This window comes from Lachnoclostridium sp. An118, assembly GCF_002160985.1.
Classification (GTDB): Bacteria; Bacillota; Clostridia; order Lachnospirales; family Lachnospiraceae; genus Claveliimonas; species Claveliimonas stercoravium.
Genome location: NZ_NFLQ01000018.1, coordinates 1 through 56,760 on the forward strand (window position 1 = coordinate 1; position 56,760 = coordinate 56,760).

The 56,760-nt window shown below is 55.5% G+C and carries 52 protein-coding genes, 4 tRNA genes and 2 riboswitches (1 of these 58 only partly in view); of the genes, 15 read left to right on the forward strand and 41 right to left on the reverse strand.

Translation table 11 applies throughout. The features are described from left to right. Positions 1-211: 211 nt before the first annotated feature. From B5E62_RS13410 to B5E62_RS13450, 10 genes are all read right to left on the reverse strand, one after another. Positions 212-301, reverse strand: a tRNA-Ser gene (locus B5E62_RS13410). Between the two features lie 47 nt (positions 302-348). After that, positions 349-434 (reverse strand) — tRNA-Ser (locus B5E62_RS13415). Positions 435-536: 102 nt separating this feature from the next. Then, a complete protein-coding gene (gene ispD / locus B5E62_RS13420; RefSeq protein WP_087175048.1) occupies positions 537-1,277 on the reverse strand; it encodes a 2-C-methyl-D-erythritol 4-phosphate cytidylyltransferase in 741 nt (246 codons plus the stop codon). A gap of 12 nt (positions 1,278-1,289) precedes the next feature. After that, positions 1,290-2,318 carry a tRNA (adenosine(37)-N6)-threonylcarbamoyltransferase complex transferase subunit TsaD gene (tsaD, locus tag B5E62_RS13425; protein ID WP_087175049.1) on the reverse strand — a complete coding sequence of 343 codons (1,029 nt, stop codon included), beginning with the start codon at positions 2,316-2,318 and terminating at the stop codon, positions 1,290-1,292. Between the two features lie 17 nt (positions 2,319-2,335). Next, positions 2,336-3,250 (reverse strand): ribonuclease Z, encoded by a 915-nt coding sequence (locus tag B5E62_RS13430; RefSeq protein WP_087175050.1) that lies wholly within the window; start codon positions 3,248-3,250, stop codon positions 2,336-2,338. A 1-nt stretch (position 3,251) separates the two neighbouring features. Next, a complete protein-coding gene (locus tag B5E62_RS13435; RefSeq protein WP_087175051.1) occupies positions 3,252-3,491 on the reverse strand; it encodes a hypothetical protein in 240 nt (79 codons plus the stop codon). Between the two features lie 106 nt (positions 3,492-3,597). Beyond that, complete coding sequence (rimI, locus tag B5E62_RS17135) at positions 3,598-4,041, reverse strand: ribosomal protein S18-alanine N-acetyltransferase (RefSeq protein WP_191384898.1); 444 nt, start codon at positions 4,039-4,041, stop codon at positions 3,598-3,600. 9 nt (positions 4,042-4,050) lie between these two features. Continuing rightward, positions 4,051-4,755: a tRNA (adenosine(37)-N6)-threonylcarbamoyltransferase complex dimerization subunit type 1 TsaB gene (gene tsaB, locus B5E62_RS17140; protein WP_206414322.1), complete on the reverse strand. Its 705-nt coding sequence runs from the start codon at positions 4,753-4,755 to the stop codon at positions 4,051-4,053. A gap of 25 nt (positions 4,756-4,780) precedes the next feature. Then, positions 4,781-5,218, reverse strand: coding sequence for a tRNA (adenosine(37)-N6)-threonylcarbamoyltransferase complex ATPase subunit type 1 TsaE (tsaE, locus tag B5E62_RS13445; protein ID WP_087175052.1), 438 nt, complete (start codon positions 5,216-5,218; stop codon positions 4,781-4,783). Beyond that, positions 5,208-5,750, reverse strand: a complete 543-nt coding sequence (locus B5E62_RS13450; RefSeq protein ID WP_087175053.1) for a YcxB family protein — start codon at positions 5,748-5,750, stop codon at positions 5,208-5,210. The genes tsaE and B5E62_RS13450 overlap by 11 nt, the downstream gene beginning before the upstream one ends. A gap of 124 nt (positions 5,751-5,874) precedes the next feature. Between B5E62_RS13450 and B5E62_RS13455 the strand changes: the two genes are divergently transcribed. Further along, complete coding sequence (locus B5E62_RS13455) at positions 5,875-6,237, forward strand: VOC family protein (protein ID WP_087175054.1); 363 nt, start codon at positions 5,875-5,877, stop codon at positions 6,235-6,237. Positions 6,238-6,319: 82 nt separating this feature from the next. Here B5E62_RS13455 and B5E62_RS13460 read toward each other — a convergent pair whose 3' ends face one another. Next, positions 6,320-6,955 carry an ECF transporter S component gene (locus tag B5E62_RS13460; RefSeq protein ID WP_087175055.1) on the reverse strand — a complete coding sequence of 212 codons (636 nt, stop codon included), beginning with the start codon at positions 6,953-6,955 and terminating at the stop codon, positions 6,320-6,322. A gap of 128 nt (positions 6,956-7,083) precedes the next feature. Further along, positions 7,084-7,236: riboswitch (FMN riboswitch) on the reverse strand. A gap of 121 nt (positions 7,237-7,357) precedes the next feature. After that, positions 7,358-7,432, reverse strand: a tRNA-Pro gene (locus B5E62_RS13465). A gap of 196 nt (positions 7,433-7,628) precedes the next feature. Here B5E62_RS13465 and dapB point away from each other — a divergent pair. After that, entirely contained in the window at positions 7,629-8,429 is an 801-nt protein-coding gene (dapB, locus tag B5E62_RS13470; RefSeq protein ID WP_087175056.1) for a 4-hydroxy-tetrahydrodipicolinate reductase, read from the forward strand. Positions 8,430-8,538: 109 nt separating this feature from the next. Here the strand turns inward: dapB and dtd are convergent, their stop codons facing one another. The 3 genes from dtd to B5E62_RS13485 all read right to left on the reverse strand — a co-directional run bounded on the left by dtd (position 8,539) and on the right by B5E62_RS13485 (position 10,638). Beyond that, a complete protein-coding gene (gene dtd / locus B5E62_RS13475) occupies positions 8,539-8,985 on the reverse strand; it encodes a D-aminoacyl-tRNA deacylase (protein ID WP_087175057.1) in 447 nt (148 codons plus the stop codon). Between the two features lie 64 nt (positions 8,986-9,049). Further along, positions 9,050-9,556, reverse strand: a complete 507-nt coding sequence (locus B5E62_RS13480; protein WP_087175058.1) for a CarD family transcriptional regulator — start codon at positions 9,554-9,556, stop codon at positions 9,050-9,052. Between the two features lie 182 nt (positions 9,557-9,738). Further along, on the reverse strand, positions 9,739-10,638 hold the full coding sequence (locus tag B5E62_RS13485; protein WP_087175059.1) for a DMT family transporter: 900 nt from the start codon (positions 10,636-10,638) through the stop codon (positions 9,739-9,741). 149 nt (positions 10,639-10,787) lie between these two features. On the opposite strand from B5E62_RS13485, the gene B5E62_RS13490 reads away from it, so the two are divergent. The 5 genes from B5E62_RS13490 to B5E62_RS13510 all read left to right on the forward strand — a co-directional run bounded on the left by B5E62_RS13490 (position 10,788) and on the right by B5E62_RS13510 (position 15,113). Next, on the forward strand, positions 10,788-11,441 hold the full coding sequence (locus B5E62_RS13490) for a TMEM164 family acyltransferase (RefSeq protein ID WP_087175060.1): 654 nt from the start codon (positions 10,788-10,790) through the stop codon (positions 11,439-11,441). A 95-nt stretch (positions 11,442-11,536) separates the two neighbouring features. Then, the gene (locus B5E62_RS13495; RefSeq protein ID WP_087175061.1) at positions 11,537-12,292 is read left to right on the forward strand and encodes an ATP-binding cassette domain-containing protein; all 756 of its coding nucleotides are present in this window, start codon (positions 11,537-11,539) and stop codon (positions 12,290-12,292) included. A gap of 38 nt (positions 12,293-12,330) precedes the next feature. Next, positions 12,331-13,257, forward strand: a complete 927-nt coding sequence (locus B5E62_RS13500; protein ID WP_275532592.1) for an ABC transporter permease — start codon at positions 12,331-12,333, stop codon at positions 13,255-13,257. Then, on the forward strand, positions 13,257-14,345 hold the full coding sequence (locus B5E62_RS13505) for a sugar ABC transporter substrate-binding protein (protein WP_087175063.1): 1,089 nt from the start codon (positions 13,257-13,259) through the stop codon (positions 14,343-14,345). Before B5E62_RS13500 ends, B5E62_RS13505 begins: the two co-directional genes overlap by 1 nt. Before the next feature lie 3 nt (positions 14,346-14,348). Next, a complete protein-coding gene (locus B5E62_RS13510; RefSeq protein ID WP_087175064.1) occupies positions 14,349-15,113 on the forward strand; it encodes a pseudouridine-5'-phosphate glycosidase in 765 nt (254 codons plus the stop codon). Between the two features lie 77 nt (positions 15,114-15,190). Here B5E62_RS13510 and B5E62_RS13515 read toward each other — a convergent pair whose 3' ends face one another. Beyond that, a complete protein-coding gene (locus B5E62_RS13515; RefSeq protein WP_087175065.1) occupies positions 15,191-16,033 on the reverse strand; it encodes a MerR family transcriptional regulator in 843 nt (280 codons plus the stop codon). 84 nt (positions 16,034-16,117) lie between these two features. On the opposite strand from B5E62_RS13515, the gene B5E62_RS13520 reads away from it, so the two are divergent. Both B5E62_RS13520 and B5E62_RS13525 read left to right on the forward strand, forming a co-directional pair. Next, positions 16,118-17,548, forward strand: a complete 1,431-nt coding sequence (locus B5E62_RS13520; RefSeq protein WP_087175066.1) for an MATE family efflux transporter — start codon at positions 16,118-16,120, stop codon at positions 17,546-17,548. A 98-nt stretch (positions 17,549-17,646) separates the two neighbouring features. Beyond that, complete coding sequence (locus tag B5E62_RS13525) at positions 17,647-17,979, forward strand: DUF6465 family protein (protein ID WP_087175067.1); 333 nt, start codon at positions 17,647-17,649, stop codon at positions 17,977-17,979. A gap of 62 nt (positions 17,980-18,041) precedes the next feature. Here the strand turns inward: B5E62_RS13525 and B5E62_RS13530 are convergent, their stop codons facing one another. The 7 genes from B5E62_RS13530 to B5E62_RS13560 form a co-directional block, all read right to left on the reverse strand. Next, a complete protein-coding gene (locus B5E62_RS13530) occupies positions 18,042-18,782 on the reverse strand; it encodes a DUF6198 family protein (protein ID WP_330398135.1) in 741 nt (246 codons plus the stop codon). Between the two features lie 90 nt (positions 18,783-18,872). Further along, entirely contained in the window at positions 18,873-19,217 is a 345-nt protein-coding gene (locus tag B5E62_RS13535) for a YolD-like family protein (RefSeq protein WP_087175068.1), read from the reverse strand. Between the two features lie 16 nt (positions 19,218-19,233). Further along, positions 19,234-20,529: a Y-family DNA polymerase gene (locus B5E62_RS13540; RefSeq protein WP_087175069.1), complete on the reverse strand. Its 1,296-nt coding sequence runs from the start codon at positions 20,527-20,529 to the stop codon at positions 19,234-19,236. A gap of 162 nt (positions 20,530-20,691) precedes the next feature. Further along, the gene (locus tag B5E62_RS13545; protein ID WP_206414323.1) at positions 20,692-21,675 is read right to left on the reverse strand and encodes an Rpn family recombination-promoting nuclease/putative transposase; all 984 of its coding nucleotides are present in this window, start codon (positions 21,673-21,675) and stop codon (positions 20,692-20,694) included. Between the two features lie 361 nt (positions 21,676-22,036). Continuing rightward, on the reverse strand, positions 22,037-24,505 hold the full coding sequence (locus B5E62_RS13550; protein ID WP_242957940.1) for an ABC transporter permease: 2,469 nt from the start codon (positions 24,503-24,505) through the stop codon (positions 22,037-22,039). Continuing rightward, on the reverse strand, positions 24,396-24,935 hold the full coding sequence (locus B5E62_RS17315) for a hypothetical protein (RefSeq protein ID WP_242957936.1): 540 nt from the start codon (positions 24,933-24,935) through the stop codon (positions 24,396-24,398). Before B5E62_RS17315 ends, B5E62_RS13550 begins: the two co-directional genes overlap by 110 nt. Beyond that, positions 24,936-25,628: a response regulator transcription factor gene (locus tag B5E62_RS13560; protein WP_087175073.1), complete on the reverse strand. Its 693-nt coding sequence runs from the start codon at positions 25,626-25,628 to the stop codon at positions 24,936-24,938. 182 nt (positions 25,629-25,810) lie between these two features. On the opposite strand from B5E62_RS13560, the gene B5E62_RS13565 reads away from it, so the two are divergent. Together B5E62_RS13565 and B5E62_RS13570 are read left to right on the forward strand one after the other, a co-directional pair. After that, positions 25,811-27,022: an ion transporter gene (locus B5E62_RS13565; protein ID WP_087175074.1), complete on the forward strand. Its 1,212-nt coding sequence runs from the start codon at positions 25,811-25,813 to the stop codon at positions 27,020-27,022. Positions 27,023-27,145: 123 nt separating this feature from the next. After that, a tRNA-Trp gene (locus B5E62_RS13570) sits at positions 27,146-27,216 on the forward strand. A 62-nt stretch (positions 27,217-27,278) separates the two neighbouring features. Here B5E62_RS13570 and B5E62_RS13575 read toward each other — a convergent pair. Genes B5E62_RS13575 through B5E62_RS13590 form a run of 4 tightly spaced genes read right to left on the reverse strand, consistent with a single transcriptional unit; the run spans position 27,279 to position 32,005 of the window. Beyond that, the gene (locus tag B5E62_RS13575; RefSeq protein WP_087175075.1) at positions 27,279-27,614 is read right to left on the reverse strand and encodes a cupin domain-containing protein; all 336 of its coding nucleotides are present in this window, start codon (positions 27,612-27,614) and stop codon (positions 27,279-27,281) included. Beyond that, on the reverse strand, positions 27,611-29,350 hold the full coding sequence (locus B5E62_RS13580; protein WP_087175076.1) for a hydantoinase B/oxoprolinase family protein: 1,740 nt from the start codon (positions 29,348-29,350) through the stop codon (positions 27,611-27,613). Before B5E62_RS13580 ends, B5E62_RS13575 begins: the two co-directional genes overlap by 4 nt. Next, a complete protein-coding gene (locus B5E62_RS13585) occupies positions 29,350-31,398 on the reverse strand; it encodes a hydantoinase/oxoprolinase family protein (protein WP_087175077.1) in 2,049 nt (682 codons plus the stop codon). Before B5E62_RS13585 ends, B5E62_RS13580 begins: the two co-directional genes overlap by 1 nt. Positions 31,399-31,453: 55 nt before the next feature. After that, positions 31,454-32,005, reverse strand: coding sequence for a helix-turn-helix domain-containing protein (locus B5E62_RS13590; protein WP_087175078.1), 552 nt, complete (start codon positions 32,003-32,005; stop codon positions 31,454-31,456). 212 nt (positions 32,006-32,217) lie between these two features. Between B5E62_RS13590 and B5E62_RS13595 the strand changes: the two genes are divergently transcribed. Continuing rightward, a complete protein-coding gene (locus tag B5E62_RS13595; protein WP_087175079.1) occupies positions 32,218-33,054 on the forward strand; it encodes a polysaccharide deacetylase family protein in 837 nt (278 codons plus the stop codon). Between the two features lie 110 nt (positions 33,055-33,164). Here the strand turns inward: B5E62_RS13595 and thiC are convergent, their stop codons facing one another. From thiC to B5E62_RS17440, 11 genes are all read right to left on the reverse strand, one after another. Further along, on the reverse strand, positions 33,165-34,475 hold the full coding sequence (gene thiC / locus B5E62_RS13600; RefSeq protein WP_087175080.1) for a phosphomethylpyrimidine synthase ThiC: 1,311 nt from the start codon (positions 34,473-34,475) through the stop codon (positions 33,165-33,167). Positions 34,476-34,718: 243 nt separating this feature from the next. Further along, on the reverse strand, positions 34,719-35,228 hold the full coding sequence (gene thiW / locus B5E62_RS13605; protein ID WP_087175081.1) for an energy coupling factor transporter S component ThiW: 510 nt from the start codon (positions 35,226-35,228) through the stop codon (positions 34,719-34,721). 73 nt (positions 35,229-35,301) lie between these two features. Then, positions 35,302-35,411, reverse strand: a riboswitch (TPP riboswitch). A 76-nt stretch (positions 35,412-35,487) separates the two neighbouring features. Beyond that, positions 35,488-36,165 carry a trimeric intracellular cation channel family protein gene (locus B5E62_RS13610; protein ID WP_087175082.1) on the reverse strand — a complete coding sequence of 226 codons (678 nt, stop codon included), beginning with the start codon at positions 36,163-36,165 and terminating at the stop codon, positions 35,488-35,490. Positions 36,166-36,326: 161 nt separating this feature from the next. Beyond that, a complete protein-coding gene (locus tag B5E62_RS13615; RefSeq protein WP_087175083.1) occupies positions 36,327-38,060 on the reverse strand; it encodes an ABC transporter ATP-binding protein in 1,734 nt (577 codons plus the stop codon). Next, positions 38,053-39,873 carry an ABC transporter ATP-binding protein gene (locus B5E62_RS13620; protein WP_087175111.1) on the reverse strand — a complete coding sequence of 607 codons (1,821 nt, stop codon included), beginning with the start codon at positions 39,871-39,873 and terminating at the stop codon, positions 38,053-38,055. Before B5E62_RS13620 ends, B5E62_RS13615 begins: the two co-directional genes overlap by 8 nt. A gap of 77 nt (positions 39,874-39,950) precedes the next feature. Continuing rightward, on the reverse strand, positions 39,951-40,703 hold the full coding sequence (locus tag B5E62_RS13625) for a TetR/AcrR family transcriptional regulator (RefSeq protein ID WP_242957938.1): 753 nt from the start codon (positions 40,701-40,703) through the stop codon (positions 39,951-39,953). 192 nt (positions 40,704-40,895) lie between these two features. Beyond that, a complete protein-coding gene (locus tag B5E62_RS13630; protein WP_087175084.1) occupies positions 40,896-41,462 on the reverse strand; it encodes a CDP-alcohol phosphatidyltransferase family protein in 567 nt (188 codons plus the stop codon). 165 nt (positions 41,463-41,627) lie between these two features. Beyond that, a complete protein-coding gene (locus tag B5E62_RS13635; protein ID WP_033126543.1) occupies positions 41,628-43,088 on the reverse strand; it encodes a glycoside hydrolase family 1 protein in 1,461 nt (486 codons plus the stop codon). A 24-nt stretch (positions 43,089-43,112) separates the two neighbouring features. Further along, positions 43,113-45,014 carry a beta-glucoside-specific PTS transporter subunit IIABC gene (locus B5E62_RS13640; RefSeq protein WP_087175085.1) on the reverse strand — a complete coding sequence of 634 codons (1,902 nt, stop codon included), beginning with the start codon at positions 45,012-45,014 and terminating at the stop codon, positions 43,113-43,115. Between the two features lie 141 nt (positions 45,015-45,155). Next, positions 45,156-45,995, reverse strand: a complete 840-nt coding sequence (gene licT, locus B5E62_RS13645; protein WP_087175086.1) for a BglG family transcription antiterminator LicT — start codon at positions 45,993-45,995, stop codon at positions 45,156-45,158. A gap of 190 nt (positions 45,996-46,185) precedes the next feature. Further along, on the reverse strand, positions 46,186-46,317 hold the full coding sequence (locus B5E62_RS17440) for a hypothetical protein (RefSeq protein ID WP_255349850.1): 132 nt from the start codon (positions 46,315-46,317) through the stop codon (positions 46,186-46,188). 112 nt (positions 46,318-46,429) lie between these two features. Here B5E62_RS17440 and B5E62_RS13655 point away from each other — a divergent pair, with 112 nt between their 5' ends. From B5E62_RS13655 to B5E62_RS13665, 3 genes are all read left to right on the forward strand, one after another. Then, a complete protein-coding gene (locus B5E62_RS13655) occupies positions 46,430-47,080 on the forward strand; it encodes a TetR/AcrR family transcriptional regulator (protein WP_087175088.1) in 651 nt (216 codons plus the stop codon). An 89-nt stretch (positions 47,081-47,169) separates the two neighbouring features. Continuing rightward, positions 47,170-48,930 (forward strand): ABC transporter ATP-binding protein, encoded by a 1,761-nt coding sequence (locus B5E62_RS13660; protein ID WP_087175089.1) that lies wholly within the window; start codon positions 47,170-47,172, stop codon positions 48,928-48,930. After that, the gene (locus B5E62_RS13665; protein ID WP_087175090.1) at positions 48,927-50,675 is read left to right on the forward strand and encodes an ABC transporter ATP-binding protein; all 1,749 of its coding nucleotides are present in this window, start codon (positions 48,927-48,929) and stop codon (positions 50,673-50,675) included. Before B5E62_RS13660 ends, B5E62_RS13665 begins: the two co-directional genes overlap by 4 nt. A gap of 33 nt (positions 50,676-50,708) precedes the next feature. Here the strand turns inward: B5E62_RS13665 and B5E62_RS13670 are convergent, their stop codons facing one another. From B5E62_RS13670 to B5E62_RS13680, 3 genes are all read right to left on the reverse strand, one after another. Beyond that, on the reverse strand, positions 50,709-55,286 hold the full coding sequence (locus B5E62_RS13670) for a PolC-type DNA polymerase III (RefSeq protein WP_087175091.1): 4,578 nt from the start codon (positions 55,284-55,286) through the stop codon (positions 50,709-50,711). Further along, entirely contained in the window at positions 55,279-56,334 is a 1,056-nt protein-coding gene (gene ispG / locus B5E62_RS13675) for a flavodoxin-dependent (E)-4-hydroxy-3-methylbut-2-enyl-diphosphate synthase (RefSeq protein WP_087175092.1), read from the reverse strand. The genes B5E62_RS13670 and ispG overlap by 8 nt, the downstream gene beginning before the upstream one ends. A gap of 144 nt (positions 56,335-56,478) precedes the next feature. Then, on the reverse strand, positions 56,479-56,760 hold the 3' portion of the coding sequence (locus B5E62_RS13680) for a hypothetical protein (RefSeq protein ID WP_087175093.1). The gene runs 180 nt beyond the window's last position; the window shows 282 of its 462 coding nt (coding positions 181-462); its start codon lies beyond the right edge, outside the window; it ends in the stop codon at positions 56,479-56,481.

Consider the following 56,760-nt stretch of genomic DNA (forward strand, 5'->3'; position numbering starts at 1 on the left):
CGCTTTCGCTCGATCTGATTTCCGTTCTGAATATTTCTCTTAGAAATTTTCAGGGTCGTTGTCTATTGTTCAGTTATCAAGGTTCTTTTTGTTTTTTGCTGTCTCTCGCGAGTCAGCTTGTCTATAATAGCACTTTGTTTTTCTCTTGTCAAGAACTTTTTTCAGGTTTTTTTGACATCATTTTCAGTCGCAAAACCAATGCTATTATAAGCGGAGAAGGAGGGATTTGAACCCTCGCGCCGCTATTAACGACCTACTCCCTTTCCAGGGGAGCCCCTTCGGCCAGCTTGGGTACTTCTCCAAATTGCCCTTTCATACCTCGCAGACTCTCGTCTGTTCAATATGAAGCGGAGAGGGTGGGATTCGAACCCACGCGCCCTTTCGGACAAACGGTTTTCAAGACCGCCTCGTTATGACCACTTCGATACCTCTCCACGATAGTTTGTTTTCATGCCGCTTTCTCAGCGACATTGGTTATTTTATCACACGGGAATTCCTGAGTCAATACAAAATTTTAAGTTTTTTGGTTTTTCCTGTCAAAGCTCCGGGAAGCATCTCTTCACAAACACTTCAGCTATGTCCAGATCCTCCGGAGTGGTGATCTTGATGTTCTCATAGCTCCCCTCCGTCATATGGACAGGGATATGGAGTTCGTTCTCCACAGCCATGGCATCGTCCGTCGCCTGTATCACATCCCGGGACATCATTTTTGCATAGGCTCCCGTAATGATAGCAGCGTCAAAGACCTGTGGTGTCTGGATGACCCACACGAACCTGCGGTCCGGCGTTTCCCTGGAAAAGCTCTCCTCATCCACAAGCTTGACCGTATCTTTGCTGGGCACCCCCACCACACAGGCATGATGCACTTCAACATCACTGTAGGCCCGCCGGATGATCTCCTCCGTCAAAAACGGTCTGGCACTGTCATGGATAAAAATATATCTCTCCTGAGTACCGCCTTCTGCCTGCACCGCCTTCAGCCCCTCCCAGACGGAGTGGTACCTCTCTGCGCCCCCCTCTACAATGCGGGTCACCTTGGTAAAATGATATCTTTCCACAAATTCTCCTCTGACATACTCGGTCTGTCCCTCTCCGGCCACCAGTATCACATCGTCTATCACCTCAGACTTCTCAAAGGTATAGAGCGAGTAAAAAAGGACCGGGCGGTCCTGGATCCGCAGGTACTGCTTCTGTATTCTGGAACCCATCCTTGTCCCCCGTCCCGCCGCCAGCAAAATAGCGGTACATCTTTTTTTCTTCCCCGTCTCCCTGTCCATCCTTTTCCCCTCTCATCTCTCACCCAGCTTCAGATTGGGTACCGCATTGAGGTCCCATCCATGTCTGGTGCCGTTTCTATATTCGTAGTAGGCGGCCACACCGATCATGGCCGCATTGTCCGTACAGTAAATGGGAGAAGGATAATAGAATGTGACCCCTCTCTCCTCACAGGCCCGGGCCATCGCCTGACGAAGTGCGCTGTTGGCCGCCACACCTCCGGCGATAGCGAATTTGTCCACGCCAAATTCCTCCACCGCATGCATGGCATTCCCCACCAGCACGTCCGTCACCGCCTTCTGGAAGGAGGCCGCCACGTCCGCCTGGCTGAAGCTCTCCCCCTTCATGTGACAGCCGTTGATATAGTTGAGGACTGCTGACTTCACGCCGCTGAAGCTGAAATCATAGGGCGCGTCCTCCACGTGGGCTCTGGGAAACTGGATGGCGTCCGGATTTCCCTCTTTTGCCACCTTGTCGATCTTCGGTCCTCCCGGATAGCCAAGTCCGATGGCCCGGGCCACCTTGTCAAAGGCCTCCCCCGCCGCATCGTCCCTGGTCCGTCCCAGGATATCAAATTGACCGTAATCCCTGACCCGCACAAGATGGGTGTGCCCGCCGGATACCACCAGACAGAGAAATGGCGGCTCCAGCTCTCTGTGCTCGATAAAGTTGGCCGCAATATGCCCCTCAATGTGGTGTACTCCCACCAGGGGCTTGCCCGCTGCGTAGGCGATAGCCTTGGCCTCCGCCACGCCCACAAGGAGGGCTCCCACAAGGCCGGGGCCGTAGGTGACACCCACCGCGTCTATGTCCTGCAGGGAAACGCCGGCCTCCGCCAGCGCTTTCTCTATCACCTGATTGATCTTCTCGATATGCTTTCTGGACGCGATCTCCGGCACCACGCCGCCGTACAGCGTGTGGAGATCGATCTGGGAATAGATAATGTTCGAGAGGACCTCCCTGCCATTTCTGACGACAGCCGCCGCCGTCTCGTCACAGGAGCTCTCTATCGCAAGGATAAGAATATCTTTCTCTTCGTTCATTTACTGCCTCTGCCTTCCTATTTATCATCTGAAAATACCAGTTCCATCGTTCTGCCGTCTCTGGCCGTCACCGTGTTAGGGAAGATTTCCCTCACGTCATCCAGGAATTCCTCCGGATGGTTCAGGGAGGGGCTATAGTGGGTCAGCCACAGCTCCTTCACCTCCGCCTCCTTCGCAAGACGGGCCGCCTCGTAGAACGTCATATGCTTGTACTCTTTGGCCTTTTTCTGTTTGTCCTTCTCTCCGTACATGCCCTCGCAGATAAACAGGTCTGCGTGTCTGGCGTTGCTGCGTATGGAGTCTGTGGGCCGGGTGTCCGTGCAGTAGGTCACTTTAAGGCCCTTCCTGGGAGGTCCCAGCACCATATCCGGGGTCAGGGTTCTCCCTTCATATTCCACTGTCTCTCCCTTCTGGAGCAGTCCCCAGCAGCGCTGCGGAATGTCCGCGGCCTGAGCCCGGGCCACATCAAATTTCCCGGCCCGGTCAATCTCCAGAGCGTATCCGTAACAGAGCACATTGTGGTTGACCCGGAAGGCCTTCAGGCGGTACCCGTTCATCTCGAACGTCTGCTCCGGCTCTGTGATCTCCAGGTACTGTATCTTAAAAGGGAGCTCAGGGGCAATGACCCGAAGAGCGTTCACCACCCGTTCCAGCCCTTTGGGGCCGATCAGGGTGAGGGGCTCCGTCCGGTCCGCATTTCCCATGGTGAGCAGAAGGCCGGGAAGTCCGCTGATGTGATCTCCGTGATAATGAGTAAAACAGATCACGTCAATAGGCTTAAAGCTCCACCCCTTCTCCTTAATGGCAATCTGGGTTCCTTCCCCGCAGTCGATGAGGAGACTGCTCCCGTTGTAGCGGACCATCAGAGCGGTCAGCCAGCGATAAGGGAGGGGCATCATCCCTCCCGTTCCAACTAAACATACGTCTAACATTCTATTCTCCTACTGGAATAACAAATGTGGCCACAAAGGCGTCGTAGCACTCTTCGCAGAGATCAAAAGAATCCACCTGGTTGTCTTTCTCCGAAAAATACCCCCACCTCTTCTCCACTGAGAGGAAGTCCGCTCTTGGCTCTCCCTTTTCTGTGGGGATTTCCTTTCCACATTTATTACAGATTATTTTTTTAACTTTTTTCTGAGTCTCTTTTGTTTCTATCACTTCATACTGGCGCATACATTTCCTCCCAAATGGTATTTTGCAGGATCATTCTTCTGTTACGCCTACATTATATATGGCCGAGCCGCCCGGTCATAGTGGGAACTGTTTCCTTTCCTGACAGCTATTTCCCCAGGTCCCTGCTCATCAGCACACCATCCTCCACAGGGTCGCTGTAGTATCTCCTCCGGATGCCGTCCTGCACAAACCCATAGTCTGTATAGAAGGAAATGGCAGGGCCATTGCTCTCCCTCACATCCAGCAGCAGCCTTGTAATGCCCCCCAGCTCGCAGAGATTTTCCAGCTCCAGCAGCAGCCGGGCGCCTACCCCCTGCCTCCTCTTCTGAGGGATGACGGCAATCCGGGCAATCTCTCCGTCCTCCAGGGCGTAGTACATGATCAGGTACCCGATAAGCTGCTGGTCCTCGTACGCCACCAGGAGCAGCGTCCTTTTCTGTCTGTAGCTGTCCAGCAGTGCCCTCTCACTCCAGGGGTCCGGGAATATCTCCGCCTCCAGCCTGGCCACGGCGGGGATGTCCATTTCTTTCATCTTTCTGATCACAAGCATGTTCCTATCCTACTCCTTCTTCTCCCGCTGCGCCCGCTCCCGCTCCGCCTGGGATACACGCAGATAATCCGGCGCATGCCCGGCGGCCGTCTCCGTCCTGCCCTGTCTGTAGTATGCTATCCCCAGAGCCCCCACAGAAGCCGCCCTCTGTCTGTTCATGTGGGCCGGCGCATATGTGTGGGGCACAGTCAGCCTCTCCTCCAGGGTCTCCCTGTATACCGGGACTCCGTCCCCCAGAAGGACCACAGCCTGCCCCAGCTCATTCAATCTGTCCGCCAGCTCTTCCACAGGGATGGCACACTGTTCCACCACTGTGGAGAATCCTCCTTTGAAGGAGTAAATGCCTGTGTACACCTGCTTTCTCCTGGCGTCCATGAGGGGACACACCAGCTCCGACACGCCATACATGTTGTAGGCAAGCCCCTCCAGAGTGGGAATATGGACAAGCGGAATGTCCAAAGCCAGTCCCAGCCCCTTCGCTGTCGCTGACCCGATCCGAAGTCCGGTGAAGGACCCCGGCCCGGCTGCCACCGCAATGGCGTCCAGGGTTTTCAGGTCCAGCTCGATCATCCTGGCTATCTCATCCACCATGGGAAGGAGTGTCTGGGAATGGGTCTTCTTATAATTGACTGTGTATTCTGCGATTGTCTGCTCTTCCTCCAGGACGGCCGCCGAAGCCACCAGCCCGGAGCTGTCCAGTGCTAATATCCTCATTGCTGCATCTTCCTTATCTGTATGATCATCGGCCACGGCCTTTTTCTTCCACAGTGATCCTGCGGAAGTCAAACCCCCGGCCCGGGTCTTTCTCTATCTTGATTTCCACGTAGTGCTCCGGCAGGATTTCCTCTATCAGGTCCGCCCACTCGATCAGGCTTACGCCCTCCCCGTAAATGCAGTCCTCGTACCCGATCTCATCCATCTCCTCCACGTCGCCGATCCGATACACGTCGAAATGGTAGAGGGGCATGCGGCCCTCCTCGTAAATCTGCACGATCGTAAAGGTGGGGCTGCTGACAGGCTCCTCTATGCCAAGTCCCTTTGCCAATCCCTTTGTAAACACGGTCTTCCCGACCCCCAGATCGCCCACCAGAGTGTATACATCCCCGGGCACGGCTTTCTCTCCAATCTGACGTCCCATATCAAAGGTATCCTTTTCACTGTTCGACTCAAATACCATCTGTCTGTCTCCTGTCCTGACTTTTTCTAATGCGCACGGCCGCCCGCGGCACATGGTCCGCTATCATGTCCACCGCCGCACCGTAGTCATCTCCAAGCTGGGAAACGGGCAGCACCATGGCATGCTTTTTCTCGTCATAGAGAATAAGGATGTGCTTTCTTGAGACGGCCTTTTTCACGTTCTCCCAGGGCACCTTCTTTTCCCTGTCAGCCGCCACTGTCTTTATGCCCTCCTGGTCAAAAATATACTCCACAGGCTTCACGAATTTCTTCTGTCCCTGGAGGACTGACACCCTGTTTTTGATCACTATCGGGAAACCGAAGAACAGGAGCAGGGCGAACACCACGAAGAGCACTATCATAAACCATTCCCTCCGTATCCCAAAGGCAACCGCCAGTCCCGCGTTCAGCGCCCCCAGCACCAGCACGGCTATGCCCGCTCCCCCTGTATATATCTGATACATCATAAACTCTGATATAGCTTCCGCATCCAGGGTGATCTGTGTCCTTATCTCCTTCTTTTTCTCTTCCATTGCACTTCTCCTTTACACCTATGTGGAACATTATAGCATATCTTTTTTTCTTAGGCTACACATGATATACTGTTTTAAAGACTGCGCCAGGCAGCAAAACACGATCTAAAGGAGGCACTCTGCTTTGAATTTCACATTTTATCACAACAACATCAATGTATATGACCTGGAAAAGTCCCTCGATTTTTACGAAAAGGCCCTGGGGCTTACCGTGACCCGGGAGACGGAGGCTGAGGACGGAAGTTTTAAGCTTGTCTACCTGGGAGACGGCGCCACGCCCCACCTGCTGGAGCTCACCTGGCTCCGGGACATGGACCGGCCCTATGATCTGGGCGACAACGAATTCCACCTGGCCTTCCACACGGATGATTTCGAGAAGGCCCACCAGCTCCACAAGGAGATGGGGTGCATCTGCTTTGAGAATGAAGCTATGGGAATCTACTTCATCTCCGACCCGGACGGCTACTGGCTGGAAATCTGTCCCTAGCCGCCCGCCAGCGACAGACGCTCATGCAAAAATCCGGACTGCCCCGTGCCTGCAGTCCGGATTTTTCTTTTCACACCTGCCTCTACGCCTGATGGTTCATGCGGAAGACAGGACTTATCTTCTTATAGATCAGAAATACGATCAGCGATACAAGCACTCCCTTGAGAAGATTAAAGGGAGCCACGGCAAACGCCACAAATGTAAACAGGCTGTCAATGCTTCCGTTTACCGCTGTTCCCATAGCCACCAGCGCATCGATGGGCATCTGGAAGGCTGTGGCATAAACCGGGAGGAGCACATACGCGTTCAACAGACAGCCGATCAGCGTCATGAACACCGTTCCCACGGCCATACCGATGATGGCGCCAGTCCTTGTGCGCTTCCTGCGGTAAATGATGCCGGCCGGGACTACAAGGGCGCACCCGATGAGGAAGTTGGCGACCTCACCCACACCCGCCGTGGTTGTTCCGTTGATGATAAAGTTCAGGAGGATCTTCACCAGCTCGATAGCCGCCCCGGCCACCGGCCCTATGGCGAAGGTCCCTATCATGACCGGCACCTCGCTGAAATCAATCTCATAGAAGGACGGAGCGAAGGGCAGCGGTATCTCAAAGAGCATCAGCACTACGGCGATCGCCCCCAGCATGCCTGCCTGGACAATGGTACGGACCCCCGTCCTTGCTTTTACATTTGCATTGTTCATAACCTGTGTACTCATTTTCTTTCTCTCCTTTGATGAATAAGATATTTTGCAGGAAAGAAAATCTTCTTGGAATTATGCAATAAAAAAACTCCCATATCCATCAATATCGGAGTCCTGAAATCAAATATTTTTCTTGATATCGCATAGTTCTTCTCTCATCCAGACTGTACTGTCGGTTTTGGAATTTCACCAAATCAGCCGTTCACACATCTCCCATGCTCTGCAGCGCATCCATGTGCTCGCGGGTCGCGGACTATACCGCCGGTTGGGACTTTCACCCGACCCCGAAGACTTTATTCCTTTTACAGATATTACTATAACTCTTTGCAGCGGCCATTGCAATAGATTTTGAAAATTTTCTGTCACTGCCGGGCGCGGGGCAGAAAAAAACCAGCGGAAATCCGCTGGTCATTTAAATCGGGGTAACAGGATTCGAACCTGCGACCTCGCGGCCCCCAGCCGCGCGCTCTAACCAAACTGAGCCATACCCCGGTCACAGATAGTATTATACTCGAAGTCTGTCGTATATTGCAAGTGTTTTTTTAATAAATCGTAAAATTCATAATATTTTTCTATCGCACCCTTTATTGCATCCACAAATCTGCCTGTATTCACCAATTATTATTTCCTGTTTTCAGACAAATATGCTAAAATATCTATGAAATCTTATGCGAAAGGAGTCCCTGATATGAAATTGATCGTAACAGGCCCAAGAGGGAAAATGGGCCGTCTCATCACTCAGGTCGCCGCGGAGCACCCTGACATCCATCTGGTCGCCGGAGTGGGGCCGGCGGGAAGAGATTACATCGGAAAGGATCTGGGCGAGGTGGCCATGACAGGGCGCCGGCTCGGGGTCCCCGTGGTGGATGACCTGGAAGCCGTCATAGATGACTGCGATGTACTCATCGATTTTTCCACAAAAGAGACCGGACTGCAGGTGCTGGAGAGCGCCGTGCGGCACAAGAAGGCGCTCGTGTGCGGCACCACCGGATTTTCATCGGAGGAGATGGCTAAGTTCAGGGAGGCCGCTTCCTCCATCCCCATGCTCTACGCAGCCAACACCTCCAAGCTGGTAAACATCATGAACAAGCTCCTGGAGCTCGTGGCCACCGCAGTGGGGGACGAGGCGGACATCGAGATACTGGAGATGCACGACCAGTGGAAGAAGGATGCCCCCAGCGGCACCTCCAGGGAGATGGGGGAGATCATGGCCCACGCCATAGGAAGGGAGCTGGATGACATCGCCGTCTACGGACGGCACGGCGTATCTCCCCGCGAAAAGGGGACCATTGGCTACCACTCTCTCCGGGCCGGGAATATCCCCAGCAGCCACACTGTGTACTTTGGCTTTATGGGAGAGCGCCTGGAGATAACCCACCACTCCTACAACTGGGAGTGCTTTGCCAGAGGCGCCGTGGACTGCGGGCTTTTCCTGGCAGATAAGGAGCCGGGCTGGTACACGATCGGAGATGTGCTCCACTTGTCCTGACCGGAAAAGGGGAGCGGCCGCGTCGGTCCTTTTCGGACGACTGAGGCCGCTCCCGCTTTTTTGCTCATCACTCTGTTTATCTGCCCGGTCTGTTTTCTCCTGTTTACCTCTACAGTGTGTCTGAGTCCAGGATGATCGTAAAGGGGCCGTCGTTTGTGAGGCTGACCTTCATGTCCGCCCCAAACTGCCCCCTCTCTACTGTAGGCACTGTCTCCCTGCACTTTCCGATAATGTATTCGTACATCTCCTCTGCCATGGCCGGATCCCCCGCCTCGATAAAGCTGGGGCGGTTCCCCTTTTTGCAGTTGGCATACAGGGTGAACTGGGAGATGAGGAGAAGACTTCCTCCCACCGTGTCCAGAGACAGGTTTGTCTTTCCGTTCTCGTCCTCAAAAATGCGCAGTCCCAGCATCTTTTTCACCATCTTGTCCGCAATTTCCCTCGTGTCGCTGTCTGACACGCCGATCAGCACCATAAAGCCTTTTCCGATCTCTCCGATCGTCTGGCCCTCCACCTTCACGTCCGCATTTGTGACGCGCTGTATTACAAAACGCATATTCCTTCCTCCTTTACGCTGTCTTCTATCATCTATGAAACGGAGGAAAATGTCAATACTCTCTTTATTCCTGCTCCCCTCTCTTCTTTCGGATATAGGACTCAACTTCACTTTTTTCAATCCCCAGCGAGACAGCGAGCTCGCCAAAAAGGTTTTCCTGGGCTGCGTGCAGGCAGCGCTCATCACCTGCGGTCACTTTTTTCCCCTGGGCCAGTCTCTTTTCCCTGCGGACATTGATGGTCTTGATCACCCGCACCCACTGCCTCGTGTCGCAGGTTTTCAGCGCCCTTTTCAAAGTTTCTTCTCTCTGCCGTTCATTATCGATAGGGATCATGTCCATCCCGTCAATCTCACCGATGAGCTGCTCCGCTTCCTGCCTGGAGATGACATACCGCATAATGATCTTCTCACTGTCTGCCGGCACATAGACCACACCTCCCTTTGAGTACAAAGGTGACAGTGTATAGTAATCCCTTCCGGCAGACGCTTCCGCCAGACGGATGGGACCTATGCTTTCCACCCTGCATACGCCGTGCTGCCCGCAGACAATATACGCTCCTGTCTCAAACATTCCCATTCTCCTTTCTTTCATATTAAAGAGTATTCCCCAAAATACTGTTACATAAAAATCCGCCTATCCACTGATGTGGTAGACGGATTTTTATCTCTGTCTTTATCTGTATTTTATCAGACAAATCTGTTTTGCGTAAGGCTTTTCCAGAAAATATTTTATTTTCAGCATTTTTGTGAACATCACAGCGTCGGCGATCGTCTATTTTTACCCGGTTTTTCCGGGAGCTGCGCCAGTATGATCGCCGCAAACATCAGGATACAGCCCACTCCTTCCCTCACCGAGAGACGCTCTCCCAGGATTACCCATCCGGCCAGCACGGAAATGCAGGACTCCAGGCTCAGGATAAGGGAGGCGATCGTCGGATCCATGTTTTTCTGTCCGATGATCTGCAGTGTGTAGGCCACGCCGCAGGACAGGACACCCGCATACAGGAGGGGGCCCCAGCTGCGCGCGATTCCCTCCACCGTGGTGGTCTCAAGGGCGGCCATGGGAAGCATGGACAAAATGCCCGCTACAAAGAACTGGATACAGGACATTTTCACCCCGTCCGTTCTGGGCGCAAAATAGTCGATGATCAGGATATGAGCGGCAAACAGTAGGGAGCCTATGAACACATAGACATCGCCCCGCCCCACGCTGAAGGACTCTGTGATACACAGAAAATAAAGTCCCGCGAGGGCCATGGCCACCGCCAGCCACACCTTCCAGCCGGTCTTTTTTCCCATAAAGATGCCCAGCACCGGCACCAGGACAATGTAGAAGGCAGTCACAAACCCGGCCTTCCCCGCCGTGGTGTACTGGATGCCGATCTGCTGCATGCTGCTGGCCGCGAACAGGGCCAGCCCGCAGCATATCCCCCCGACTATCAGGGTCCTTGTGCTCCCCTCCTCCCCGGATGTCCTTTTATTGACCTTTCCCAGAATAAAGATGCAGGGAAGGAGCGCCACTCCGCCGATGAGAGAGCGGATGCCGTTGAACCCAAAGGGCCCCAGGTAGTCCATTCCCATACTCTGGGCAACAAAGGCGGTTCCCCAGATAAATGCTGTCAGGAACAGCATACATGCGTTTTTTCTCCTCATATTTTCTCCTTTAGTACTCTGTCAGGTATTTCATGTGCAACAACCCGTTCAGTATAGCATATTCATGTTTTTTTTCAAATGGTGTATACTAAAGAAAATACAGGGTCTAAAACGCGGTAGCGCATACAGGCAGGAACCAGGAGGAGCCCATGTGGAAGTACAGACGTTTTTTCTTGATATCCGGAATACTGATGCTGGCATCGGAGCTGTGGAAGCAGTACACCCTGACCTTCCCTATCGGCGGCGGCAGCTACAACTGGTGGTATTTCCCCTTCCAGCTCTGCAGCATCCCCATGTACGTCTGTCTGCTCCTGCCCTGGGTCCACAGCCGGCGTCTCCGTCAGGTCCTCACCGCCTTTCTGGTGGATTTCGGCATGCTGGGCGGTATCTTCGCCTTCTTTGACACCAGCGGCATGCACTACGGATATCTCCCCCTCACGGTCCACTCCTTTGCCTGGCATATCCTTCTTATCCTCCTGGGTCTTGCCGCGGCTCTCTCGGACCGCTGCGCTGCCGCGTGGAAGGATTATGCCGGGAGCGCCTGCCTCTATCTCGCCTGCTGCCTGGCCGCTACAGGGATCAATCTTCTCTTCGACCGGCACGGCACCATCAACATGTTCTACATCAATCCGGACTATCCCATGACCCAGAAGGTGTTCTCAGATATCGCCGCCGTCCTGGGAGACACCGCGGGCATCCTTATCTACATCAGTGCAACGCTCGCGGGCGGGGCTGTCTTTCATCTGGGCTGGCGAAGTTTTGCTCTAAAGTCTATAGGAAATCCCAATCGCTCCAGTTTATAGATATTATAAATATAATTATAGATGTCATCAATTTGACCACAAAACCACGTAGACGTACAATAGATTTATACCGAAATCAGATCAGGAGACTTGCTATGGAAACTGAAACTCCCCTTTTAATCATAAACAACATCTATAAATCCTTTGGGCATGTACAGGCCTTAAGAGGTGCCTCCTTTTCTGCCCCCAGGGGCAAGGTGACTGCAATTGTAGGGGATAATGGTTCCGGAAAGAGTACTCTTGCAAAAATCATATCCGGCTGCCTGAAGCCTGACTCCGGGGAGATTACCATCAACGGCAGGACCTATCCTTCTCTCACGAACCATCAGGCCATATATGAAGGGAACATCGGGACTGTCTATCAGGATCTGGCGCTGGACAATCTGAAGAACGCCTATGAAAACATCTTTCTCGGAAGGGAGGATATTCATTTCGGCGTTTTTCTCAACAGAAAAAAGATGAAAGAAAAGGCTGCTGCACTTTTCCAGGCCCTGGCAATTGACATCCCTGACATGGAACTCCCTGTGGGCAGCATGTCCGGAGGGCAGCGACAGGCTATCGCCATCGCAAGAGCCATTGATATGGACAGGCAGATTCTGATTTTTGATGAGCCCACTTCTGCTATGGGCATGAAGGAGACTCAACATACCATGGATCTCTTTCAAAGATTAAAGGATGAGGGGAGGACCATCCTCCTCATCAGCCACAACCTGTTTCAGGTATTTGATATTGCAGACCGTATTGCAGTTCTGGATAAGGGACGTTTTGTAGACACATTTTCCACAGCCGAAAGCAGCCCCCAGAAGCTGCATGATCGGATCGTAAAGAAAGAAATGGAGCTTGAGCAATGACAAAATATATTGAGAAAAACAGCCAGCAGCTATTTCTTATGATCGTAATTGTTATAATAGGTGCTTTTCTGACCATAAAAAGCGAATATTTTCTTACTCCTTCAAATCTGATCAATATTGCGGACTCCTGTGGCTATCGCCTTATCATGGCTGTAGGGATGACCTTTATCATGGCGTCCGGCGTCATGGATCTGTCGGCTGGTTCCACTGTATCACTTGCAGGTGTCATCATCGCCTGGATGCTGCACGCAGGGGCAGGAATTCCCCTGTCTGTGGTGGCCGGACTGCTGACCGGAGTGACGGCCGGTGCGTTGAACGGTCTGCTCATCCACTACACAAAAATCAGTTTCTTTATCATCACACTGGCTATGAGCGGTATGCTCCGCGGCATTTCACTGATCATTACGGGCGGACGGCCTATCACACGATTTGGAGCGGCCTTTATGACGATTGGCACAGGCAGGCTGGCAGGGATCCAGATTTCTGTATGGATAGCAGTCATCCTGACACTGGCCGCCGCGGTTATCCTGAACTGCACAAAATGGGGCAGCTATATCAAAACTCTCGGGAGTAATCCGGAGGCTCTCCGGAAATGCGGCATAGGCACAGCCGGATACCGTATTTCCGTACAGGCTGTCATGGGGCTTGCAGCGGCTATTACGGCTGTCATCATCACGGCCAGACTTAATTCTGCCGAGCCCAATGCAGGTATGGATATGGAGCTGGATGCCATCACTGCTGTTGCGATGGGTGGCACACCTATCACAGGTGGAAAGGCCTGCATCAGCGGCACTATGCTGGCCGTTATCATTCTGGGTATCATCCGAAACGGCCTTACACTTATGAGCATTTCCTCAGATTACCAGCAGTGGATCACTGGATTTTTATTGCTGATCTCTGTCCTCGTATCAGGGATCAGGATTAAAAATACAAGACAAAACACACAAGAAAAGGAGAATGAGTAATGAAAAAACTACTTAGTATCTTATTGGCAGCAGTGCTGGCCATGTCTCTGCTTGTCGGATGCTCCGGCACAGGCAGCAACAGCAGCACAGAGGACACAGATGAGGCACAGACCACCGAAACGGAAGAAACTTCCTCCAGCGTTGTGGATCAGATGCTGGCAGATGTGGAGGCCGAGATGGACAGCCAGCTCGGAGAGGTCCCGGAAAAAAGCGCCGGTGAAAAAGTTGGTATTCTGATCAGCTCCACTTCCAATGAATTCTGGGCTACTATGAAGACGCGCTACGAAGAAGCTGCCGCGGACGCAGATCTTGACATAGAAGTATACGAGGCTTCTGCCGAAGATGACGCCGAGGGGCAGCTGGATGCACTTAACACTATGGTATCCATGGATTTCGATGTGATCATCCTCTCACCCATCAACGGTACCAACCTGATTCCCGGCATCGTGGCCGCCAATGAGAAGGACATTAAGGTTATCAACCTTGGCCCTGGCGTAGATGAAGCTGCTCTGGAAGAAGCAGGCGGGCATCTGGATGCCAAGATCACTGTCAATTTTGAGGATCAGGGAAAAATGGTGGCGGAAGATATCGTAGAAAGACTTGACGGCGAAGGTCAGGTAGCCATTCTGGAAGGTCTCGCAGGCGCTGCACAGAGCGAGGGACGTGTAAAAGGCGCCGAGGATGTATTTGCACAGAACGAGGGGATTGAGGTCGTAGCAAGCCAGGACTGCAACTGGGATACAGATACAGCCTACGAGGCAACCCGCGATATCATGACTGCCAACCCGGATGTAAAGGCAATCTTTGCCTGCAATGACAATCTTGCTCTTGCAGCCGTACAGGCCCTGACAGAGCTGGGCAACAGCGACGTACTGGTATACGGCGTGGACTACACCTCTGACGCGAAAGCTGCTATCGAGGATGGTACTATGATGGGCTCCATGACCTATTCAAGCGCTATCTACACGAAAGCTGCCATCTCCATGGCTATGAATCTGGCACAGGGCGGCAGCTATGACGAGCCCCTGTATCTTCCTCTGACACTGGTGACACAGGACAATGTGGCAGACATGGACGGTTGGAAATAGGCCATGAGACATCTGATCGAAACCGCTCTTTTAACTCACGGTCTGTCGTCACTGTCCAATGAATACATAAAAAAGCAATGGCCGTTTAAGGAAGCAAACCTTGCTTATCTTGAAAATGGCACGGTGAAGACAGGCACTATAGAGGATTACCTGAAGCTGCGGGAACATCCGGAACAGATAGCACGCATTGACTGCACTGCTCTGGAAAGCGCAAAAGCGCAGGGATTGTCCGGAGCTTTCACGGCCTCTGCCACCATGGCTGTGTGCCGTGAGCTGGACATACCTGTGGCAGTCACTGCAGGTATGGGCGGCATTGGCAATGTAGAAGGGGAAGAGCTTTGCCCAGATCTTCCTGCACTTGAAAGGATACCTGTCATCCTGATTTCAACAGGTCCAAAGGATATGCTGGACAGGACAGCAACTTTTTCCTGGCTCCGTGAGCACGGTGTTTCCGTAAAGGGGATCAACACCAGTTCCTGTACCGGTTACGTTTTTACCGGCACTCCTCTTCCTCTGGAACCATTTGACAGGAGTCTGCCCATCGCCGCTCCGCTTCTCCTCATCAACGAGATCCCTGTATCCGACAGGATCACTGACAGAGAAATACTGACAGAAGCCATTCAGGCAGGGCACCAGGCAGCTGCAGAAGGGAAAGCTTATCATCCTGCTGCCAACAGACGCATCGATGAACGCACAAACGGGTATTCTTCCAGAATTCAGCTGGCTTCTCTGATTGAAAATGCCCGTGCTGCCCAAAAGCTTCCTTAAAAACATAATAAAGGGAAAAATTGACACAGGGCCATACCGCTCTTCAGATTTTACAGCGGTATGGCCCTCTTTTGTTATCACACGGTTTTCACCGGCACCTTGATCTTCACTACATAGTCCTCCTCCCCGGCCCCCGCGATGTAGCTTATCATGTCGTACACATAACAGTCCCCTGCAATCTCCAGCCTTTCTCTCTCCGTGAATTTCAGCAGCTTCTCAATACTTTTCCCAAAGGAATTGTAGGCTCCCTTGTGCATGACTGACGCGAAAGTCCCGGCCGGCTTTCTCCTGACGTCCTCTCTTCTCCGCCACTCATCTGTCCATATATTCTCCGGTATCTTTGTAAAGAGAAAGCTTTCTTTGAGCTCTCCCTTCTTCAGCGTCTCATGCAAAATAATGGAGCCCACAAAGGCATGATTGCGAATGCCGTGAGCCTCGCATTTACGGATATGCTCACCCAGCAGCCGGGCCGGAGCGGCGGTGCTGTCCCACTCTCTGTATCCAAAGTCCGTGACCAGCAAATACTCGTCTTCATCCCGCTCTATCCTGGGAACGCCGTACCGGGCATCCAGAGCCTCCTCCGTGATCTGCACCAGCTCCTGCATAAAGCCTGAGAGCTCCTCCAGCTTCCTTTGCTCCTCTTTGATCCTGCGCTGCTTTTCCCTGAACATCTCCAGGAAATACGCAGTGTCAAAATTGCGAAAGCATTTCCGTATATCCTCCAGGGAGCTGCCGGTGTATTTCATGGTCTGGATCAGGTCAAAGTCATAGAACTGGGCAGCCGTGTAATACCGGTAGCCATTGTCCCCCACACAGGCGGGCTTCAGTATGCCAATCCGGTCGTAATGGAAGAGGGTCTCTTTTGTGGTGCCGCACAATGCCGCAAACTGTCCTGTTGTAAAAAACCGTTCCGTATTCATGCTCCCTGGTCCTTCCTTCTTTTTTCTCTTGACTATTGTGTTACCCTATAGTTTACCATTCCTTTTTGAGGAGAACAAGCATTTATGAATACAGATAACTACAATACAAAAAACACAACCCATCCACAGCAGGACACCCCTCCGGGCAGCACCGGGGAGCACAACCGGATGTTCGGAGGGATGCCGCCCACCAGGCTCTTCTTCCGCTGCGCCATCCCCAACATGATCAGCATGGCAGTCGTCTCCATGTACACGATTGCCGACGGGATCTTTGTGGGCTACTATATCGGTGCGGAGGCTCTGGCCGCCATCAACCTGGTCATGCCTCTTATCATGATGAGCTTTGCTTTTTCAGACATGGTAGCCGTGGGCTCCTCTGTCCAGATTGCCATCTGGCTTGGAAAGAAAGATGAAAGGATGGCAGGGCGCATCTTTTCCACCGCCTGCCTGCTGATCCTTATTTCTGCCCTGGTCATGGGGACGCTGGCCTGGCTGTTTTCCTATCCGCTGGTGCATCTGCTGGGAGCCTCCGGGGAAGTGGCAGACCTGGCAGTAAAATACATGCGGGTCTATGCAGCCTTCTCTGTCCTTATCATGCACTTTTTTGCCGTGGACAATTATCTGCGCATCTGCGGGAAGGTCCACTACAGCATGGCCATGAACGTGGGCATATCTCTGGCAAACATTGTGCTGGACTGGCTCTTCATCGGCGTCCTGGGCTGGGGGATCGAGTCTGCCGCCCTGGCCTCCTGCCTCAGCCTGATGTGTGGGAACATCCTCTGCTTTCTCCCGTTCTTCGCCGGAAAGCTGCCCCTTCATTTCATGCGGCAGTGGATCAGACCCGGACTGCTGGGGAATATCATCGCCAACGGGAGCTCGGAGTTTTTCAACAACATCTCAGGCTCTGTGTGTATGATCATCTTCAACGCTGCTCTCCTGTCCGCCGGAGGATTTATGGCAGTGGCAGCCTTCAGCATCATCATGTACGTGGACAGTGTGGTAAAGGCATTGCTTTTTGGTATGGGCGATGCCCTGCAGCCGGCTATCAGCTACAATTACGGGGCGGGAAGTCCCGCGCGGATCTGGGCGATCGAGAGGAGGGTCCAGGCTGCCGGGCTGCTGCTGGCTCTTTTGGTGCTCGCCTTCATGCAGCTTGGCGGCGAAGCGCTGATCGGACTCTTTGCAAAGGAGGATGCGGAGCTGCTCAGCATCAGCGTCAGAGGCATGCGTCTTTTCTCCCTGTCCTACCTGTTTACATGGTGCGCCATTTTGTCCGGCTCCTTCTTCACCGCTCTGAACCGGCCCGTCTTCTCCCTTATGACTGCCGCAGGGCAGACCCTGCTGTTCCCTGTGCTCTTTCTCTCTGTCCTGCCCCGGTTCCTTGGGCTGGACGGTATCTGGCTGTCCCCGGTACTGGCAGGGGCTGCCTCCTTCCTGGTCTGCCTCCTGTTCCTGCTGGACACCAGCCGGCGCCTGTCCTCCGGGTCCGGACAGCAGGCACAGCGGCCGCTGTGATTTTGACCTTTTCAGGAAAAAGAGTTATAATACATTCCGTAGCAGATCAAAGACCAGCCTGCTTACATGCAATGTGTGATCGAAGGAGGTAATCAGTCATGAAAAAGAATAACAGAGCATCACATACAGCTCAGGCGACCAAATCCATTGTCACAACAAAGGACACTACCAAGGCTATCGAGACAAGAGCCGGCGTCTTAAAGGATGCGCCCGAGACCCCGAAGAGCGAACTGAAGACACAGATATTTCTCCAGTATCTGGGAACAGAGTGCAGCACCGATGATATCCTTGCAAGGATCAAGGATATCTGGACAAAGGACATGGGCAAAAAAGCCGAGGATATGAAGACCATCAACGTATATCTCAAGCCTGAAGAGATGGCCGCCTACTATGTGATCAACGGAGAGACAACCGGGAAAATCGCTCTGTAAACATTTTCACAAAAGGACACTCCCGGCAGATGCGCAAAACGCCGCATCTGCCGGGAGTTTTTCTACTCCACCCCTGAAAGCCGCATCATCCTGTCGTATGTAAAATGATTGAACACAGCGATGGTCCTCCCTACTCCGACCATAGCCAGGACCGTCCCTATTCCGATCCCCACCAGCTGCCCCGCGAAGCCAAGGCTCACCGTGGTGGTGATGGCGATGTTGGTCAGGCCAAAGCAGTTCTTTGTAAATCCCACGCTTTTGCGGATACAGTCCGCTATGGCCTGCACGATGCCGTCTCCCGGGTTGGGGATGATGCGCATGTTCAGTGACATAGCCGCCCCGATCCCGGTCAGCACGATGGCAGCCACGAGGATAAGGACCCGCAGGGCCATCTGTCCTGGCGTGTCCTTTCCCTCCCCGTACAGGTCCGGGATCACCGCCGAGAATACGTTCATGAATCTGGTGAACACAAGGCTCAGCGGTATCTGAAGCAGATCCATGAGCACTGTCAGCCTCCTGTCTATCCTGTTTGCATGGGCAAGGACGGCTCCCTCCTCACCGGACGTCCTCCGGCTGCGGACAAGATGCAGGCAGATCTGGATGACAACAAAAAGGCTGTACAGGACGAGCGTCATATTTCCAAAATTCTGTCCGGAGATGACCGAGATACTGTATGCAACGGAAATGATAGGCGATACACCCAGGCCGGTCTTTGTGTTCAGCGTAAGGCCCAGCGCCAGGACAAGAAGTCCCAGAAGATAGAAAAGCACACGGAACCAGATGCTTCTGTTGATCTTTTTCAAGTAAATCCCTCCTATTTTCTGCTCCGGTATCCTATTCTAAGGACTTTTGAAAAATCTGTCAAATCCGGATTCGGAAGGACCTTCCCTCTTTCAGACAGGACTTTGGATCCTCACGTCATACAGGTCCTCAAAAGGGATTTTGGTATCCACCACCTTCAGAAGCCGGGCCGTCCCGTCTATCCTGGACACCATCCCTGTCACCTTCAGATACTCTCCATCGCAAAAGTAGATGACTGTCACCATATCATTTTTCCTGACCTGCCTGAGTGTGCGGTCCAGCTCCTCTCCCCGCTCCTCGGAGAGCTCCGCTTTGGGCACTGTGATCTTTTCCTTTCTCCTGAGCGCCTCCTCATATCCTTTCAGGGCCGCGAAGGGCATAAACTGCTTTGCCCTGTCCCGGGGGCACATCCCGCCCCGCCCGTTTCTGTACGCCATTTTCGCTCTCCCCTTTCTACACTCCGCTCCTGTGGCCCCCAATCTGGCGGTTCCTCTCCATGGTCGTGGCTCCCTCCTGCAGGTCCATGCCCCTGACCACCGCATTTTTCCCGTATTTCTCTTTGATCTCCAGGAGGGCCTTCTGCATCCGCAGCTCCCGGTCCAGCTCTTCCGGGTCTGTAAAGAGGTCGTACTGCCTTAACGCCTCGTCCACCACATGATTGTATGTGACGCTGAGCCTTCTCACCGGCGTGCGGCGGTCCACGATCCTGTCGTAGAGCCGGGCCGTGCAGGCCATGAGCTGGCGGGAGGAGCTGGTCGTCAGAGTCATAGGCTCTGTGCCGTGGGCAGACCTTTTCTCCAGCCTCCCGCTGTACCCTACATGGAGAGTGACCGAGTCTGTTACAAGCCCCTTCTCCACCAGCTCCAGGCTGAGCAGGTCCGCCATCTCCCTGGCCGCCAGCCTGCCCTCCTCAAAGCTGTAATCCCGGGGCAGCACCTGCCCGTTGGAGACAGAGCTGGACCTGGGCCTGTAGGCCTTGATATCTTCCATCGTGGCGGTCTCCCTTCCCCAGGCGTGATCGATGAGGAGCTCCGCGTCAACGCCGAACAGGCTGTACAGCAGTCCCTCATCCGCGTGGGCCACCTCCTCCATGGTCGTCAGGCCGGACTGAGCAAGCCGCCTCTGTATCCCGCTTCCGATCCTCCAGAAGTCCGTCAGCGGCCTGTGCCGCCAGAGCTGCCTCCTGTAGCTCTCCTCGTCCAGCTCCCCCATATGCCTCTCCGAGTGCTTTGCCGTGATATCCATGGCGATCTTGGCAAGATATAGGTTGGTCCCTATCCCCACCGAAGCGGTGATGCCTGTGGTGTCGTACACATCCTCCATGATCTTCATGCCGAGCTCTCTCCCGCTCATCCCATACATGTGAAGATACCTGGTCACATCCATGAACACCTCATCAATGCTGTAGACGTGGATGTCCTCCTTTGAAATATATTTCAGATAGATACTGTATATCTGCGCCGACCGGTCAATATAGAGCTGCATCCGGGGCGGCGCCATGATATAGCTGATCCCCTCCGGGATCTCAAACACCCTGCATCTGCCCGGCACCCCCAGCGCTTTCATGGCCGGGGACACAGCCAGACAGATGGTCTTGTCAGTCCTCTCCGGATCAGCCACCACCAGGTTGGTGGTCATGGGGTCCAGCCCTCTCTCCCGGCACTCCACGGAAGCGTAGAAAGACTTCAGGTCTATACACACATATGTCTTTTGTTTTCCGGTCTGAACGCTCCCAGCAGTGTTCTCCATCTGAAATCCCCTCCTGTCATTTTCTCGAACATATGTTCTTATTTTGATTATAACAGGAGAGGGGAAGATTTTCAACTGGGGATTTTTGACAGAAAAAAAGTGACACCCACCCATCAAAAACAAATCGGTTCCGCGCCACTTTTTCTTTCCGCTGTACTTTCTCTATTTACCTTGCTTTTTCAGCCGGATCCACTCTTTCCAGCTTTCCTCCTCGGGCTGATCCGTCCTGTCCCTCAAAAATTCATAGACTTTCCCGACATGCTCCGGATCCTCCTCCAGGATATCCGCCGTTTCCCCCGCGCTGCATCCCTTTATCATCTTCCTGCGAATCATCAGAAACATCTGATATTCCCGTCCCTCTGCGCGTCCCTCTGCCAGGCCCTCTGCACGTCCCTCTGCACGTCCCTCTGCACGTCCCTCTGCACGTCCCTCTGCACGTCCCTCTGCCAGGCCCTCCTCACGGGCCCGCCTTTTCTCGATGATCTTCTCTTCCCACTCCTGCATATATTTCACTCCAATCTCTTCGCTCGATTTGATCATGGCGATCCTGCGCTGCAGCTCCTGTATTTTCTGGCTGCGGCAGGAGCTGCTGACCTCCTCTGTGGTGTGCTCTATGTACCGGAGCAGCTCGATCAGCTCCTCTGACACCCCCGCAGGGTCCGTCCCCCTGGTGTTCAGGAAAATCCGACACGCTCCGTCCTCCAAGGCGATCTCCGGCTCCTCGTCACACCTCATGCGGAAGGTATAGCGGTACCGTCCCTTCCCGAACAGGTCAAAGGGAGCGATCATGATCGTGTACACATCGTTCATCCGGTCAAAGTCCACCTCCCCCGGCTCCAGAAGCTTGGTGTCGATCATGCCCTGGTACAGACGGCTGCGGCGGGGAAGGTTTTTTGTGTCCTCCCTCTGCACCTCCGCATCGTAAATCGTCTCCTCCGTATCCATGGCCCAGACGTCCATGCGGATGAAGCGGAAGAGGGGAGAACTCCTCTTTTCCTTCTCTGCCTGGGGCGGGTATTTGAGGAGGATGTCCCTCCCGAGGATGATCTCCAGGATCATCTGCATGATAACGGGATCCTCCATAGCCTCCGCAAACAGGAAGCGGTCCAGCAGGTTCAGGTCCTTCAGTGCTTTGTGAAACGCCATTCTCATTCTCCTTTCATTATAAACGGCAATGCACAAGTTGACAATAAAAACCTGAAAATCAGACTGCTCCCGTCAAACCTGTGCGTGAACAAGTGCTGTGAGGGGTAGACAAATGGATAGACACTCCTCGAAAAAAGACTTCATAAGATGTTGCCAGAGACTGCTCCGGCCAAAGATTTTCCTTCACATAAAGAAGTAAGCAAAGATTAACATATCCGCGCACAAAAGTCAATCAAAATCCAAAAACACGAGCCAAATATGAAGTTCAAAACAAAATCAGCCGAAGGACAGAGCCATTTCATAGAAACGGCCTGTCCTCCGGCACGGTTTTTCCTGTTTTCCTTTTTCTGTTCCGTTATCTCTACTCCATCCGCAGTCTCTCCACCACACTCTGCTTCTCCAGGTTCAGGAAGCACAGGCAGGGGATGAGGACTGCCAGGATGAAGAGCAGCGGCGTACACACACCCAGGGGCAGAAGCGTAAAGCGGAAGGTGGAAAAATCATCCGCCGCCGTCACGGCCCGCACGCCGATGCCCACCGCCAGGGCGCTCACAATCCAGGAGGCAAGAAGGGTCAGTCCTGCATAGTACAGTCCCTCATACACAAGCATCCGTCGGAGCTGCCGCTTCGTCATGCCCACGCTCTGTATCATGGCGAACTCTCTCTTCCTGGAGACGATGGCCGTGATCATGGAGTTGGCAAAATTCAGCACGCCCACCAGGGCGATGATGACGCTGATGGCATTTCCCATGACCGCGGAGGACCTGGTCTCCTCCTCGTACTGCTGCGCCATAGTCTGGCGGGAGGTGACGGGAAGCGTCCTGTCCACGGAGGCGGTGTACCCGTCCAGCAGCTCCTGCATGGCATCCACCTGGTCCTCCTCCACATTGACGTAGAGCCTGCGCATGGTATTGTCCGGATACAGCTCCCGGAAGGAGTCAGAGGGGATGACATACTCCATCTCAAGGCCTGTATCCTCCCCCTCCTCCAGGGCTCCGTCCATGACGGAGGCATCCGGCAGCACCACCGCCATCACCTGGTAGGTCCTGCCCTCCAGCTCCACGGTCTGGCCGACAGAGGCTGCGGGCAGCGTCTCCTGGCGGTCCGCCTCCTCTCTGGATAGGGACGCGGTGGATACGGCCAGGACGTACTCTCCCGTGGCAAATGCCTCCGGGTCAAAGGAGCCTGCCAGGATGTGGTCCTCATCTGTCATCGCCTCCAGAGGGATCCCATCCAACCCGAAGAGGGTGACTGTGGCCCGCTTCTCTCTGATGGAGTTCTCCGCGTCCTGGGCTCCCTGTGCATCGTAGCTGGCCCAGTCAGCCAGGACGTCTTCATTGTAGTAGGCGGCCAGATCAGCGGCTGTCCCGTCGTCCATCTGCCAGATAAGCTGGTGGGACCAGGCGTGGCCGGTCTCCTCCACCCCGTCTGCCTGCTCCACCTGGCTCACAAGCTCCTGATCCAGCGTGGTGCCCTGGGGATCGTAGCCTCCCGTGTAGTCCTCGCTGGAGGCATCGGAGAGTTCAAAGTCGGCGATGGTCAGGCCGGAGAGATATTTCTCCATGTCAAAAGCCGCATTTTTGGCGTAAAAGCAGCTCAGCAGCACAAGCCCCAGGGACAGGGAGCAGACCACCAGGGCCGTCCGCTTTTTGTTCCGCCCCAGGTTGGCCCAGGCCATCTCGTGGAGGGAGGCGCTCCCCCGCCTCTTTGCCGTCTTCTTCGCCTTGTCCGGCGCGTCGCAGGCCCGCAGGGCCTCCACAGGAGACACCTTCCCCGCAAGGCGGGCCGGGCGCAGGCAGGAGATCAGGACCGTAACCCAGGCAAAGAGGGCCGACCCGATGAATATCACCGGGCTTACCGAGACCACACTCTCCCCCTCCATCATGCCAAGGAGGATGGGGACAAGGAGAAAGCCAAGGCCCCAGCCCAGGACCAGACCGATGGGGATACCGGTGAGGCAGAGCCTGTCAGCCTGTCCGTAGATCAGCCTGCGAAGCTGCCTTTTCGTCATGCCCAGCGTCTTCAGCTTGCCGTAGAACTGCACATCCGCGGTGACGCTGATCTGGAAAATGTTGTAGATGATGAGATACCCCGCCACAAAGACAAGGATCATCCCCAGGTACATAGGAAGGCTCTCCGAAAAGGCCGTGGCCCCCATCTCCGGCGAGTAGGCCAGGTTCACACCGTACTCCAGCCCGATCAGGTCTGTGTCTGCCAGGATGCCATCCATGGTCTCCTCGATATCTCTGTCACTGTATAGACTCACCTGGGCCATATGGGTGCCAAGGACCTGCCCCTCCGCAGGGCCGTCGGCGCCTCCTGTCATCTGGTCTGCAAAAGATCTGGATACCCAGGCCATGCTGGCGTAGCTGGAGGCATTCCCCTCCCAGAAGCCGCAGAGGGTGAAGGTGGAGGCTGTGGTCTCCTGGCTGTTCAGATCCGGCCGCCACTCAAGCGTCACCTGCTGCCCCAGCTCGTGGGGAACTCCTAAGTGATCCAGCACTGTGGTGTCCACCGCCAGCTCGCCTGCCGCCTCCGGCATCCGGCCGGTGTCAGGCCAGGCAAAGGAGTGGGAGGCGTAGGGATCGTCCGCCCAGCGGATCTCGGTCTGATGACCCTGCAGCTCTCTGTTTTCCGCCACTCCCAGTACAATGCTCTCGCCCACCTCCTTCACGTCCGGATGAGCGTCGATGAGAGCCGCTTCCTCCTCCGTAATACTCTTAAAAGAGGCCTGGGCGTCGTAGCCGGTCTGGCGGAAGGTCATCTCCACCATGTTTTTGCTCATGCTCTGGGCCAGCGTGAACAGAGTGGTGAACATGAGCGTGGTCATGAGGATGGCCAGCACAGCCACTAGGCGTCTTGACCTGATGAGAGATGTCGCTGACCAGCTCCTGGATAGTCTGCTTGTCCCTCTGGCTCTCCCTTCTGGCCTCCCTTGCAATATCATAAAACTGCAGGAGCTTCCCCTGCACCTTTGCTGTCAGGCTGTCCTCGTAAATCTGGGGCCACCTGTCCGGCTCCCCGGCGATGAGGCTGTCCAGGATGTCGCAGAGGGAGTCGGCAAAATCCGCCACCTGCCGCCGCACCCAGGCCCGCCACAGAGCCGCCAGGAGAAAAAGGCCCGCACATATCCCAAGGAGCCCGTACCTCACCTCCCGGCGGGGGACATACGCCCACAAAAGCCATACCATGGCTCCGAATAAAACAGCCGCTCCAAGAAACAGAAGCGCCTCCTGGAGCCTTCTCCTCTTCTCTCTCATCTATCTTCCCCCTGTCCATATGTAGCCCATGCCCCGGACTGTCTTGATATAGGTGTGCTCCCCGTCCTCGATCTTGGCCCGCAGTCGGTTCATGGTGACGGTCAGCGTGTGGTCGTCGATAAAATTCCCCTCACTGTCCCACAGCTTTCCCAGGAGAGTCTGCCTGGTGAGCACATTTCCCCCGTTCTCTGTCAGCGTCCGCAGCAGCTTGTACTCGTTGGGGGTGATGGCAATCTGCTCCTCTCCCCTCCTGGCTGTCAGAGAGGCAAAATCCAGGCACAGAAAGCCATCCTCCCACCGGTCCTTCGGGGCAGGCTCCCTGCCGCCGGCATGCCGCAGGGCAGCCTCCACTCTCTTGAGGAGTATCTTCATGCTGAAGGGCTTTGTCACATAGTCGTCCGCTCCCAGATCAAAGCCTGCCACCACGTCCTCCTCCAGGTCATTGGCGGTGAGGAAGATGACAGGAAGGCCGGACTCCCTCTCCTTCAGCTCCCGGCACAGGTCAAACCCGCTGCCATCGGGCAGATTGACATCCAGTATGACCAGGTCAAAAGTGTCCTCCCCGGCAAGCTGCCGGGCTTTCTTTATATTGTAGGCGGCCACGGTGAGATAGCCGTTCATATCCAGTTCAAAACAAAGACCTGCGCTCAGCGTCAGGTCATCCTCCACTACCATGATCTTTTCCGCACTCATAACTTCATTCTCCTTGTCATTAAGATCCTGCAGCCGGCTTTACAGCGCCGACATCACCATTATATTTCCGCCGTCCCCAAAGGGCAAGAAAAAGCTCCCTCTGCCCGGAACTTTTTGATTTGCAATATCGGGAATCTATTGTACAATATCTGTGAGAGCTTAATGCGGGGAGGGCCTTCTGTATGCAGGATACATGGGAGAAGCGGCGAAAAAGGATTTTTGAGATCATAGAGGTGGGGACAGAATACGACTATGTCAGCCGCGCCTATGATTTCTTCAATGCCTTCTGCATCATCCTCAATCTAGCAGCCAGCATGGTCTACACCTTCGACGAGTACCGGACAGTCTTCGGCGGCGTCCTGATGCTCATAGAGCAGGCCACTGTAGCCATGTTCCTGCTGGACTACATCCTGAGGATCTGGACGGCAAAATACTTGTATCCGGCTGACAGCCAGCCCAGGGCTGTCCTGAAATATGCGACCTCCTTTACCGGCATCGTAGACCTTTTGTCCTTCCTTCCCCAGTATCTCCCCTTCTTTTTCCCGGCAGGGGCCATTGCCTTCCGTATGTTCCGTATCATCCGGATCTTCCGGCTGTTCCGCATCAACTCCTACTATGACTCCCTGAATGTGATCACAGAAGTCATTGTAAGCAAAAAACAGCAGCTTTTTTCCTCGGTCTTCATCATCCTCATGCTGATGTTCGCCTCCAGCCTGTGCATGTACAGTCTGGAGCATGAAGCCCAGCCAGAGGTCTTCTCCAACGCCTTCTCCGGGATCTGGTGGGCTGCGTCCACCCTTCTCACCGTGGGCTACGGCGACATTTATCCCATCACGGTACTGGGAAAAATGTTTGGCATCTTCATCGCCTTCCTGGGTGTGGGCATTGTGGCCATCCCCACGGGTATCATCTCCGCCGGGTTCGTAGACCAGTATTCCCGCATCAAGCGGATGAGCGAGTACGGGCAGGAGGCTGCCATCCATTTTATCCAGATCCATCTGACAGAGCAGGACAAGTGGGCCGGAAAGACCATCTCCCAGCTCCATCTGCCAGCCCGCGTCATCGTGGCTGCCATACAGAGGGAGCACAAGATCATCGTCCCCAGAGGGAGCATGATGCTGAAGCCCGGAGACGACATGGTGCTGGGCGCCGAGTCCTTCCACAACAACGAGGGTGAGCGCATCCAGCTCAAGGAGATGGTGCTCCAGAAGAACCATCCCTGGATCGGCCAGCGCATCCAGGAGCTGGACATCTCCAGAAAATCCATCATCGTCCTTGTAAAGAGAAAAGGCCGCACCCTGATCCCCAACGGGAATATGATCCTCAGGGAGCAGGACATGGTCATCTTCTATTCCCAGATACACATGGCCAGTGCCACGGAGATAGACGTGTAGCCTCCGGAGAAGTGTTTGCTTTTATACTGATTTTATTGAGATATTTTTTAAATTTCTAATTGACAAGATACAACTGGATATGATATAAATATCTAGTGACCGATTTAAGTCGGAAGCATGTACAGGGGATTGGTCAAATGGTATGACAGGAGTCTCCAAAACTCTTAGCGGGAGTTCGATTCTCTCATCCCCTGCTCCAGGAAAGGCCGGAAACGCTCATTCACAAGCGCTTCCGGCCTTTTTCTCACTGAAAGACTTAGCTTTCCTTTTCGATCAGCATCCACACCAATGTGGCGTCCTCCTCCGAGTCGTTCATGCTCTTGTGCAGCTCCCCGGCGGGGATGTAGGACGCGTCCCCCGGTCCCAGCTCCCTGATCTTGCCGCAGCTCTCACACTTGACTTTCCCGGATATGATATAGGAGTACTCGTCCCCTGTGTGGGCGGCAAAAGGCACCACCGTCCCCGGCGGGAACACGGCGTATCCCATGGACACCCGTCCGTCAGTGGGGCAGTCGGCCCCGAAGAAATCTGTCATCTCCACATGGTCTTCCCGCACTCTGACGGGCACCTCCTGATTTTTCCTGACGATCATAAGCCCGCCTCCTGTCTTCTCTTCTCTGTGAAGCCTGTGACCTCAAAGGTCTCCGGGTCCACAATGACACCGTAGTCCTCCCTGGCCTGCTCCAGGGAAATATATTCATTCTTCACATCCCAGGCCACGCTCTCAGGCTCCCTCTCCAGGGGATTGCCGTAGCCGCCTCCTGTGCAGGTCACCATGCGCACCACGTCCCCCTTATTCATGACGCGCCTTGCGGTGATCCCCATGGGGCCCTCCACCTTGCCGTCCGCATCATGGAACTCAAAATAATTGTAGGAGCCGTCTTTTCCGCCTGCCGCTCCCCAGGCCGGGAATTTGTTGCGGCCAAAGGAGGCGGTGAAGAGCTGTCCGTCTGTCATGGCCCGGTAGGAGCGGACCGCTCCGCTTCCGCCGCGGTATTTGCCGGCTCCGGTCCCGTCTGTGTGGAGGCTGTACTCATCCACCATGATCCCGTACCGGTTCTCCGCCATCTCCACAGGCACATTGTAGGTCTCTCCGTCACCCACGCAGAACTGTCCCACTTCTCCGTCCTTTCCGTCGCTTGCTCCCCAGCCGCCGCCGGTGGGCTCCACGATGAGGAAGGGCTCGCCGCTCCCCTGCTTTGTCCCTGCCAGGACCACAGAGCAGACGGAGAGCATATGGCCTGCGCCCAGCATCTCCGGGAAGACCGGGGCCAGAGCCCGCCACACTACGTCCGAGGAGTAGATCATGCTCTCAAAATAGCAGGATGTGGGCGCCGGCGCATGACATTTCAGCACAGAGCCGTCCTCCGCAAAGATCCGCATGGGCTCGAACACGCCGTCGTTGACAGCCAGCTCCGGCCCGAGGATGGACATGTAGATCACCTTCACTCCGGCACACAGGGAGCTGTAGCCCGTGTTGATGGGGCTGGCCACCTGGGGGCTGCTGCCGGTGAAATCCGCGATAAATTCGTCATCCGTGATGGTGATCTTCACCTTTACCTTCACCAGGTTCCCGTAGCCGTCGTCATCCATGTACTCTTCCATCTCCCAGGTCCCCTTTGGAAGCTCTTTGATGCGGTTGCGGGCAATCTTCTCCCCCTGGTCCAGGAGCCGCTTCATGGACTCCTTTACCACCTCCACCGTATATTTGTCGCAGAGCTCACCTATCCTCCGGTAGCCGGTCCTAAGGGACGCGATCTGTCCCCACATGTCTCCCTCGGAGGTCTCCGGGAAGCGCACGTTGCTCTTGATGGTCTCAAGAAGAGGCTGGCATATCTCTCCCCTGTCCAGCAGCTTTACGCCCGAGAACCTGAGTCCCTCCTGGAAGGCGTCCGAGGAGTCCGTGGTGAAAGAGCCCGCCGCCATGCCGCCCACATCAGACCAGTGGGCCTTGTTTCCGATAAACGCGATCAGCTCCTCCCTGTAAAAGACCGGCATCACCATGCCGATGTCGGAGAGGTGGGTGCCGCCTCCCATGTACGGGTCGTTGATCAGGTACACATCTCCCGGGTGGAGGTTTTCCTTCCCGTATTTTTCTATGATTTCCTGGATCATGGGCGCTATCAGGCCGATAAAGCCGCAGGCGCCGTTGCCCTGGGTCAGCAGCTTCCCGTTCACATCCGCAATGCCGCTGGCATAGTCCAGAGTCTCGTAGATGATGGGGCTCATGGATGTCCGGGCAAATGCGTAGAACACCTCATTGCTGACTGCGATCAGAGAGTCCTTTACAATGTCCAGTGTGACCGGACTTACTTTTACTTCCGCCATTACTCCTGCACCTCCGTTTCGATGATCAGATTTCCGTAGACATCCACAGTGACGCGCTGTCCCTTCGCCGCCACTGTGGAGGCTGCCGCTTCCTCCACGATGACAGGCCCGTCAAGGCTTGCGCCGCTGCCCAGCTTCTCCCGCAGGTAGACCGGCGTATCGATCCAGCCCTCCTCCTCAAAATAGACTCGCCTCGTCTCCTTCCTGGCGGTCTCCACCGGGCCCTCCTGGGGCGGGATGTGAGCCAGCTCCGGCTTTGTCAGCCGCCCGTACGCCACAAGATGCAGGTTTACGATCTCCGTGGGCGTGTCCGGAAGCCGGAAGGTATAGAAATGTTCATGGGTATCGTGAAATCTCCGGATGATCTCCTCCTTTGTCTCCTCGCTCCAGGGGATGGGCGGAACATTGACCTTCACCGTATGCTCCTGTCCCATGTACCGCATGTCCGCGATATAATTGCAGACAATATTTTCCTCCGGGATATTTTCTTTTTCAAACTGCTCCCGGGCCTGGGAGAGAAGGCCGGTCCACATGCCGTTCAGCTCTTCGGCAGTGACCTCGTTCATCCTGCGGATGTTGGTCTGGATATAGTCGTGGCGCACATCTGTCATCAGCATGCCCCAGGCAGAAAATACAGGCGCCGCGATGGGCACGATGACCTTGCGGATGTTCAGCTCCTTCGCCAGTCGGGCGCAGTGCATGGGGCCGCCGCCTCCAAAGGCCACCATGGTAAAGTCTCTCGGGTCATAGCCCCTGCGCACGGAGATCAGCTTCAGGGCATTGTACATATTGGCCTCCGCCACCCGGAGGATGCTCATGGCCGCCTCGTCCGTGTCCATCCCGAAGGCGTCTCCCACCTTTTCCTGGATGGCTCCCCGCACGGCGTCCATATCCACCTGGTTGTCAAAATTCTCCGCGGACAGCCGCCCTGTCACCAGGCAGGCGTCTGTGGTGGTAGGCTCTGTGCCGCCGATACCGTAGGCCACCGGCCCGGGAACCGCCCCCGCCGACTGAGGTCCCACCTTCAGGGAGCCGGCTTCGTCGATCCAGGCGATGGAGCCTCCGCCGTTTCCGATCTCCACGATGTCCACCACCGGGGCCATGATGGGATAGCCCGCATAGCTCTCCGTGCGCTCGATGCGGTACTCTGTGGTCACCTTCACCTCCCCGTTGTCGATGAGGGAGCATTTCGCCGTGGTGCCGCCCACGTCAAAGGCGATGATGTTGTTCTCCCCGATCATTTTCCCCAGGATGGCAGAGCCGTACACGCCCGCCACCGGTCCGGACTCCACCATGTTGATGGGAGTCTGCTTCGCCTGCTCAAAGGTGGTGGTGCCTCCGTTGGACTGCATGATATATTCCTTGGCATCGCACCCTGCCTCCTTCAGGCGCCGGTCCAGGTTGTCTATGTAAGAGGATGCCACGGGCATGACATAGGAGTTCAGCGCCACCGTGGAGGTGCGCTCATACTCTCTCCACTCCTTCGTCACTTCGATGGAGGAGGTGACGAAAACCTCCGGCCACAGCCTGCGGACCAGCTCCACCGTGCGCTTCTCGTGCTCGTCATTTGCGTAGGAGTTGATATAGCACACCGCGATGGCCTCCACCTGCTCCTTCTTAAAATACTCTACTGCTGCCCTGATGTCCTCCTCCGCAAGGGGCGTCACGACCTTCCCGTCATAGCTGACTCTCTCCGACACCTCCCGGCGCAGATACCGGGGGATAAAGGGCCTCGGCTTGGCAAAGACCATGTTAAAAAGGTCCGGTCTGTTGCACCTGGCGATCTCCAGCACATCCCGGAATCCCTTTGTGGTGATAAGGCCTGTCTTTGCCCCCTTGCGCTCTGTCAGGGCGTTGATGATGGTCGTTGTCCCGTGGATGAAATCCTCGATCTCCTCCGGACGGACCCCGCTCTTTTCAATCACCCGGATAACGCCCTCCTCAAAATTCGGCGGCGTGGTGTGACTCTTCGTCAGGATCGTCTTGCCCTGGTCATCCACAGCGACCAGGTCCGTAAATGTACCGCCAATGTCTGTCGCAACTCGCAATGTAATCCCACCTTTCTTTCTGGCTGTGTTTTCCGGCTATACGTAAAGCCGCAGGCTAAAATATAGTCGGTGTTACTATACATAAAAAGACCAGTTCCCGGTCCTCTATGTTCACGATGCTGTGCAGAAGAGTGGATGGATAGTGGATGGACTCTCCCTCTGTCACCACATACTCCTTCCCCTCCACTGTAAATTTTGCCGTTCCCTCCAGTATATAGATAAACTCCTCCCCCTCGTGGGTGCAGGGCTCAAAATCGCTTCTCAAAGGCTCCATCCGGAGCAGAAGACTCTCCAGCCTCCTCCCCTCAAATCTTCCGCTCAGGCGCTCATACCCCGCATACTTCTTCTCCAGGCCCATGATCCCGGTCCCGTCGCTCTCCCGGTGGACAAAGCTGCCATAGCTCTCCGGCTCATCGTCAAACAGGTCCCGCATGGTGATGTGCAGGGCCTCCGCAATCTTCTTGAGGGACACCAGCGTGATGGAGGAGACGCCCCGCTCAAACTGGGACAGAAAGCTCACGGACAGCTCTGTCCTCTCGCTCAGCTCCTTCAGTGTGATATTGTTTTCTCTGCGGATCTTCCGTATTTTACTGCTGACACTCTCCATATCTCTCCCTCAAATTCCATTGTATTTTCATTCTTCACAAAATAATTACAGTACTACTGTAATTATTTTATCTCTGCGCTATACAAAAGTCAAGCACCAGGACAAAGGTAAGCCCACTTTCTCAGTCCCTCTTCCTGTAAACCTCCCCGTCATACCCCGCACGCTTCTCTCATATAATGAAGAGACAACTGCAAGAGCAAGGATACAGCCCTATGTCCCGCAAAATAAAACTATTCCCCTGCCTCCGGGTCACACTTCTCCTGGCCGCCGCCTTTCTCCTCGGCCGCGCCGCCGCCCAGGTGACCTCCTCTGTCGCCGCCTCCCACTCCGGCCAGATCCAGTCCTCCGCTGAGGGAAACTGGGGCCTTGGCTTCCAGGAGGAGGGCCAGCCACCTGTGGGAAACGCCACCTCCCAGGAGCTGGCGCAGTACGATGCCTTCTATCTGGGAGACACAGATAAAAAGCGGATCTACCTGACCTTTGACGCAGGCTATGAGAACGGCAACACCGCACCCATCCTGGATGCACTGAAAAAGCACGAGGCCCCCGCCGCCTTTTTTGTAGTGGGTAATTTTATCTCCGAAAACCCGGACCTGATCCGCCGGATGGAGGAGGAAGGACACATTGTAGGCAACCACACCTCCACCCACCCCGATATGTCCCGGATCGCCACTCTGGAAGCCTTCCGGGAAGAGCTGGAGGGCGTGGAAGCATCCTATAAAGAGATCACAGGAAAGGAGATGACAAGATTTTACCGCCCGCCCCAGGGGAAGTACAATGTGGAAAATCTGAAGATGGCCAAGGAGCTTGGCTACCACACCTTCTTCTGGAGCCTCGCCTACGTGGACTGGTACCAGGACGACCAGCCCTCAAAGGAGGAGGCCTTTGACAAACTGCTTGGCCGCATCCACCCGGGCGCCATCGTCCTCCTCCACAGCACCTCCTCCACCAACGGGGAGATCATGGATGAGCTTCTGGAAAAATGGGAGGACATGGGCTACTCCTTCGGCTCCCTGGAAGAGCTGGCACAAAGGCGAGAGGCAGGATAAGAAAAGGCGGGCCCTGCGCCGGTGTGCCTTTCTCGGCACTCCCGGCACAGAAGGCCCGCCTTCTGCGCTTCTGTATTCCGTTTTCTGTAGCTGTTTCCGCCTCCGCCGTCTTAGAGGATATCAATGTACTCCCCTGCCAGGGCTTTGTTCATGCTGCGCACCGCGCAGAATTTACCGCACATGCTGCAGGTGTCGCTGTGGTCATCCTCCGGGCTCCTGCTGTCCCGGATCGCTTTTGCCGTCTCCGGGTCAAGGGCACACTCAAACTGCGCATCCCAGTCCAGCTTCTGCCTCGCCTCGGCCATGCGGTCGTCAATATCTCTCGCCCCCGGAACGCCTTTGGCGATGTCCGCCGCGTGAGCCGCGATCTTGGAGGCGATGATGCCCTGCTTCACATCCTCCACATTGGGCAGGGCCAGATGCTCTGCCGGCGTCACATAGCACAGGAAGGCAGCGCCGCTCATGGCTGCCACTGCGCCGCCGATGGCTGCCGTGATGTGGTCGTAGCCCGGTGCGATATCTGTGACAAGAGGTCCGAGTACATAGAAGGGAGCCCCCATACAGATGCTTTTCTGCACCTCCATGTTGGCGGCCACCTGGTCAAGAGGCACATGTCCCGGTCCCTCTACCATGACCTGGACATTGTGGTCCCAGGCCCGCTTGGTCAGCTCTCCTAAACGGACCAGCTCCTCGATCTGGCACACGTCTGTGGCGTCGGCCAGACAGCCGGGACGACAGGCGTCTCCCAGGGAGATGGTCACATCGTACTCCTCGCAGATATCCAAAATCTCGTCAAAGTACTCGTAAAACGGGTTCTCCTCCCCCGTCATGCTCATCCAGGCAAACACCAGGCTCCCACCCCGGCTCACGATGTTCATTTTTCTCTTGTGCTTCCGGATCTGCTCGATGGTCTTGCGGGTGATGCCGCAGTGGAGCGTCACAAAATCCACGCCGTCCTCCGCGTGGAGCCGGATCACATCAATAAAATCCTTTGCCGTCAGAGTGGCCAGGTCTCTCTGATAGTGGATCACACTGTCATATACGGGCACCGTCCCGATCATGACCGGGCACTCGCTTGTCAGCTTCTGCCGGAAAGGCTGCGTGTTTCCGTGGCTGGAGAGGTCCATGATGGCCTCCGCTCCCAGATGGACAGCGCTCATCACCTTCTGCATCTCAATGTCATAGTCCTTGCAGTCCCTGGACACGCCCAGGTTTACATTGATCTTTGTGCGGAGCATGCTGCCCACGCCCTCCGGGTCCAGGCAGGTGTGCCGCTTGTTGGCGCAGATCGCCACCTTTCCTTCCGCCACCAGCTGCATGAGCTTTTCTACCGGCATCTTCTCCTTCTCCGCCACCCTCTTTATCTGGGGTGTCACAATGCCCTTGCGGGCTGCATCCATCTGTGTTGTGTAAGCTTCCATTTGTCCTACCTCCATTATTATTTGTCCTGTTCTTTCCGACGCCGGCTATGGAAAACGCAGGACAAAGGAACGCGAAATCCCCTTCTCCCTGTCCGGATGCCGACGCCTTCACCTCTGCATAACGCGGTGATCATCATGGCTGTATTTCCTCCTTTGCAGTACAACCAGATTTTTCTATAGCGGCAGAAGGTGGTGTCCCCGATCTGCCGCTTTTTCAGAGGGCACGCCCTCCGATAAACACATTTACCCTGCTGCCCGCAGCTGGCTCATGACTCCGCCTCTCTCCAGCACTGTGATCAGGATAAAGGCCAGTATGCTCCCCGCCACAGTGGACACGAGGAACGGGACAACGTACACGAAAAGTCCCGCAGGCTCCATCCCCATCAGGAGTTTGGCTGCCGGGTAGGCGCAAAGTCCGCCCAGGATGCCTGTCCCAAAGGCCTCTGCCACACAGGTCGGGGCCAGCTTCCTGCATCCCGCATAGACCAGTCCGCAGCAGAGGGCTCCCACCATGCTGCCGGGAAATGCCAGAAGGCTCCCGATCCCCAGGATATTGCGCAGAAGGCTCGCCGTAAATGCGATCCCCACGCCCCATCCGGGCCCCAGCGCGACCGCGGCCAGGATGTTGACCATGTGCTGTACCGGAGCGCATTTGCTGCCCGCTATGGGAAAACTGATCAGACTCCCCACCACAGCCAGGGCTGTGAGGACTCCCGCCAGCACCAGCTTCTTCGTTGCTGTATTTTGTTTCATCAATACACAGCTCCTTTCTCTATGTCGTCAGATCCAGTGGAACAAAAAAGAGATGCACGAGGGCATCTCCATTTCACACACGAATACACATCCCTACGTTGGCATTATCCAAATCAGGTTGCGGGTCGAGACGATAACAGCCTCCTCTCAGCCGGCTAACGGCCAGCTCCCCGTGACACGCTTATTCAACTGTATCTGATCACTTGTCATTATAGACCTGCCGAAGGTCATTTGCAAGGATTTTCGGCTCTCTGTTTTGTCACCGCCCCATATATGAGCGCAGCTCTTCCTCCATCCTGATCCTCGGAAGGTTCCACCGGTAGTGGGAGGCCAGGCACCGTATCACCAGGACAAGCCCCGCCCCGGCGAACATGGCCGCCGTGATCCCGGTCATCCTGTAGAGGAGCGTACAGGCCACAGCCCCTGCTATAGAAGCGCAGGCATAGATGTGGCGGACAAATATGTAAGGCGGGACCCCTGCCATGATATCTCTGAGGAGTCCTCCGCCCACGCCGGTCACTGTGCCGGTAAAAATAAGGAGGAACGCATTGCCCCCATATCCCTGCTGGATGCCCGCGTTGACCCCCACCACGGTAAAGATCCCCAGCCCCACCGCGTCCATCAGGAGCATGGCCCCGTCGTACAGCCTTCCAAGTCTGCCGGTGGACCGGAAGCTGCGAAAATACATGATCCCGAAGACAAGGCAGGACACAAGGACGGCCACCGTCGCATAGACCGGGTCCCGGAACACATTGGGTGGGATGATCCCCACCGCCACGTCCCGGATGGCTCCCCCGCCGACGGCGGTGACCACTCCCAGCACGCACACGCCAAATATATCCATGGATCTGCGGATGCCCACCAGCGCCCCGGAGACCGCAAAGGCCACCGTGCCGATGATCTCCAGTATAAAGACAATGTTATCCTGCACACTCATTTTGCTCTTCCTCTCATACTCGTCATTCTCATGCGGGCATACCAGCCCAGGTCATTATAGCACAATTCCATGCCATGACAAGTCTAAAAGGAAAACTCCGATAAGCAGTCCTGTTAAGCAGCTGTCTTTGTGCCGGCCGCTCTCTCCCCGGCATCACAGCGTCACAGCTTCCAGCCTGCCGCTGTCTCCCTGGCGTTCACAAATCTCCGGTAAATGCCCTCCTCCTGCATCAGCTCCTCGTGGCGCCCCCTCTGGACAAGCTTTCCTTTATCCACCACGAGTATCTGGTCCGCATGGCGGACTGTCTTCAGCCTGTGGGCGATCATGAGGATGGTCTTCTCCTTTGTCAGGGCCTCGATGGCCTCCACCAGCTCCTTCTCATTCTCCGGGTCCACATTTGCCGTGGCCTCGTCCAGGATGATGACCGGAGCGTCCTTCATCATGGCTCGGGCGACGGACAGACGCTGCTTCTCTCCCCCAGACAAGGAGGCCCCGCCCTCGCCGATGACCGTGTCATAGCCCTCCGGCAGGGCCATGATAAAGTCGTGACAGCAGGCCTTTTTGGCGGCCTCCACCACCTTCTCCATGGGCGCCTCCTCCTGGCCGAAGCGGATGTTGTTGGCGACTGTGTCCTGGAACAGGTACACGTTCTGGAACACAAAGCTGAAATTCTGCATCAGGCTGTCCATGCTGTAGTCCCGCACGTCCACGCCACCCAGCCGCACCTGCCCCTGGTCCACATCCCAGAACCGGGAGATGAGATGGCACAGGGTAGTCTTTCCTCCTCCGCTGGGTCCCACGATGGCTGTGGTGGTCCGCTCCGGGATGTGGACTGTGATCCCGTCGATGACGCGCCTCTTATCGTAGGAAAATGCAATGTCCTCCACATCGATGTCGTGATCTTTGGGCTTCAGGTCCCGTCCCTCTGTGTCCATGGGCTGCAGGTCCAGGATTTCCCGGGCCTTATCCACGCTCACGTCCACAGTCCGCAGCAGAGCCGAGTAGTTGCCCGCCGAGTCCAGGCTGGAGTAGACGATAAAGGAGCATATCATCATGGAGATACACACGATCAGGTCCATTGTCCCCTCCAGATAAAACCAGATGGACAGGAGGGTCATGGCCACGCCAGTCATCTTTGTGACAAAATTCTGGGCGCACATGTAGGGGATGAAGGTCTTCTCAAGAGTGAAGTTGCAGTCCTCATTTTCGCTGATGGCCGCGTCCAGCTTCCGGCTCTGGGCGCTCGTCATATTGTAGGCCCGCACCTCCATGATACCCTGGATATATTCAAGCAGCTTTTCCACAAGGCCGGAGTCGGCAGCAATCTTTCTCGGGGAGACCTTCTCGGATTTCCTCTGCATCCGGCTGTTGGCAAGGAAGAAAAGAAGAAGTCCCGCCAGCACCACCAGGCCGATCCGCCAGTCGTAAAAGAGCAGCATGACCGCGATGATGAGGGTGGTGAGCACGCCCTGGGTGGTGAGCATGACCACTCTTGTCGCCACGTCCCCCAGATTTTCCATGGTGTTGGTGGTGACGGAGGTAATGTATCCCATGCTGTTGTTGTTAAAATAGCCCATGGGCAGATACCGCAGATGCTCCGCGATCTCGATCCTCTTTCCCGCCGCGGTGCCGTAGCCCGCCTCACACTGGATGATAGTGTTGAAATACTTCACGATAAAGCCGCCGATGATGCTGACAAGGCAGATGCCCAGGCACTGCCAAATCACCGCCACTGTCACATTCCCCCTGATGACCGCATCCAGCATGAGCACGATAGCCGGGATTTTCAGGGCCTCAAAGAGGGCCATCAGCACACCGAAGAAGATGGACAGGTAAAATTTGCGCCGGTTCTCTCCCCCGCAGAAATCAAAAAATTTTCTCAGAATCTTAAGCATGAAGCTCCCCTCCTTTCTCTTTTTCGGCGGCCTGGTCCTTCACGGACATATGGGCCGCCCACATCTGGCTGTAGAGCCCGCCCCGGGCCAGCAGCTCCCTGTGGGTTCCCGCAGCGTCCACCCGGCCGTCCCGGATCACAAAGATCCGGTCCGCATCGCTGACAGTGGACAGGCGGTGGGCGATGACAATGAGGGTCTTCCCCTGCACCAGCCTGGCCACGGAGGCCTGTATCACCGCCTCGTTCTCCGGGTCCATGTAGGCGGATGCCTCATCCAGTATCACAATGGGCGCATCCTTCAGCATGGCCCGGGCAATGGCGATGCGCTGCCGCTCGCCGCCGGACAGATGACCGCCGCTGCCCCCTGCCACTGTGTCGTAGCCCTTTTCCAGGCTCATGATAAAGTCGTGGCATCCGCTCCTTCTGGCCACCTCCTCCACCTCCCCGTCCGTGGCGCCAGGGCGGCCCATGCGGATATTTTCCCGGATGGTGTCGTCAAAAAGGTAATTGTCCTGGGAGACGTAGGCGATCCTCCGATTGTACTCCTCCAGGGACAGGTCCCGGATATCCACGCCCCCGATCCGGACGCTCCCCTCCTTCACATCCCAGAGAGAGGCGATCAGCTTGGCGATGGTGGACTTTCCGGAGCCGGATGGTCCCACGAGGGCGGCGACACTGCCCGAGGGTATCTCCATGCTGACGCCGTGGAGCACCTCCCTGTCGTGGTAGGCAAAATGAACGTTCTCCAGCGTGACAGAGTGGTCCGCGGGCCTGGCCCTGTCCTCCTTTGGCCGGTCCAGTTCCTCCTGTGTGAGGATCTCTGTCACCTCCCCGATGATGGTCCCCATCTTTCCCAGGTCGTCTGTGTAGGACATGCAGGTGATAAAGGGCTGGATGAGCCCCACGGACAGCAGGATGATCATGATGAAATCCACCGGGGCCAGGCTGCCATTCCTGACAAAGAGTCCCCCAAAGGGCAGCACCGTCAGGGCCGTGCAGGGGATCACCACCATGCCCAGGGAGAAGGGGATATTGCACTTTCGCATCCAGTCCACGTAGCAGGCCGCCCCCTCCTTCGCCGCCGTGACAAACCGGTCGTAGGAGGTCTTCGCCTTCCCGAATGCCTTGATGACCTCGATGCCGTTGATGTACTCCACCGCTGTGTCATTTAAGGTCTTAGTCTTTGCCAGCACATTTTTGTAGTTCTCCTCGTACCCGATCATCATCATGGAGTAGAACAAAAGTCCCAGGGGCAGGGTGATAAGAGAGATGAGCGCCATCCTCCAGTCAATGGTCAGCATGTAGAGGAACACCAGCACCGGGGCCAGTATATTTCCCGTAAACTCCGGCAGCACGTGGGCCAGCGTGGTCTCAATACTGTCCGTCCTCTCCATCATGATGTTCTTCAGCGTCCCTGACGGTCTGTCCTTCACGTACCCTAACGGGACCCGGGACAGCTTGTCGCACATCATCCTGCGCAGCTGAGCCAGCACGTGAAAGGTGGCCTTGTGGGAGCAGGCTGTGGAAATGCTGTGAAAGACGACCCTGGCCGTCCAGAACACTGCCATGGCAAGGCCGGACGCCAGATAGGCCTGCCAGTTCCTGTCACCTTCCACCAGTCTGTGTATCATATCCCCCATGATAAAATAAGGAATGATCCCGCAGACCACGCCCACCGCCGCCACCGCCACGCTGGCTGCGTAGAGTCCCCTGTGGGTTCCCGCAAATGTCATGACCCACCCCAGGGTGGACCTTTCCTTCTGTCTTTTTGCTTCCAAATGAAATCCCTCCTTTATTCTTACCTTCCGTCTCATCCGTATCAGTCTCATTTGTGTGTTAGTTTCTTCTAACTGCCTGACAAAAGAAAAAGGGAATGCTCCCTGTTTTCTCCTCAGCGGCTTTCGCCGCCGCTCTGTGTATCCGCATCTTCACCGGCCTCCCTGGCTTCGCTCCCGTCAAAATCAACGCCCATGATCCGCATCCACCCGCCGGTGTGGAACTCCCTCAGCTGCCGTATCCGCCTGGACGCCGCCTCCTTTTCCATATCGTGGGCCACCATCTCAAACATGCCAGTAAACAGGCCGCTGGAGATCATGTGACACAGCTCCCTGTCTATCTCGGGCATGGGATGTCCTGTAGACTCCACGGCCTCGATGTAGCGGTAGGTGGCCTCCACCTCCTTCTCCGTCATCTCATGGATAAACTGTTCATAGGACGTGCCCCCGGCAGAGCAGATGAGGAGCTTGCATTCTGTGTAATGGTCATACACATAGTCCAGGATCTTCCCTATACAGTCGCCTGTCACCCTGGACATGGCGCCGGTCTGCTCACTGGCGGGCATCTCCCGGATGGCGGCAAGTCCCTGGTCAAAAAAACCCATCACTGCCCTGGCGTGGGGCCCTGCCAGAGCGTCAAAGAGAGCCTCCTTTGTGGGGTAATACCGGTAAAATGCCCCGGTGGTGACGCCCGCCTCCTTCACGATCCTGCGAAGGGAAGCCCGCTCAAAGCCTTTTTCCAGGAATTCCTCCCGGGCCGCCTCAAGGATCCTCTCCTTCGTTCCCTTCTCTTCTTCCATGGCCTTCCTCCCCTTTGTATCCTGCCTCTCCCCGCCGGAAACAGCCTCCGCTGCTGCGGCCCCTTTCACATCGGACCTTCCGGCAGAGATAACAGTGTGTGCTAACACTGTTATCAGTGTAGCAGGAAATGTGTTCGGGCACAAGAGGAAGGGTTGTATATGAGATTTTTTCTCAACTGGGATAAAGGTATAAGAAAAGGCAGGCTCCTGTCCTCTGGAGCCTGCCGGCTGTTGACTGATCATTTTCACGCGATTTTGCGGTTATTTCTCTGTCTGTGTCCCCCGCAGGGTCCTGATGTGATGGATGCCGTAGAGGGCAAAGGACAAAAGCAGCATGGCCGCACAGATGCCGATCAGGAGCCGGGATACCCCCTCAGGGATATTATACCAGAACAGGTGCAGGACCATCATGGCGTAAAGCAGCCAGGTGGTGACCTTTCCGTGCCAGTCAGCCCCGAACACGCTGCCCGTCTTCCGTATCACCAGAAGTCCGGTAATGGCCATGAAGATTTCTTTTACCACCATGATGGCAAGCGGGACTGCCATGAGGGGAAATCTGGTCAGGAGACAGGCCAGCATGGCTGCCTGGGTCAGCTTGTCCGCCACCGGGTCCAGCACCTTCCCCAGGTCGCTGGTCATATGAAAATGCCTGGCTATGAGCCCGTCCGCCGTGTCCGTCAGGCCTGATATCACCAGTACGATGCCTGTCCATATATACTCCTTCTGCACGCAGTACAGCCAGGCAAAGACCGGTATCAGGCAGAGCCGGAAAAAGGACAGGAGATTGGGAATGGTCAGTATCCTGCGGGTTGTCTCTTCATGCTTCATGGCGGGATGCTCCTTTTTATCTTGGCCTCATTGTCCATCTGCCGGACACCGCCGCCCGACAGAAAAGCCCTGAGGTCTGTCTGTGTAAAAGTATATACCAAAGTCAGCCCTCAGGCAAGGCATCCCGGAAAAATCAGGTCAGCCCCTTAATAAAGCTCCCGCACTCTACTCCTCTTCAAAGAGCACCTTCCCGTTTGTCTCAATGACTTTCTTGTACCAGTAGAAGCTGTCCTTCCTGAAGCGGTCCAGCGTGCCGCCCTCCTCCTCTTCCCGGTCCACATAGATAAAGCCGTACCGCTTCTGATATCCGTTCAGCCAGCTCAGAAGGTCGGTAAAGGACCAGGTGCAGTAGGCCAGTACCTGGCAGCCCTCCTCCACAGCTTCTCCCAGCGCCTTGATATGCTCCTTCAGATAGCAGATCCTGTACTCGTCATGTATCTGACCATCCTCAGTCTTCTTGTCAAAGGCTCCCAGCCCGTTCTCAGAGATGACTATGGGCAGCGCATAGCGGCTCGTAATCTCTCTGCAGCAGAACTGAAGTCCCGAAGGATCGATACTCCAGTCCCAGTCTGTGGTCAGCAGATACGGGTTGGCCGGATTTTTGTAAATCCCCGGCATCCCCAGCTCCTGGGCGGAGCCCTTGACGCCGGTCGTGTTCATAGTCCCGTAGGGAGTGGCCCCGTCCATCGGATTGTACTCGCAGACGCAGCTCTGGTAATAGTTCACGCCCATAAACGTGATCTGCGCTGCCGCCTGTCTGAGAATCTCCTCATCTCCATCAGCCATGTCCGGCGCGATCCCCTTTTTCTTCAGATATGTCATCGCCGCAACAGGATAGCGCCCGTATGCATAGACATCCATCCACCAGTAGTTTTTCAGGTCATCGTAGTTGGCTTTTGCCATAGCGTTGATAGGCCTGCAGTCCAGGGCATAGGAGGGTGTGTAGGCGAAGCTTGCCCCTATCTGTCCCTTCCCGCCCATCTGCCGATAGGCCAGCACTGCCTTTGCATGAGCCATAAACGCATGATGGTTGACCTGATAGAACATTTTCTGGTCATCAAATTTGCCCGGCGGATGCTGGGCTGTCAGCCATCCCAGCGAGGTAAATATATTCTGCTCGTTCAGAGTGATCCAGTACTTCACCTTTCCGTCAAACCTGGAAAACAGCGTTTTTGCATACTGTACATAATCATCGATGATGCGGGGGCTCTCCCACCCCCGATACTCATCGACAAGGGCCTGGGGTAGATCCCAGTGGTAAATGGTCACCATAGGCTCTATGCTGTATTTCAGGCACTCGTCAATGATATCCTGGTAAAAGGCCATTCCCTCCTCGTTGACTTCCCCGGTCCCCTCAGGGAAGATCCTAGCCCAGGAGACAGAGAAACGGTATGTCTTCAGCCCCATCTCTGCCATCAGCGCAATATCTTCTTTGTACCTGTGATAGTGATCCACCGCCACATCTCCTGTGGTGGCTTTGTAGGTCTTGCCCGGGATGCGCACAAACGCATCCCAGTTCGTCATCCCTTTTCCGCCTTCCTTCCATCCGCCTTCTATCTGATAGGCGGCAGAAGCACTCCCCCAGAGAAATCCCTCCGGAAATCCTGATGCTCTCATCTGTTCCATGTCTCTTCCTCCTTTTCTTTTCAATCAGCGTACTACCAGTATCTCATCAAGCTCCTTCACCGGCCCGGAGGCGGTGGCAGACACATCCGCAAATGCATCCGTGTTGGATACGATGACCGGAGTCGTGATGTCATATCCCGCCTTCACGATCTCATCCTTGTCAAACTCCAGGATAACTTCTCCCTTCTTGACTGTATCTCCGGAAGCCTTTTTCGGATAGAAATATTTTCCCTCCAGATTTACCGTGTCCATGCCTACATGTATCAGCAATTCCACACCGTCACTGCTGGTCATCCCGACCGCATGTCCGGTCTCAAACATCATATCTATCTTCCCGTCAAAGGGGGATGCCACTTCGCCCTTCTCCGGGATGACAGCGGCTCCTTTTCCCAGGATTCCCTGTGAAAATGTAGCGTCCTTCACCTGCTCCAGCGGAATGCACTCTCCCTGGATAGGGCTCAGGATACGGATTTCTTTTCCCTCTGGAAGGGGAGCGGCTGCAGGCTGGGCCTCTTCTGCCAGGATAGCCTCATCCTCGTCATCCTCGTCCACAATATCTTCAAAGCCGATCAGCATAGTGGCGATAAATGCCACAATGACTGTTATGACAATGGTAAGGGCCGCTATCAGAAGGCTGGCTGCTCTGTCCTCCTCCACATACTGGACGATCGTCACGATTGCCGGTGTCGCGATGCCAAAGCACTTCATCTGGAAAAAACCGCCGAAGAGTCCGCCTGCGACAGCTCCGATGCAGGCCCCCAGCATTGGCCTTTTCAGTCTCAGTGTCACACCGTAGAGAGCGGGCTCCGTAATACCTGCCACAAGTGCGGAAAACGCGGAGGAGCCGGCAACCTGTTTGAAGTCTTTGTTTTTGCTCTTTACAGATACGGCGAGAGAAGCAGCACCCTGCGCCATGTTGGAGCATAGCTCACCGATACAGATAAAGTTCTCATATCCGGTTGTTGCGATCATACCGAGCTTTATCGGGGTAAATGCGTGGTGCATGCCGGCCATGACAACAAACGGATAAATACCGGCCACCAATCCGATGGCGATAAAGCCGAGCTGGTCATGGATAAAGTATACGATATCTGACAGGACATTGCCCAGGATTGCCCCCAGAGGTCCCAGTACGATCAGGGCGATCGGTGCCTCGATCAGCACCACCAGCATGGGGCGCAGGAAGTTCTTGGTCACCACGGGCGTAATCTTATCTGCCAGCTTCTCCACATACTGCAGGGACCATACCGCAAGGATGATCGGGATGACCGAGTAGGAATAAGAAGCATAGGTAACCGGGATAAAGCCGAGGAATTTTACCACCTCTCCCGCCTCGTTTGCATTGCTCATCAGGGAAATGAAATTGGGATGGAGCATGATAAGCGCAATGCTGGCCGCATAGTACATATTTGTCCCGAATTTCTTTGATGCAGAGATGGCGATCAAAACAGGCATAAAGAAAAAGGCGCCGTCTCCTATAACGCTTAACAGGTTATAGGTATTTCCTTCTGTATCAAGCACACCTATCATTGGCAGCAGCGTCAGAAGTACCTTGATCATGGCCGCGCCGATGATCGCCGGAATGACCGGTGCCATAATACCGGAAATCGTGTCCATCAGCATGGAGGCGACCCCCTTCTTTTCCTGGTTCCGGGGCGCCTTCTTCGGAGCCTCGTTTGAAAAGCTGCCGAGCTTGTTCAGCTCCGCAAAGACATTGGCCACATCATTTCCTATGATGATCTGGTACTGTCCCGCCTTCTTCATCACTCCCATAACACCTTTTGTCTTTTTCACTGCCTCGTCGTCCACAATGGACTCGTCTTTCAGCGTGAATCTCAGCCTGGTCATACAGTGTACGAGACTGATCACATTTTCTTTTCCTCCCACACGCTGCAGGATTTTCTTTGCAACACTTGCGTAATCCATATCTTCACCTCATTAGAATTGATATATGTATCCCGGAAGTCTCCGGAGAAAGAAAGACCTGGCCTTAAAGAGCGCATTTTCCCGGGAAATGCGCCCCTCAGGGCCAGGTCTTGCTTAACTGAATAATAACAAACCTGTGAACTAGCGGTGCTGTTCGTCCAGTATTCTCTTTATATGGATCAGGAGATACAGCTCCTCATCTATGCTGAGCCGGTATCCATACTGCTTTTCAATGAACCGGGCCACCTTTTCCACACCCGTGTAGGCATGCCCGTTCTGTGCCACCATTGCCTGGTATATCTCCTCCATGCTGTCCTGGTAGACCTCACCGTCCAGGACTCTGGATGAGAAGAATTTTAAATGTGTCAGAAATCTCTGATAGGACACAGAATCCTCGTCAAATTCAATCCTGAAATGTATTTTGACAATCTTGATAATGGCATTGATCAGCTCTGTCATCTTCTGCACATCTGAAACCTCGTTGCTCTCAAGCTCTGAGGATATGATATGCATGGCGATAAATCCCGCCTCGTCTTTTCCCAGGTCAAAGTCAGTCATACGCCGTATCCACTCAATGGCCTCCTGAGCTACCCTGTATTCCTGGGGATAAAATTTTCGGATCTCGTGTCGCATCAGATTCTTAAGGCTGATACCTCTCTGGTATCTCTCCACAGCAGAATTGATGTGGTCTGTCAACGTCACGTAGAGGGTATCTCTCACCTTCAGGCCTGCTTCTCTGGAAGCAGTGACTACCTTGCCGGCAATCTCCAGATATTTCTCCGATATTTCCCTCACCACCTGCTGGAGCCTGTAATTGTCCTCCGCATTCTTCAGACAGTAGATCTTCTCCACGCGGGACTTGTCCAGCTCCTCGCCCTTTTTCTTTTTAAACCCGATGCCGGCGCCGGTAATGATGATTTCCCGGCCGCACGGGTCCAGCGATACAACTACATTTGTATTCAGAACTCTGACGATCTTCACCTGTTCCTGCCCCCTCCGGCAAGCATCCAAAACGGCTCTGCCATAAAAAAAACTGCCTATAATACTATTTATCCCAGTCAGTATTATAAACAGTCTTGCTTACCATTACGTAATAACAAACTTAATTTACCTGTATATATTAACAGCTCTCGGTCCATTTGTCTATAGCTATTTTTCTTTTCATCATATATCATAACTTCCCGCTCTTCTTTTTATGCAATATTTCCAAAATCATTCCCTCTGCCTCGGAGCCGGAAACGGCCTCCTTCTGAAACCCTGACCGCCATTCCCTTTTCGGACTTCGCATTTCTATCTCAAACATATTGTACGTCACATTCTCCTTGACATTTACCTCTCTCTCTGTTATATTGATAATCAGATTATCGGTAATCAAATTATCAGTTGTTTTCCATGTAGAGAAAGGAGGCACGGTCATGGCAGTACCTGACCATTCCATTGACCCGCGCATTATCGAGAGCGCCCGGAAAGAATTCCTGGAGAAGGGTTTTGAGAAGGCGTCCCTGAAATCCATCTGCGAGGGCGCAGGTGTCACCACCGGTGCCCTCTACAAGCGCTACAAAGGCAAGGAGGACCTGTTCAGCGCCACTGTACGGCAGACCGTGGAGGAGCTGTACTCTGTGGCGTCCCAGCGGGGGGACAGAGAGCTTTCCCTCATGTCCGACGAAGAGCTGATCAAAGCGTGGGACATGGACCACTCCGACATGATGTGGTGGTTCCGATACCTCTACGACAGGCACGATGATTTCTACCTGCTCCTTGCCTGCTCGGAGGGGACCAGGTACTCCCGCTTTGCCCACGACTGGGTGGCCCTCCTCACAAAAACCACCAGCGCCTTCCTGGAGGAGGCGAAAAGGAGGGGGCTCTGCAGGAAGGATGTGAATCCGGATGAGCTCCACATCCTCCTGTCCGCATTCTGGACTACCATCTATGAGCCCTTTATCCACCATTTTACATGGGAGCAGATCGAGGAGCATTGTCACATCGTGTGCAGGCTGTTCAACTGGCACCAGGCCCTTGGCTTCCGGACGACAGAGCCGGGACAGGAAAGCAGCCTCTCCCCCTAGACACGCCCCTCACAGCCCCTCTCTTCGGGGAGGGCTTTCTTTTCTCTCACAAGTTAGTTTTTCCTAACCCAAAAAAGGAGGTTTAAGACATGTTTAAAAAGGTTCTGGAATATGCCGGGGAATACCGCCGGACCACCTATGCGTCCATAGCAGTCATGCTGCTGGGCGTGGTCATGAGCGTACTCCCCTATTTCTTCATCTACCGGCTCATCGCCCCGCCTCTCACCGGGGAGCTGGCAAATCCCGGTCAGTCCCTTCTGTGGGCGGCGGCCATCGCCCTGTGCGGGGTGCTCTACGCTCTGCTCTACGTGAAGGGCCTGTCCCTCTCCCACCAGGCTGCTTACAGCACGCTGCGCAATCTCCGGGTCTCCCTGCAGGGCCGCCTGGAAAAGCAGCCCCTGGGAGTCATAAAGGAGAAGGGCACAGGCACGCTGAAAAAAATGTTCACTGACGACATTGACTCCATCGAGCTCCTGCTGGCCCACGCCCTGCCCGAGGGGCTGGCCAATGTGGCTGTGCCGTTCTTTGTGTTCATCGCCATGTTCTTCGTAGACTGGAAGCTGGCCCTGCTGTCCCTTTGCTCCCTCCCCCTGGGGCTGGCCGCCATGGGCGCCATGTACCGGGCAGGCACCAGCAAGGTGGGGGACTACTACGCCTCAGCCCGGAAGATGAACAACACCATTGTGGAGTACATCAACGGCATGGAGGTGGTAAAGGTCTTCAACCGGGACGGGGACTCCTACCGGCGCTTTGAGCAGGATGTCCGGGGCTACCGGGATTTCACCCTGGCCTGGTACAAGGTGTGCTGGCCCTGGATGGCGCTGTACAACAGCATCCTTCCCTGCGTGGCCCTCTTCACCCTTCCTGTGGGTGCCTTCCTTGTCCTGAAAGACTACTCCACCCTGCCGGACCTGGCCCTGGTGCTCTGCATGTCCTTCGGCACAGGCGCCCCTCTTCTCAGGGCCCTCTCCTTCCTGGCCGCCATGCCCCAGGTGAGCTACAAGATCCATGCCCTGGAGCAGCTCATGAGCGCCCTGCCCCTCGCCCAGACAGAGGCTCCCTTCTCCGGCAGGGACCACACAGTCACCTTTGACAGGGTACATTTCGCCTACAGAGAGGAGGAGGTGCTCCACGGCGTCTCCCTGACTGTGCCGGAGGGAAGCCTGACCGCCCTGGTTGGGGAGTCCGGCTCCGGGAAATCCACCCTGGCAAAGCTCCTGGTCCACTACTACGACGTGACCGGCGGGGCGATCCGTTTGGGCGGCCAGGACCTGCGGGACATGAGCCTTCAGGCTCTGAACGACCAGATTTCCTACGTATCCCAGGAGCAGTTCCTCTTTAACACCAGCCTTCTGGAAAACATTCGCGCAGGCCGCCTGACCGCCACCGACGAGGAGGTCATGGAGGCCGCCAGGAAGGCCCAGTGCATGGAATTCCTGGACCGGCTGCCGGAGGGCATCCACACCATGGCCGGGGACGGCGGAAAGCAGCTCTCCGGCGGGGAGCGTCAGCGGATCTGCCTGGCCCGGGCCATCTTAAAGGACGCCCCTGTCATCGTCCTGGACGAGGCCACCGCCTTCATGGACCCGGAGAACGAGGAGAAAATGAACGCGGCCATCGCGGAGGTACTCCGCGGCGACAGGCCCAAGACCGTCATCGTCATTGCCCACCGGCTCCACTCCATCGTGAACGCGGACCAGATCTGCGTGCTGGACAAAGGCCGTCTGGCGGACGCAGGCACCCACGAGGAGCTTCTGCAGCGGTGTCCCCGGTACCAGAAGCTCTGGCAGGCCGCCCAGGGCAGCGCCCGCTGGGGCATCACCGCATCGAAAGGAGGAGAAAACAGATGATCTCATTAATGAAACGCATCCTTGCCGTATCCGGGCAGTACAAAAAACGCATCCAGCTGGCCTTTGTATTTTCCTTCCTGAAATCTCTCCTGGCCAAGGCCCCCATCATGCTGTCCTTCCTTCTGCTGGCAGGATTTTACGAGGGGACAGTCACCGCCCAGGACTGCCTCAGATACGGGGCAGCCATGATCCTGTGCGTGCTGCTCCAAGTCCTCTTTCACCACATTGCGGACCGGCTCCAGTCGGCAGCAGGCTTCATGGTCTTCTCCGACATGCGCATGGCCCTGGGCGCCCATCTGCGGAAAATGCCCATGGGCTACTTTACGGAGGGCAACATCGGAAAGATCAGCTCCGTCCTCTCCTCCGATATGGTCTTTATCGAGGAAAACTGCATGACTGTGCTGGCTGACATGATGAGCTACATCTTCGCCCAGGCCGTCATGGCAGTCTTTCTCCTCTTTTTTGACCTGCGCATCGGCCTTGCCGCCCTTCTCGTCATCGCCGTCGTGCTCCTCATTGCCAGGGGCATGAAGCGGGAGGCACTGGCAGACTCGGCAAAGAGGCAGGAGCAGAATGAAAATCTCACCGAGGCCGTGCTGGACTTTGTGGAGGGCATCGGCGTCGCCAAGTCCTACAACCTGCTGGGCGAAAGGTCCCGGGAGCTGACCCGCAGTTTTGACGAGAGCTGCCGGACCAATCTTGCCTTTGAGGAGGACCACTCCCCCTGGCAGCTGGGGCTCAACATCGTCTACGGCCTGGGCTCCGCTGTCATCGTGGCTCTCTGCCTGTTCCTGTCGCAGGAAGGCTTGATGAGCGTCCCCTGCTTCATCGGCATCATGCTCTTTGTCCTGGACCTCTTCGGCCCTGTCAGGGCTCTGTACGGCCAGGCCACCCGGCTGACCGTCATGAACAGCTGCATGGACCGGATCGAGGAGGTATTTGCGGAAAGGGAACTGCCCGACACAGGTACGGAGGATATCCCGGCCTCCGGCGCCGTCCCTGAGGTCGAATTCCGGGATGTGAGCTTTTCCTACGGGGAAAAGGAGGTCCTCCACCACGTTTCCTTCTCTGTTTCCCAAAATCAGATGGCGGCCCTGGTGGGCCCCTCCGGCGGCGGGAAATCCACCATCGCCAGCCTCCTTGCCAGGTTCTGGGATGTGAATGAGGGCCAGGTCCTCCTGCGGGGCAGAGACATCCGCAAAATCCCCCTCTGTGCCCTGATGGACCAGATCAGCATGGTGTTCCAGCGGGTCTACCTCTTCCAGGACACCATCTACAATAACATCGCCATGGGCCGGCCCGGCGCCTCCCGGGAGGAGGTCATGGAGGCGGCCAGAAAGGCCCGGTGCTATGACTTTATAGAATCCCTCCCGGATGGCTTTGACACAGTCATCGGGGAGGGCGGAGAGAGCCTCTCCGGCGGCGAGATGCAGCGCATCTCCATCGCCCGGTGCATCCTGAAGGACGCGCCCCTTATCGTCCTGGACGAGGCTACAGCCAGCGTGGACGCGGACAATGAACAGTACATCCAGGAGGCCATCAGTGAACTGTGCCGGGGCAAGACCGTGCTGGTCATCGCCCACCGGCTCCACACCATCCGGGACGCAGACCAGATACTGGTCATCCGGGATGGCCGCATCGCCCAGCGGGGCACCCACGACCTGCTCATGGAGGAGGGCGGTCCCTACCGGGACCTTGTAAGCGCCAGGGAGCAGAGCCAGGGCTGGAACCGCAGGCAGGCGTAGGAGCCGCCCGGGGTCACCGCCTCTTCATCTACTCTACCACGCATCAAACAGGGAGAGCTGGTTGCTCTCCGGCAGGTCCCCGAAAAGGCCCAGGTCATTCATCAGGTCTATGACCGTCTTGCTGACTTTGGTCCTCTGGCGGAAATCATCCCGACTCAGATAGGGGCCCTGCTCGGAGGCAGCCTCCACAGCCTCGGCAGCCTTGTCCCCCATTCCCTCGATACTGGAGAGAGGCGGCATCAGCTTTCCGTCCACGATCTGGAAACGGGATGCCTTTGCCTTGTAGATGTCTATGGGGACAAATTCAAATCCCCGGGCATACATCTCCTGCACGATGCGCATGTCCTTCAGCGTATCCTGCTCCTTCTTGCTCAGGGAGTCCTTCCTCCTCTCATAGTCCTTGATATAGAAGTTCAGCTGCTCTTTGCCCTGACACATGAGCTCATAGGAAAAGGCGTCCGCGCGGATACCAAAATAGGCTGCGTAGTAGGCCAGCGGATAATTTATCTTGCAGTAGGCGATCCTGTAGGCCATCATAACATAGGCAGCCGCATGGGCCTTGGGGAACATGTACTTGATCTTCTCGCAGGAGCCGATGTACCAGTCCGGCACTCCGTGCTCTGTCATATCCTTCTTGAAATCCGGCCACTCCTTGCACTTTCCCTTTGCCACGGCGCCCTTCCGGACACGCTCCATAATGGTAAACGACTCCTCGCTGTCCATCCCTTTATTGATAAGGTACGTCATAATGTCGTCGCGGGTACAGATTGCCGTGGAAATAGTCGCCTGCCCGCTCAGGATCAGGTCCTGGGCATTGTTCAGCCACACGTCCGTCCCGTGAGACAGACCGGAGATGCGGATCAGGTCAGAGAGAGTCTTTGGCTTTGTATCCACCACCATCTGGATAACGAAATCTGTACCAAACTCCGGAATGCCCAGACATCCCACCGGACATCCTCCGATGTCGGAGGGCTTGATGCCCAGAACCTCCGTGCCCTGGAAAAGACTCATAACACCCTGGTCATCCAGAGGGATCTTTGTGGCGTCAAAACGGTGGTCCGTCTCGTTGTATTCGTTATCCATGGCCGGGGAGCTGATATACTCCTCCAGCGTCTTTATCATGGTGGGGTCATCATGTCCCAGGATATCCAGTTTCAGCAGGTTATGGTCAATGGAATGGTAATCGAAGTGGGTGGTCACGATGTCCGTATTCATATCATTGGCCGGGTGCTGCACCGGGGTAAAGGAGTTGATGTCCTCCCCCAGGGGCAGGACGATGATACCTCCCGGGTGCTGGCCGGTGCTCCTTCGGATACCGGTACAGCCCTGTACGATCCTGTCGATCTCACAGGTACGCTTTCTCTGCCCCCTCTCCTCAAAATAGTTTTTCACAAATCCAAAGGCGGTCTTGTCCGCCAGAGTCCCGATGGTGCCCGCGCGGTACGTCTGCCCGTCTCCAAAGATGACCTCTGTATATTTGTGGGCATTGCTCTGGTAGTCCCCGGAGAAGTTCAGGTCAATATCCGGCTCCTTGTTCCCCTTAAATCCCAGGAATGTCTCAAAGGGAATATCAAACCCGTCCTTTACCAGAGGCTCACCGCACACCGGACAGCTCTTGTCCGGCATGTCCATCCCGCAGCCGCCGGCGTATTTGCGCACCTCATCCGATGTGAAATCACTGTAATGGCACTTGGGGCAGTAGTAGTGGGGACTTAAGGGATTGACCTCCGTGATCCCCGCCATGGTGGCTACAAAGGAGGAGCCGACCGACCCCCGGGACCCGACCAGATAGCCATCCTCCACTGACTTCCAGACCAGCTTCTGGGCAATGATGTACATCACGGCAAAGCCGTTGGAGATAATGGAGTTCAGCTCCCTCTCCAGCCGCTCCACCACCACCTCCGGCAGGTCCTCGCCGTACATCTCATGAGCCTTGTTGTAGCAGATATCCCTGAGCATCTGGTCTGAGTTGGGGATCACAGGGGGACATTTGTCCGGCCGGACTGGGGATATCTTCTCCACCCAGTCCGCGATCATATTTGGGTTGTCGATGACCACCTCTTTTGCCTTGGCAGAGCCCAGATACCCGAATTCCTCCAGCATCTCGTCTGTTGACCTCAGGTAGAGGGGCGCCTGGTTGTCCGCATCCGTGAAGCCCTTGCCGGCCATGATGATCCGGCGGTAGACCTCATCCTCCGGGTCCAGGAAATGGACGTCGCAGGTGGCCACAACAGGCTTGTTGAATTTCTCTCCCAGCCGGATGATCTGTCTGTTGATCTCTTTCAGGTCCTCCTCCGAACGGACCCTGGACACTCTGTCGCTGTCTATCATGAACGCATTGTTCCCCAGAGGCTGGATTTCCAGATAATCGTAATAATCTACGATGCGGGCGATCCGCTCCTCTGACTTGTCGTCCAGGATAGCCTGGTAGAGTTCTCCCGCCTCGCAGGCGCTCCCCAGTATCAGTCCCTCCCTGTACTTGGAAAATTCACTCTTGGGGATCCGGGGATGCCGCGCGAAGTAATCCAGGTGTGACTTGGATATCAGGGTGTAGAGATTCGTCCTTCCAATGTCGTTCCTGGCCAGGATAATGGCATGGTAGGAGGGCATCTTCCGGACTGCGTCCGCATTGTTCTTCACGCCGAACCGGTTCAGCTCCTTCAAGGTGCGGATGTCCCGCTCCTCCAGCATCTCCACGAATTTCTCAAAAATTTCCGCCGTTGCCCCCGCGTCATCCACTGCCCGGTGGTGGTTTTCCAGGGAGATATTCAGCGACTTCGCCACAATATTCAGTTTGAACCTGGACAGGGTGGGCAGAAGGACCCTGGCCATGGCCACCGTGTCCACAGAAGTAAAATCCGGCTGGATATCCTGATAGCGGCAGTTCTGCTCGATGAAGCTGACGTCAAAGGACGCGTTGTGGGCCACCAGCACGCCGTCCCCCACAAATTCCAGGAACCGGGGCAGCACCTCCTCGATGGGCGGAGCGTCCATGACCATGGCGTCCGTGATGCTGGTGAGCTGGGTTATTTTAAAAGGAATGGGAATCTGCGGGTTCACAAAGGTGCTGAACTTCTCTGTGATCTTCCCCTTCTCCACCTTCACAGCCCCGATCTCAATGATCTTATCCTTGATAGGGCTGAAGCCCGTTGTCTCCAGGTCGAAGACGATAAAGGTACCCTGCAGGTCCTGGCCCTTTTCATTGATGGCCACATCGGACAGGTCGTCCACCAGATAGGCCTCCACCCCGTAAATGACCTTAAAGGGATCGTCCTTGTCCAGGGTCTCTATGTAGTGGTTGGCATCCGTAAATGCCTGTACCACGCCGTGGTCGGTGATGGCGATAGCCTTGTGCCCCCAGTCGTGGGCCCGCTTCACAATGTCCTTCACCTCGGAGACCCCGTCCATGTCGCTCATCTTTGTGTGGCAGTGGAGCTCCACCCTCTTCTCCGGCTCCGTGTCCTTCCTTGTGACCGTAAAGTCCGGGATTTTCCGGATGCCTGTGACAGAGCCGATAGTCAGTTCTCCGTCAAATTTGTCGATGGTGGTGACGCCCTTTATCTTCAGGAACGCCCCCATCCTGATATCCTGGAGCATATCCGCCAGCTGATCGTTGCGGACGAACATCTTGACCATGATGGTGTCCGTGAAATCCGTCACCGCATACATGATAATGGTCTTTTCATTCCGTATTTCTCTCGTGTCAAAGCTGATGACCTTGCCCCGGATCGTGATCTCGCCCATCTCGCTGACCACTTCCCTCAGCTCGATAGCCGCATCGTCAAAATCACGCCCGTAGATGACATTTGGATCATCGGATCTGCGGTAGGAGGAAAATTCTCTCTTCCGGAAGCCTCCCTTTGCGCCGCTCCTGAAGCTGTCCCTTGCGCCGCCCTTCTGTGCGCCATCCCCCCGCTGTCCATCCCCTTTCTTTTTCGGGGCATCGGCGCCGGCGTCAGCACCTGTCCCGGAGGGAGCCCCCTCCTTCTCCTCCTCCGCTGCCTTCTCGCGCAGAAGCCTCTCCTTCCGGAGCACGTGGTTTTTCTCCACAATGGCATCCACCTCCTGGCGGAGCTTCAGGTCATTGTACTTCAGGCTGCTCTCCCTGGGCTTTTCGTAGACAACCCGCACCTCCACAGGCACATGGAACCGTTCGTTGAAGACAGAGGTCAGAAGCTGCACTACCGAATCCTTTTTCCCCTGGGCCACCACGGTATCCTGGAGGGTCAGGCACAGGATATTCCCCTCCTCAAAGGTATAGTGCGAGGTCTGGAGCATGTTCCTCTCCACCACGCTTTTCTGCTCCGCCTCCAGGAGGAGGCTGTCATAGTACTCCCGCATCAGATTTTCCGGCGTGTACTGGGCGGAAAGCTGATAATCCTCTCTGACCTCTATGCGTACAGGTGCCCTGCCGAAGAGCTGCTCCTTGATCATCCTCTCCAGCTCATAGATGCGGCGCTTTTTTATCAGATGCCGGCTGAATATATGTACACGTATAAAGTCCCTTGCGGAGTTGGAGGCGACCTTCGTCACCTCCACCTCCGCAAGGAGCTGCTTCATCTCTTCTTTTACCTTTAAAGTCGGAAACACTTCAAAAAACAGTTTACTCATTCCAGTGCTCAAGCTCCCATCTCAGTGTGTCCAGAAGTTCCTCTTCTTTTACCTTCTTAACGACCTCTCCCTTTTTGATGAGCAGGCCCTCTCCAATGCCTCCGGCGATGCCGATATCAGCCTCCCTGGCTTCCCCGGGGCCGTTGACCACACAGCCCATGACAGCCACCTTGATGTCAAGGGGGATATCCGCCACCATCTGCTCCACCCTGTTGGCAAGGCCGATCAGATCGATCTTCGTCCTTCCACAGGTGGGGCAGGATACAACCTCGATGCCTCCCTTCCTGAGACCCAGCGTCCTGAGTATCAGCTTCGCGCTCCTGATCTCCTCCACAGGGTCCCCTGTCAGGGAGACCCGGATGGTGTCCCCGATGCCCTGGCTTAAGATAAGGGCAAGACCGATGGAGGACTTGATATTGCCGGACATGAGCGTGCCTGACTCGGTGATTCCCACATGGAGCGGATAAGGGCACTCTTTTGCAATCAGCTCGTGGGCCTTCACGCACATCAGCACATCCGAGGACTTGATGCTGACTACCAGGTTATCATACCCCTGCTTCTCTATCATATGCACCTTGTCCAGGGCACTCTCCACAATGCCCTCAGCCGTGACACCGCCGTACTTTTCTACCAGGTCCTTCTCCAGGGAGCCGCTGTTGACGCCCACACGGATGGGGATGCTCCTCTCCTTCGCCTTCTCCACCACCTTGCGCACCCGGTCCTCTGACCCTATATTGCCCGGATTGATGCGGATCTTATCTGCCCCGCTCTCTATAGCCGCAATAGCCAGCCTGTGATCAAAATGGATGTCCGCCACAAGGGGAATATGTATCCTCTTTTTAATCTCACCCAGCGCCAGCGCAGCCTCCTGGGTGGGCACGGCGCAGCGGATGATCTCGCACCCCGCCTTCTCCAGCCGCAGGATCTGGTCTACTGTAGCGTCCACATCCTCGGTCCTCGTGTTGGTCATGGACTGGATGGCGACAGGATGGCCCCCTCCGATCCACACGTCCCCTATCCTGACCTTTTTTGTCTCATTTCTTGTCATAGCCGCTCTCCTTTTCCAAAAATAAAGCTTTTTAAATCATATACCCACTTTCTGCATCAAGGCGGACAGGGCCCCTCTCCTTCGCCTCCGGCGCGGGGCCGGACCGTCAAAGAGGGGCCCTGTATCTGTCAGCATCCTCGCTGCCTACTGCCGTTCAAACACCATCTGCTCACCGTACTCCCGCTCTGTCAGGGTCAGCTGTCCCTGATCCACGCTGTAGGAAAAGGTCGTGGTCAGATTGGTGAGCGCGCTTCGCAGGTTCTCTTCCGTGTACTGGCCTCCCGAGCTCTCTGCCTGGCCGGCCAGCGCGCCTGGGATTTCCGTAAAGGTGATGGTCTTTCCGTCTCTGTCCAGGCTGTACTGGAGCTCCACCTGAACGGTCTGCTCTTCCACCACATCAGGCAGACTGACGGTCATCCTGTCGTT

What these genes read in the sequence shown, in the direction of transcription:
- ispD (WP_087175048.1), bottom strand. Translation starts at nt 1,277, where the DNA reads ATGGACAGGGAGACGGGGAAGAAAAAAAGATGTACCGCTATTTTGCTG.
- tsaD (WP_087175049.1), bottom strand. Translation starts at nt 2,318, where the DNA reads ATGAACGAAGAGAAAGATATTCTTATCCTTGCGATAGAGAGCTCCTGT.
- B5E62_RS13430 (WP_087175050.1), bottom strand. Translation starts at nt 3,250, where the DNA reads ATGTTAGACGTATGTTTAGTTGGAACGGGAGGGATGATGCCCCTCCCT.
- B5E62_RS13435 (WP_087175051.1), bottom strand. Translation starts at nt 3,491, where the DNA reads ATGCGCCAGTATGAAGTGATAGAAACAAAAGAGACTCAGAAAAAAGTT.
- rimI (WP_191384898.1), bottom strand. Translation starts at nt 4,041, where the DNA reads ATGCTTGTGATCAGAAAGATGAAAGAAATGGACATCCCCGCCGTGGCC.
- tsaB (WP_206414322.1), bottom strand. Translation starts at nt 4,755, where the DNA reads ATGAGGATATTAGCACTGGACAGCTCCGGGCTGGTGGCTTCGGCGGCC.
- tsaE (WP_087175052.1), bottom strand. Translation starts at nt 5,218, where the DNA reads ATGGTATTTGAGTCGAACAGTGAAAAGGATACCTTTGATATGGGACGT.
- B5E62_RS13450 (WP_087175053.1), bottom strand. Translation starts at nt 5,750, where the DNA reads ATGGAAGAGAAAAAGAAGGAGATAAGGACACAGATCACCCTGGATGCG.
- B5E62_RS13460 (WP_087175055.1), bottom strand. Translation starts at nt 6,955, where the DNA reads ATGAGTACACAGGTTATGAACAATGCAAATGTAAAAGCAAGGACGGGG.
- dapB (WP_087175056.1), top strand. Translation starts at nt 7,629, where the DNA reads ATGAAATTGATCGTAACAGGCCCAAGAGGGAAAATGGGCCGTCTCATC.
- dtd (WP_087175057.1), bottom strand. Translation starts at nt 8,985, where the DNA reads ATGCGTTTTGTAATACAGCGCGTCACAAATGCGGACGTGAAGGTGGAG.
- B5E62_RS13480 (WP_087175058.1), bottom strand. Translation starts at nt 9,556, where the DNA reads ATGTTTGAGACAGGAGCGTATATTGTCTGCGGGCAGCACGGCGTATGC.
- B5E62_RS13485 (WP_087175059.1), bottom strand. Translation starts at nt 10,638, where the DNA reads ATGAGGAGAAAAAACGCATGTATGCTGTTCCTGACAGCATTTATCTGG.
- B5E62_RS13490 (WP_087175060.1), top strand. Translation starts at nt 10,788, where the DNA reads ATGTGGAAGTACAGACGTTTTTTCTTGATATCCGGAATACTGATGCTG.
- B5E62_RS13495 (WP_087175061.1), top strand. Translation starts at nt 11,537, where the DNA reads ATGGAAACTGAAACTCCCCTTTTAATCATAAACAACATCTATAAATCC.
- B5E62_RS13500 (WP_275532592.1), top strand. Translation starts at nt 12,331, where the DNA reads ATGATCGTAATTGTTATAATAGGTGCTTTTCTGACCATAAAAAGCGAA.
- B5E62_RS13505 (WP_087175063.1), top strand. Translation starts at nt 13,257, where the DNA reads ATGAAAAAACTACTTAGTATCTTATTGGCAGCAGTGCTGGCCATGTCT.
- B5E62_RS13510 (WP_087175064.1), top strand. Translation starts at nt 14,349, where the DNA reads ATGAGACATCTGATCGAAACCGCTCTTTTAACTCACGGTCTGTCGTCA.
- B5E62_RS13515 (WP_087175065.1), bottom strand. Translation starts at nt 16,033, where the DNA reads ATGAATACGGAACGGTTTTTTACAACAGGACAGTTTGCGGCATTGTGC.
- B5E62_RS13520 (WP_087175066.1), top strand. Translation starts at nt 16,118, where the DNA reads ATGAATACAGATAACTACAATACAAAAAACACAACCCATCCACAGCAG.
- B5E62_RS13525 (WP_087175067.1), top strand. Translation starts at nt 17,647, where the DNA reads ATGAAAAAGAATAACAGAGCATCACATACAGCTCAGGCGACCAAATCC.
- B5E62_RS13535 (WP_087175068.1), bottom strand. Translation starts at nt 19,217, where the DNA reads ATGGCGTACAGAAACGGGCGGGGCGGGATGTGCCCCCGGGACAGGGCA.
- B5E62_RS13540 (WP_087175069.1), bottom strand. Translation starts at nt 20,529, where the DNA reads ATGGAGAACACTGCTGGGAGCGTTCAGACCGGAAAACAAAAGACATAT.
- B5E62_RS13545 (WP_206414323.1), bottom strand. Translation starts at nt 21,675, where the DNA reads ATGGCGTTTCACAAAGCACTGAAGGACCTGAACCTGCTGGACCGCTTC.
- B5E62_RS13550 (WP_242957940.1), bottom strand. Translation starts at nt 24,505, where the DNA reads ATGACCACGCTCATGTTCACCACTCTGTTCACGCTGGCCCAGAGCATG.
- B5E62_RS17315 (WP_242957936.1), bottom strand. Translation starts at nt 24,935, where the DNA reads ATGAGAGAGAAGAGGAGAAGGCTCCAGGAGGCGCTTCTGTTTCTTGGA.
- B5E62_RS13560 (WP_087175073.1), bottom strand. Translation starts at nt 25,628, where the DNA reads ATGAGTGCGGAAAAGATCATGGTAGTGGAGGATGACCTGACGCTGAGC.
- B5E62_RS13565 (WP_087175074.1), top strand. Translation starts at nt 25,811, where the DNA reads ATGCAGGATACATGGGAGAAGCGGCGAAAAAGGATTTTTGAGATCATA.
- B5E62_RS13575 (WP_087175075.1), bottom strand. Translation starts at nt 27,614, where the DNA reads ATGATCGTCAGGAAAAATCAGGAGGTGCCCGTCAGAGTGCGGGAAGAC.
- B5E62_RS13580 (WP_087175076.1), bottom strand. Translation starts at nt 29,350, where the DNA reads ATGGCGGAAGTAAAAGTAAGTCCGGTCACACTGGACATTGTAAAGGAC.
- B5E62_RS13590 (WP_087175078.1), bottom strand. Translation starts at nt 32,005, where the DNA reads ATGGAGAGTGTCAGCAGTAAAATACGGAAGATCCGCAGAGAAAACAAT.
- B5E62_RS13595 (WP_087175079.1), top strand. Translation starts at nt 32,218, where the DNA reads ATGTCCCGCAAAATAAAACTATTCCCCTGCCTCCGGGTCACACTTCTC.
- thiC (WP_087175080.1), bottom strand. Translation starts at nt 34,475, where the DNA reads ATGGAAGCTTACACAACACAGATGGATGCAGCCCGCAAGGGCATTGTG.
- thiW (WP_087175081.1), bottom strand. Translation starts at nt 35,228, where the DNA reads ATGAAACAAAATACAGCAACGAAGAAGCTGGTGCTGGCGGGAGTCCTC.
- B5E62_RS13610 (WP_087175082.1), bottom strand. Translation starts at nt 36,165, where the DNA reads ATGAGTGTGCAGGATAACATTGTCTTTATACTGGAGATCATCGGCACG.
- B5E62_RS13615 (WP_087175083.1), bottom strand. Translation starts at nt 38,060, where the DNA reads ATGCTTAAGATTCTGAGAAAATTTTTTGATTTCTGCGGGGGAGAGAAC.
- B5E62_RS13620 (WP_087175111.1), bottom strand. Translation starts at nt 39,873, where the DNA reads ATGAGACGGAAGGTAAGAATAAAGGAGGGATTTCATTTGGAAGCAAAA.
- B5E62_RS13630 (WP_087175084.1), bottom strand. Translation starts at nt 41,462, where the DNA reads ATGAAGCATGAAGAGACAACCCGCAGGATACTGACCATTCCCAATCTC.
- B5E62_RS13635 (WP_033126543.1), bottom strand. Translation starts at nt 43,088, where the DNA reads ATGGAACAGATGAGAGCATCAGGATTTCCGGAGGGATTTCTCTGGGGG.
- B5E62_RS13640 (WP_087175085.1), bottom strand. Translation starts at nt 45,014, where the DNA reads ATGGATTACGCAAGTGTTGCAAAGAAAATCCTGCAGCGTGTGGGAGGA.
- B5E62_RS17440 (WP_255349850.1), bottom strand. Translation starts at nt 46,317, where the DNA reads ATGTTTGAGATAGAAATGCGAAGTCCGAAAAGGGAATGGCGGTCAGGG.
- B5E62_RS13655 (WP_087175088.1), top strand. Translation starts at nt 46,430, where the DNA reads ATGGCAGTACCTGACCATTCCATTGACCCGCGCATTATCGAGAGCGCC.
- B5E62_RS13660 (WP_087175089.1), top strand. Translation starts at nt 47,170, where the DNA reads ATGTTTAAAAAGGTTCTGGAATATGCCGGGGAATACCGCCGGACCACC.
- B5E62_RS13665 (WP_087175090.1), top strand. Translation starts at nt 48,927, where the DNA reads ATGATCTCATTAATGAAACGCATCCTTGCCGTATCCGGGCAGTACAAA.
- B5E62_RS13670 (WP_087175091.1), bottom strand. Translation starts at nt 55,286, where the DNA reads ATGAGTAAACTGTTTTTTGAAGTGTTTCCGACTTTAAAGGTAAAAGAA.
- ispG (WP_087175092.1), bottom strand. Translation starts at nt 56,334, where the DNA reads ATGACAAGAAATGAGACAAAAAAGGTCAGGATAGGGGACGTGTGGATC.